The sequence below is a fragment of the Rhodococcus sp. GXMU-t2271 genome, from assembly GCF_041414735.1.
In the GTDB taxonomy this organism is placed as follows: domain Bacteria; phylum Actinomycetota; class Actinomycetes; order Mycobacteriales; family Mycobacteriaceae; genus Rhodococcus; species Rhodococcus indonesiensis.
In genome coordinates this window covers 1-57,671 of sequence record NZ_JAUIZP010000048.1, presented here as the reverse complement: position 1 = coordinate 57,671, position 57,671 = coordinate 1, and the positions used below count along the sequence as shown (strand labels likewise).

Genomic DNA, 57,671 nt, shown 5'->3' with positions numbered 1-57,671 from the left:
CCGCCGTCGAATCCGGTGACTTTCCCGTACTCGACGGGAACCGCGCGGTGGAACGGTCCGCGGAGATCCTGGCACTGGCGGGGGAGATCCCGGGCGACTTCGCGCGGGTGCGCGCCGAGTTGGAGGCGCTCAACCGGGAGTTGCGGGCCCGGATCCTCGACGACGAGGGCGACCGCGGCGACACCCTCGGCGAAGTGTTCCGCGGGGTCGATCTGATCGGCAGCTCCGACGCCGGCCGCAGCTTCGCCGGCTTCTACGACATGATCATCGACCCGGAGCGGTCGTCGCAGCTCGACGACTGGATCGAGGCGGTGCTGCAACGCCCGTTCGCGCAGCAGCTCACCACCGAACAGCGACGACGCTTCCGCACCCTGCTCACCGAGATGGAGGACGCCGGCGGCGAGGTGCACGCGACGATGACCTCGCTGTCGCGTTCGCTGCGCCACTTCGTGCAGTCCCGCCACTACGAGGAGCACCGGCGTCTGCAGCGGCTGTTGCGCTCGGCCCAGCAGCAGGCCCTGCAGGTGGCGCAGCGCCGCAAACCGTACGACCTGCTGGACCTCGAGCTGGTGCGGGTCGGCATGAGCATCGATTCGGTGGCGGCGCTGCGGCTGCACAACCCGGCCGACGACCTGGTGGCCGAGCCGGTAGTGACGCAACCGGTCGGCGAGGTCGATCTCGCGGAGCTGCGCCGCATCGTCCGCGAATCGGAGATCGACATGGACGAGCTGGCGGGCAACGTCGCCGCCACGCTGCGTTTCCGCGGCAGCGCCACGATCGGCGACGTGTTGCGCGATCATCCCGCCACGCAGGGACTGGCCAGCGCGGTGGGTCTGCTGGTGCTCGCCGCGGAGCACGGTCACCGCGTCGACGGCACAGAGGAGATCGCGTGGACGTCCCCGTCGGGCGCGACCCGCGTGGCGACGGTGGGCCGGCACCTGTTCGACCCGACCGACAGCGAGTTCACCGCCCGCATCACCGAGGACGCGTCATGACCGAATCGACCACACGCACGGGCGACACCGGCGAACTCGACCTCGACACCCGCCGGGCGCTGGTGCAGCTGCTCAAGGGACCGCTCGTCACCGCCGACAAGCACCCGGAGGTGTGGCGGACGGTGATCCGCGACGAGCGGGTGCTGCGGTCCCGGCTCGCGGACGTGTTCCTCGATCTCGTCGTCGACGAGGACGATCAGCTCGCGTTCACCCGCCCCGCCGACACGGGCGACCACAAGGCCCCGACGGTGCTGCGCACCGAGCGGCTCACGTTCATGGACACCGTGATGCTGCTGGCGTTGCGGCACCGGCTGCTGCGCGCCCAGCCGGGCGAGCGGGTGATCGTGGACTTCGACGAGGTGGCCGGGCAGCTGGAGATGTACCGCGCGGCGACGAGCACCGACCCGGCCGGCTTCCGCAAACGGGTCAACGCGTCGTGGGAGAAGCTGAAGAAGTACACGCTGTTGGCGTCCACGTCCACGGAGGGCCGGATGGAGGTTTCGCCGGTGTTGCGGCAGTTGTTCGATGCCGATCAGGTCGCCGCCGTCGAGGCCGAGTTCCGGCGCATCGTCGAGGAGGACGCGCCGTGAGCGCCGCACCCGTCCACCCCGGCCAGTTCCGGCTCGCGCGGGTGCAGGTGGTCAACTGGGGCACCTTGCACGGGCATCACGACATTCCCGTGGCCCGCAAGGGTTTTCTCATCACCGGGGCGTCCGGATCGGGCAAGTCGACGCTCATCGATGCGATCTCGACGGTGCTCATGCCGGGGGGCAGCGTGCGGTTCAACGCGGCCGCGCAGGAGTCGGCGGCCGGGTCGGGCCGCAACTTCGTCAGCTACATGCGCGGCGCGTGGCGGCGCGAGGCCGACGCCGACACCGACGCGCTCACCGCCTCGTATCTGCGCACCGGCGCCACGTGGAGCGCGGTCGCACTGACGTACGACGCCGCCGACGGCACGGCCCCGGTGACCCTGGTCAAGCTCATGCACCTGCGCCGGGGCGCCAACGCCAACAACGAGATCTCGCACCTGCACCTGATCCTCGACACCGACGAGGAGCTGACCGCCCTCGAACCGTTCGTCGCGCGGGGCATCGACACACGGGGCATCCGCAAACGCTGGCCCGATGCGGTCGTGAACCCGAGCTACGCGCCGTTCGCCCGCGCGTTCCGGTCCAAGCTCGGCATCTCGTCGGAGGCCGCGCAGCGGCTGCTGCACCGCACGCTGTCCGCGAAGAGCCTGAACAGCCTCGACCAGCTGCTGCGCGACTACATGCTCGACGAGCCGCCCACGTTCGCGATGGCCGAGCGGGCCACCACCCAGTTCCGCGAGCTGCGCGAGGCGCACCGCGTCGTCGTCGACGCCCGACGTCAGGTCGAGACGCTCGAGCCGCTCGTCGCGCTGGCCGACGTCCGTCGCACCGGGCTCCAGGCCCAGCGCGACCTGCAGGACGAGACCGATCACCTCGACGCGGTGCACGCCCGGATGACGGTGGACCTGCTCAGCGACCGGCTGGACGAGACGCGGGCACAGACCGGTTTGCTCCAGGCCGCCGCGGACAAGACCGCCGACGAGGCCGACCGCGCCGGCGAACGCACCCTCGATCTGCGAGTGCTCGCCGAGAGTGCCGGCGACGGCCGGCTCGCTACCCTCCGCGTGCACAAGGAGACCGCCGAGACCGCACTCGAACGAATCACCCAGCAGCGCAGACGGTTCGACCTCGCCCTCGCCCAATGGGAGGCAGAAGCACCGGCCACCGCGGACGATTTCGCGCACCTGCAGGCCCAGCTCGAGCGGGAACTGCGCGAGCTCGACGCGACCGCCGACACGCGCAGGGCCGAACTGTACGAGGTGGCCGGTGCGCTCGCCGAAAACCGGAAGACGATCCGCGCGCTGATCGCCGACCGGGAGGTCCTGGCCCGGCGCCGCTCCAATCTCGATCCCGACCTGCTGCGCGCCCGGGAACTGGTGTGCTCGGCGGCCGGGCTCGGGGAGGACGCCCTGCACTTCGCGGGCGAGCTGATCGCGGTGCGTGCCGAGCACGCCGAGTGGACGGGTCCGATCGAACGGGTCCTGGGCGGATTCGGGCGCACCCTGCTGGTGCCCGACGAGCTGTATCCGCGGGTGGCCGCCGCCGTCGACACTCACCATCTCGGTGCACGCCTCGTATACCGGCGGGTCCGTACCGGCGTCGGCGCGCCGGACGCACCCACGACGGGCGACGGCTCGCTCGTCCGCAAGCTCGAGGTGCGCCCCGGCCCGCTCGCCGCGTGGCTGCACCACCACCTGGCGGACCGCTTCGACTACGCGTGCGTCGACACCGCCGACGACCTGCGCCGCGTCCCGCGGGGCGTCACCCGGGCCGGGCAGGTCAAGCACGGCGGCGACCGGCACGAGAAGGACGACCGGCGTCGCATCGACGACCGCAGCCGCTGGGTCCTCGGCTTCGACAACGAGGCCAAGCTCGCCGACCTGCGTCGGCGCATCGGCGACGCCGAGACCGATGTCGACGCGCTGCAGCGGAGGCAGGAGGCTCTCGAACGCGCCGAGTCCGCGATCCAACAGCGCCGGCAGGCCGCCGCAGTGATCCGCGAGTCCGCGTGGGCCGACGTCGACGTCGCGGCGGCGGGGAACGCGGTGGACGCGATCGAGGAGCGGCTGCGCGAGTGGATGCAGGGAAACTCCGAGTACGCCACGCTCACCGCGGATCTGGCTCGCGCCGAAAGCGAGGAACGCGCCGCCCGACAGGCGCACACCGCGGCGCTCGCCAAGCTCGAACAGCACCGGGACGAGCTGACCCGGGTGCAGGCGCGGCTCGACGAGGCACAAGCCCACGCCGGCACGGCGGTGCCCGAGCCGATCGCCGCGCGCATCCGGGCCCGGTTCGCCGCGGCGGTCCGCCGCGTCACCGTCGACAACATCGACCGGGCCCTGAGCACGGTGGGTCGCGCGACCAACGAGGAGACGCGGGCCGCGCAGCGCGACACTGCGGACGCCGAGCGCCGCATCACCGCCATCCTCACCGGCTACCTCGCCGAGTGGGAGGCGCGACGCGCCGAGATGCGGTCCGAGGCCGAGTACGTCGACGACGCCCTCGCGGTGCTGGGCCGGCTGCGCAGCGACGGCCTGCCTGCCTACGAGGACGAGTTCTTCCGGCTGCTGCGCGAGCAGTCGCACCGCAACATCGGGGAGCTGGCGCGCGCGATCCGTAAGGCTCCGGGCGAGATCCGCTCACGTATCGAGCCGGTGAACGAATCGCTGCGCCGCTCGCCGTTCGACACCGACCGGATCCTGCGCATCGATGTGAAGGACCGGCGCTCCCCCGCCGCGTCGGAGTTCCTGGCGGAGCTGCTGCAGATCACGAGCGGCGCGTGGAAGGAGGAGGACCGGGCCGCGGCGGAGCGGCGGTTCGACCAGATGGCGGCGGTGCTCGAACGGCTCGACTCCGGCGAGCCCGCCGACCTGCGGTGGAAGCGCCTCGTGCTCGACACCCGCCTGCACGTCGGATTCATCGGCGTCGAGGTCGACCCGGAGGGCCACGACGCCAACTATCACGACTCGAGCTCCGGCCTGTCGGGCGGGCAGGCGCAGAAGCTGGTGTTCTTCTGCCTCGCGGCCGCGCTGCGCTATCAGCTGGCCGCCGCCGGCGAGGAGTTGCCGCGCTACGGCACAGTGATCCTCGACGAGGCGTTCGACCGCGCCGACCCCGCGTACACCAGGCGGGCACTGGACGTGTTCACCCAGTTCGGGTTCCACATGGTGCTCGCCACCCCGCTCAAGCTGCTGCAGACCCTCGACGACTACATCGACGGCGTGGCCGCGGTGAGCATCCGCGACAAGCGCTACTCGCAGATCGCCCTGCTGCCGATCCGCGAGGACGGCACGTGAGCGCACTGTGCGTGCCGCCGTCCGCGGTCGCCGGCAAGGCCCAGGCCGCGTACCGCAGCCGCCGCGCCCGATGGATCACCGATCCCACTGCGGCCGAATCGGATTCGCTGACGATTGCGCTGCATCCACCGTCCGAACGGCGGGTCGCGCAGAATCCAGACGCCGTCGTGGCGTGGGTGCGGGCCTGGCACGGTTACCGGGGCGGCGGCCGGGTCGAGTGGGAGACGCGACGCTGGCCGAGCTTCGGCACGCAGGAAGTGCCGGTGCGCCTGGTGCTTTCGGGCGCGACCGAGATCGCCGCCGCGGCCGCACGCGCAGCCGAGTGGCGCACCCTCACCGCACGGCAGGCGTGCCTGCTCGACGGACTCGGCCCTGGCACGGCGACGCTCTCGAGCGCGATCGCCGCGACGCACACTCGCTGGCTGGAGCTGGACGAGCCGGACTTCGGACGGCTCGTCGCGGCCGTGCGGTGGCTGGCCGAGCATCCGTCGTCGGGGCTTTTCATCCGCCAGCTGCCGGTGCCCGGCGTCGACACCAAATGGGTGTCGCGGCACCGCGCCCTCGTCGAGACGCTACTCGAGGGGGTGCGCGGCGACCGCGACCTGGGGGTGCGGTCGCTGCCGCGGATGTGCGAGGTGGCCGTGTGCGACCGGACGCTGCTGGCGGCGGCGCCCCGGATCTTCGCGACGTCGCTCGACGAGCTGGCGGCACTGCCGGTGACACCGGCCCGCACCCTGATCCTGGAGAACAAGGAGGGCCTGCACGCGCTGCCGCAGCTGCCGGCGACGGTGGCCGTGCACGGCGGCGGCTACGCGGTACACGAACTCGCGGACGTGCCGTGGCTCGCTGCCTCCGACGTCGTGTACTGGGGCGACCTGGACACGCACGGCTTCGCGATCCTCGACCGGCTCCGCGGCCGTCTCCCGCACGTGCGCAGCCTGCTCATGGACCGCGGCACCGTCGAGCGGTGGCGCAGACTCGCCGTGCCCGAGGCGTCCCCCGCCCCGCACGTGCCCGCGCACCTGACCGGACCGGAACGCGACGCCCTCGACGCCGTGCGCGCCGGAGGGCTGCGACTCGAGCAGGAGCGAATCCCGTGGCCGTACGTTGTCGAACAGCTTGCACGAATGTCCGAGGCACAACCCTGACCAACGGCGGCCAGACGGCGACCGAATGTCACAGTCATGCGATCCAATCGACCCGCTGTGACATTCGGTCCGCGGGTCGTCACGCAACGATCACGTCCGCAGCATCGAATCGACACAAAGCCGACAAAGCGCCGCCTCCCCGGCTACAGGTTCTCCCCTGCAGTCTTCAGTTGCACCTTCAGTCGCATCGGCCACTAGAATCAATCTTCTCATTCCCGAGTTCTCGCCCGGGAAATCCCTTCACAGGAAAGGAGCATCCGACGCACACGCCGGCCCCCCACACCGTTCATCTCGTCTCCCTGCCCCACAGCGTCGGAGATGCTCCCCCGCTCGCGTCCGAGCGGCCCCGGCTGCACGGCCACCCGCACATCGTGTGGTTCCGGGACCGCTACGCGATTCCCATCTCGACCACCACGCCGCATCAGGCGATGCTCGAGGATCTGCAGTTCGTGCGCCGGGTCCTCGACGATGCCGGCATCGACTTTCTGCTGGTCCGCGGCGACGGCGCGCGCCCGGTGCTGGCGGTGAACTGGGCCGACCGCAAACAGCTACGCGCCGCCCTGGTTGCGGCGTGCGCGGAGGAGCCGTTCTACTCCAAGACCGTCGGCGCGAAACGGCACCGTCCGGTGCTCGTCGCGGACGGCCGCCTTTCCCACAGTTCCAAGGCACGGATCTTCCGGCTGTTCCGGCCGCGCGTCGAGCTCTCCAGCGGGCTGCGGTACGGGGCGTCCAACGGGGTGCAGATCGAGCTGTGGTCGCACGCCGACGACGAGATCGTCCTGCCCAGGGAGAACGCCCTGACCCGCCGCAGCGTGCTGCGTGAGGAGGTCACACGCGGCACCGTGGAGCGGTACGGGCAGACGTGGCCGACGATCGAGGGGATGTTCGCGACGCACCCGTCGGACGTCCCGTTCGAAATCGATCTGGTGTTCTCGTGGGTCGACGGCTCCTGCAAGAAGTGGCAGGCCGAGCGCGCCAAGCGCATGGCGAACTACGTGGTCGGCGAGGGCGACGACTCTGCCGCCCGCTACCGGCAGATCAACGAGCTCAAGTACGCGCTGCGCTCCGTACATATGTATGCACCGTGGATCCGGCGGATCTTCGTCGCGACCGACTCTGACCGACCGGACTGGCTGGCCGACGACGGGCAGGTCACGTTCGTGCGCAGCGAGGAGTTCTTCGCCGACCCGTCGGTGCTGCCCACGCACAATTCGCAGGCCGTCGAGTGCCAGCTGCACCACATCCCGGGTCTGTCCGAGCACTTCCTGTACTCGAACGACGACATGTTCTTCGGCCGCCCGGTGGACCCGCAGATGTTCTTCTCCGCCGGTGGGGTCACGAAGTTCATCGAGGCGGACACCCGTATCGGGTTGGGCCGGAACCACAAGAGGCGCAGTGGTTTCGAGAACGCGGCCCGGGTCAATCGCCGGCTGCTCGAGGAGCGGTTCGGGGTGACGATCACCCGGCACCTCGAACACACGCCGGTGCCGCTGCGCAAGAGCGTCATGGCGGAGATGGAGCGGGAGTTCGCGGACGAGTTCGCGGCGACGGCGGCGAGCACGTTCCGGGCCGCCGAGAACATTTCGGTGACCAACTCCTTCTACCACCACTACGCGTTGATGACCGGTCGGGCGGTGCAGCAGACGACGGCCCGCATGCGGTACGTCGACACGACGATGAAGGCGGGGCTGCGCGAGCTGGACACGCTGCTGGCGGGGCGGAAGATGGACTTCTTCTGTCTCAACGACGGCAGCGTGCCCGAGGTGGACCTCGAGCTGCGCACAGCCAAGGTCACCCAATTCCTGGAGCGGTACTACCCGATCCCGGCACCGTGGGAGACGGACTACCCGGGACGGTCCTGACCCGCACCGCGTAGCACCCGGCCGGGCCGCTTCTCGCGGGGCGGCCGGGTGGAACGCGCATCCGGTCACCGCCCGTTCGACAGGGTGGGAAAGGTCCAGCGTCCGTCGAGGACTTCCGGGCGCGGCCGGTACAGGCGGACGAGGTAGTTCCACCCCTCGGTGACGGGCAGGCAGTTGGCGCCGGACGCATCGCCGAACCGGATGGTGATCGAGCCGTCCGCGTCGGGCACACCCGTGATGTTGTTGACGCTGTAGGCATTCTGTTCGTTCGGTTCGAAGAAGCCCTGCGCGTTGTAGACGGAGACGGACCAGAATCCGTCGACGGGCACATCGCGGACGGTCAGCTCGTACTCGCCGACCGGCAGTCCCGGATCGACGCCGATGTAGGCGGCCTCCGTGGTCGGTAGGCCACCCCAGCCGGCGGCCGTGCCGATCAGGTGCCGGACCGGGTCGACCTCACCCCGGGCACCGAACATCCGGTCGAAGCCGGTCAGTCCTCGTGCCAGCGCCAGGAGCGCGTCCCGCGTCGCGTCGAGGCTCGCCCGGTCGTAGTCGGGCGCCGTGAACGGCGTCGACGAGCCGGCGTCGAGTCGGAATCGGTCCTGGAGCGCGGCTACGGCCTGCACGTCGTCCGGATCGGAGGGATCGACGAGGATCCGCACCGCGATCCCGACGTAGGGGGTCGGGAACTCGTCGGCGGTGAGCCGGTGTTCTCCCGGCTCGTGGAGGATCCGGTCGACGTGGTGGTCCTGGTCGACGACCATCGCCGACACGTACCGGCGCCCGCTCTCGGGGATGGTGAGCGTCGCGCCCTGGGAGACGTCGACGACCGCGAAGCTGTAGAGGGTGTCGCGGTTCATCCGGATCACCGTCTGGTGCTCGACGGTGGCGGGCTCCCGGTTGTGGCTCAGCGTGTTGACGCCCCCGGCGTCCCGCTGGAGATCGAGGAGCATCCGGTCGGTCTCTGCTCGAACGAAGTTGTCGACATTCACCGGGATCGATGTCATGCGCGGAGCCTAGACGACGCACACCCCGCGCGCTGTCCGATTCGTCCGTCTCCTAGACGCGGACGGTGACGTCGGGGTTCTCCGGAATGCGGATCCCGGCCTCGGCGAGGCGCTGCGCGGCGTCCTCCGCGGTGGACGGCCGCCCGGCGGTGGCGTAGCTGCCGGTCGGCACCACCGAGTGCACGATGGTGTCCGGGTAGACGTGCACGAGGTTGAAGCCCTGGGCGCCGTCGTGACCGCGCTGGCACCCGGCCGGAACGTTGAGGTCCTGGGTGTAGCAGGTCGACGAGGCCACCGAGACGGGGATGCCCGCGAAGGTCGCGGTCGTGGTGTAGTGCAGGTGCCCGGCGAGGATGGTGCGCACGTCGGTGTCGCGCAGCACCTCGGCGAGGCCGGCCTGGTCGCGCAGTTCGACGAGCACGGCCTGGTCGAACACACTGGGCACCGGCGGGTGGTGCATGGCGAGGATGGTGCCGAAGGGCGCCGACGTCTCGAGTTCTCGTGCCAGCCACCTCAGCTGTTCCGGCGAGACCTCGCCGTGGTGGAAGCCGGGCACCGAGGTGTCGAGGGTGATGATGCGCAGGCCGTTGATGCGGTAGACGCGGTCGACGGGCCCGGTGGACGGCGCCTGGTCGAGCAACAGCTCCCGGAAGGCGGCGCGGTCGTCGTGGTTCCCCATGGCCCACACGATCTGCGCGCCGAGCGCCTCCGCGACGGGCTCGACGAGGCCGCGCAGCTTCGAATACGCGTCGGGCTGGCCGCGGTCGGCGAGGTCACCCGTGAACACGAGCGCATCGGGTTGCACCCCGGAGGCGCGGATGTCGGCGAGGATCTGCTGTACCCGGGCGTCGGCGTCGACCGTGCCGTAGAGCAGTTCGTCGCCGCCGACGAGGTGGGTGTCGGTGATGTGCAGCAGGGTGTGCGACGGCCTCGGGTATTCGGCTATTCGCTCGGCCCCACGAGGGCTGCCCATGATGTCTCGCTTCCGTTCGCCGACGTGCTCAGGGGCACACGTCGAGTATGACGATAGTCGAACGGGTCGAGGTTGACCTCGGACACCCCGGAGTCGACGCCTCGGCGAACGGGACGCGAACGTCGGGTGCCGTCAAGCCAGGTGCATCCCCAGCGGCGTCGATTCGGGCTGGTCGAGGCGCCAGAACGTGTCGCCGTCGCAGGTCTCGGTGTCGCCGCTGAGGTAGCTGGCGATGGCGATCGCGGCGGTCGTCGGGTCGGGAAACCGTCGGCCTTCCATCGGACCGGCGGTGATCTCGAGGGCGCGGGTGACCGGGTCGAACCGTCCCTTGACGCGGTAGCCGTCCCGGTCGGCGACCACCGGCAGCCGCAGGTCCTCGGCGACCTCGGGTTCGGCCGACTCGCGCGCCTTGCCGGCGTTCGCCTTGCGTGCGCGGTTGCGGGCACGCCGCTCCTGCTCGGCCTCTGCCGCGTCGTCGTCGGTGTAGCGGGTGGTGTCCTTGGCGGGTGTCAGACCGAGCAGGTCCCAGCGGTCCTTGCCGTGGGCGACGCTGCTCAGGGGGACGGCATGGCTCCCGGTGCGCGTCCGGCCGGGGCCGTCGGCCATCCACAGGTCGACCTCGGCGGCGATGCCCGCCGCGACCTCGTCGGAGGGCAGCACGAAGTACTCGGCCGGGTCGCTGCCCAGGTCGACGAACACCCAGAACTGCGAGCCGGTGTCGTCGGTGTCGGGCAGGGCGTCCTGCCGTCGCGCCTGCCAGTCCCCGTCGATCTTGGTGCGGACACGCACGATGCAGCTGTCCCCTTCGACGCCCCACACCTGGACGGGGTTGCGCGGCAGGTGCTCGAGCCGCTCGGCGCGGCCCCCGCGCTGGATGACCTCGGAGATGAAGGCTTGGATGCCTCGACCGGCAGTGTCGTGCACTCGACTGCGTCCATTTCTGTGCTTGCGCCCCGCGCGCGTCGGTGAGCTGTGTTGCGACGGGTCCACGCGGCACGACTCGGGTTTCTGCACCCACAGTACGGGTAGGGGTTCGGCGGCCTCGGGACGCGTCGGCCTCCGGTGGGTCGAGCCGGGTGCCGCGGCGACCCTCGCGCCGCACCGGCGAAGAGTAATTTTGCCGACATGAGCACCTCGTGGCAGGACCCGAAGGCCGTGAACCTGATGCTCGACGACTGCGACACCTGGGCGGTGGTCGGGCTCTCCGGCAACCCGGACCGCACCGCGTACCGGATCGCGCGGCTGCTCCAGGAGCGCGGTAAACGGATCGTCCCCATTCATCCGAAGGCGCCGACGGTTCTCGGCGAGCAGGGCTACGCGACACTCGCGGACGTGCCGTTCCAGGTCGAGGTGGTCGATGTGTTCCGCCGGTCGGAGTCGGCGGGCGAGTTCGCCGACCAGGCCGTCGCAGTCGGCGCGAAGGCCGTGTGGTTCCAGCTCGGGGTGATCGACGAGGACGCGTTCGCGCGCACCACCGAGGCCGGGGTGGCGATGGTGATGGACACGTGCCCGGCGATCGAGTGGAACAAGCGGGGCTGACTGCTGCCCGAAGGTGCGGTGCATCCTTTGGGCTGCCCTGGCCGCCCAAAAGACGCACCGGTGCGGCGGTGGTCAGGGCGACCTGCCGGCGAGCGCCGTCGCGACGGCACCGCCGAGCGCGACGTTGCCGCGGTACACCTCGACGTTGACGTCGAGGCTGCGGCCGCCGGTGGCGCGGTGGAAGTGGTCGAGCAGGAACGGCGTGGTGTCCTTGCCGACGACTCCGGCCGCTGCGGCACGCTCCTCGGCCTCGTGCAGCACCCGCGCGTGCAGGCCGGGGTCGAGCTGGGCGCCCTCCGAGACCGGATTCGCAAGGAGGATGCCGGCTTTCAACCCGAGCGCGTCCCGGGCCCGGACCAGGTCGGCGACTTCGGCCGGCGAGTCCACGGAATGCTCGAGGGGGCAGCTGCTGTCGCGGATGTAGAAGCCGGGGAAGGTTCGGGTGCGGTAGCCGACGACGGGGATGCTGAGGGTTTCGAGCCGTTCGAGCGTGGCCGGGATGTCGAGGATGGACTTGACGCCGGCGCTGACGACGAGGATCGGGACGGTGGACAGGGCAACCAGGTCGGCGGATTCGTCGAAGGTGCTCTGTGCGCCGCGGTGCACGCCACCCAGCCCGCCCGTCGCGAAGATCTCGACCCCGGCGCGGTGCGCGAGCAGGGCCGTCGCGGCGACTGTGGTGCCGCCGGACAGTCGTCGCGCGACGGCGATCGGCAGGTCGCGCACGCTCAGCTTCGTCACGGTCTGTGCCGTCGCGAGTTCGGTGATCTCGTCGGTGGACAGTCCGACCGTGGGTACACCGCGGAACACACCGATGGTGGCGGGGACGACGTCCGCCTTCCGCAACCGCGCCTCCGCCTCGAGCGCCACCTCGAGGTTGCGCGGGCGCGGCAGACCGTGGGTGAAGATCGTCGATTCCAGGGCCACCACCGGGCGGCGGGCCGCGACGGCGTCGCGCACCTCGTCGGATATCCGGATCACCGGGTCCATGCGGCTCCTCTCGTCGCCTGCAGCGTACCGGCGCGGGTCCGGTCGTCTCAGAGCAGTTCGCCGAGTCCGCACACCGGCAGGTGAATCCAGCCCTCCCTCACCGCGGCGGCGTGCTGCGTCGCATCGGGCCGGGCGGTTCTGCCGAGGGCTGCCGCTCGGGCGACGAGGCCGGCGACGACCGCATCGAACGCGTCGTCGGAGTCGACGCACAGGTCCCGGAAGCCGCCGAGCGTCAGTCCCGGCAGGGCCTCTTCCAGCGCGACCACCGAGGCGGCCCGCACCTCGCGGTTCTTCGCACTCTTGTACCCCTTGAACGGAAGCCCCCAGATCTGCAGCGCCGCAGCGGGATACGCCTCGACGACCGCGCCGTCGACGCGGTCGACATCCACTCCCCCGGCGTCGAGTTCCGCGAGCAGGCCGGCGCACCGGAGCGCCACGTGGGCGATGAGATCCGCGGACACGCTCAGCGGGACGATCCCGGTCCGGGCATGCACCACGCGGTCGGTCGACCGTCGCACCAGCGGCAGCCGTCCGGGCCGGCTGCTCAGGGCGCGTTCGCGCGAGTACTCGAGGCGGTGGTGCGCGCCGACGAACTCGACGAACGCGTCCGGCCAGCCGAAGGGCGCGTCGATCCCGCTGCGGTCCGCCGTGGCGATCGCGGCCACGATCTCCGGGTCGGTCGCACCGAGCCGCAACTCCTGCACCGTCGCGGTGCCGTGCTCCCACGCGAGGGTGGCGACCGCCGTCTTCGCCGGCTCGGCCGCGAGGTCGACCCCTACCGTCTTCACGAACGTCACGGTATCCGCTGCCCGTCCCCGGAGCTTGCACCCGTACTGCGCACCTTGCATCCCCTCCGTCCCGCCACAACGGGTGCAAGCACGCCACAAGGAGTGCAAGCTCCGGCACATCGTCCGGCGGGCAGACAGCCGTGGACTACGTCCCGCATCCGTGCCACGGTGGAGGCGGATATCTCTTCCAGGAGGTGCAACACCATGGAGCACACCCAGCAGAACAGCGCCGCCCAGGAATGCCCGGACTGCCATGCGCTCGCCGCGGACCTCGCGGCGCACAAGCAATGGCACTCCCGGGTCGTTCACGACCTGGCCCTCGCCGTCGAGAAGGAAGTCGATCGACGGACCCGGACACCCTGACCGGGACCGCTCCCCTGCCCGGTTGCGTCAGCGGAAGGCGTCGCCCTTCGTCGTGAGCGCCCTGACCCGTTCGACGATCCTGTCCTGCAACTTCTTCGGCGTGCGCCAGCGCATGGCGAGGCGGTCGTAGTCCATCGCGTGCTCGGCGACGATGTCCTTGAGCTGCTCGACGTCGAGGGGCGCGAGCTTCTCGCGCAGGCCGGTCTCGCCGCCGTCGCGGAACGCGGCGAACGGATCGAAGGGCCCCGGGGCGCGTTTGCCGCGCCGCGCGGCGGGGGTCTTCCGCGGTGCCGGGGCCGCGGGCGTCGGCGTCTCTCCCGTCGCGGCGAGCGCCGAGGCGAGAGCATGCGCGAACCGCGGGGTGCGGGCGGCCTCGTCGGCGATCACCTGCACCAGCCGCACCAGGGCGGTCGCGGCGGCGGGGCTCGAGTCCTGCAGTCGCAGCAGCGCGGCGCTCGCCTCCCCGATCTGCAGGCGCAGGCGGGCCGCGTCGCGGTCGACGGGGCCGGTCACAGCAGCACCTGTGCGTTCATCAGGACGTCCTCGGTCAGCATGCGCAGGGCGTCGAACTGCCCGGAGTTGCCGTACTTGCGTTTGAGGGTGCCGTACGGGACGAACTCCGCGGACTGCGCGATCTGGTTGGCTTCGGGGATCCACGCCGGCACGACGTTCGCGATCCGCTCGTCGCGCTGCAGCTGTTCGATGATGCTGCGGTGCAGGTTCGACGCACTGCGGTACTTGGTGATGACGAGCCCGATCTCGCGGATGGGGTGCCCCGTCCGGTCGGCGAACGCCCGGACCCGGGTCTGCAGCTGGGGAATGCCGTAGGTCGACAGGATGTCCGGGATGGTGGGGACGAGGTAGCCGTTCGCGAGCCGCAGGCCGTTCTGGGTGAGCATGCCGAGGTTGGGCGGGCAGTCGACGAGGATGTAGTCGTACCGGTCGGCGATCGGGGTGATCGCGTGCAGCAGCACCTCGAGGGGCCGGGTGGACTTCGGGTCGGCGTACTGCTGGTGGCTCAGTCCCTCCTGGATGTCCATCAGATCCAGCGACGAGGCGAGCAGGTCGACGTTCTTCACGGCGCGCACGGGTGAGACGTTCCGCTGGAGGGCCTTCTCGATGTCGAAGACGGGGGCGTCGGGGTCGACGGCGCCGCGGAACAGCGTGGCGAGGGTGCGGTCGAGCTGGTTCAGCTCCTGCCAGCGCTCCTCCCCGATCATCATCGTCGTGAGGTTGGTCTGCGGGTCCAGGTCGATCAGCAGCACCCGCTGCCCGAACTCGGCGGACATGAACTCCGCCAGGGCCGCCGTCGTCGTGGTCTTGCCGACGCCGCCCTTCAGATTGATCGTCGCGATCACCCGCGCCACACCACACCCCCTCGCTACTCGTTCGCTCAGCAAAGTACACCGGGACCCGGACGAATCCGGCGCCGGGCACCCGCGCACCCCCTAGATTCGAGGCAGTCGGCGACGGGAGGCCGCGTGCGCGAGGGACAGTGGAGGCGCTGGTGGCCACTCGCGGCCGCGGCAGCGCTCGTCGTGCTGCTCGCGGCGACGAACGCGGTCCCGACGTGGCCGGGGCTGATCCACCTGGTGGCGCTGCCCCCGCTGGACCAGTTCGCCGACCTGCGGCTCCTACTGTCGCGGGCGCCGTCGTGGCCGGTGTTCCTGGTGTTGCTCGCCGCGGTGGCCGCAGCGCGGGTCGCGCTCATGGCGTGGTTGCTGGGCGGTCTCGATGCCCGCCGCCTGCGGTTCGCGGCCCTGTTCTACACGGTCACGTTCGGCCCGGTGCTGGTGGCGGCGTTCGCCGACGCCGCCGCCTACGCCGTCCTGTACTCCCGGCTGTTCTGGCCGGCCGTCGCACTGGTCGGGGTGCTGGTGCTGACGCCCGGTCCGGTTCCGTGGCAGGGCACCGTACGGCTGCGGGTAGCGCTCGCACTGACCTGGCGGCGGGGGCTGCGCGTCGAGGTGCTGGTGCCGTACTGCGCGGTGGTCCTGGCGCTGGGCGCCGTGGCCGAACGGATCCCTGCCCTGACGGTGCCGCTCGTCCCGGTCTCGGCCGTCGCGACCGGCCTGGCGATCCGGGCGATGCACCGCCCGGCGCTGCGCCGGCCCGGGGCGGCCCTGAGCGCGTTCGCCGCGGCGCTGGTCGCCGCATCGATCGTGTTCGTCGCGACCCGCGGGTACGACGAGCCGGAACCCGGCCCGCCGCAGGCGGGTTCACTGCTGATCCTGTCGGGAATCAATTCGGCGTCGGGCCGGGGCGCGATCCACGCAACGGACATCCACCGCCTCGGCTACACCTGCGAGCAGGTGTACTACTTCTCCTACGCCGGGCCGGGCGACGGGCAGCCGCAGCGCGACGCGACGTGCCCGATCCGCACGGGCGCCCCCTACGGGCCGAGCGATACCCAGCGGCCGTTCCAGGAACAGGTCGATCTGTTCGTCGAGCAGGCGTCCGGGCTGCCCCGCCCGCTGGTGGTGGCCGCGCATTCGCACGCGGTGTGGGTGGTGTGGGAGGCCGTCGCCACCGGACGGGTCGAGGTCGACGCCCTGCTGCTCGTCGGCCCGTTTCCGAGCACCCCGACCGGCTACCCGCCGCCCGGTGTGAACCAGCCCGGCCGCGTCTTCGCCGACCTGCTGCGCCTCGCCGCACCGGCCACCGACCTCGTCCGGTTCCACTTCGACCCGGAAACTCCGGCCGCGCGGGAACTGCTCGGCACGGCGGGAGCCGCGGAATCCGTCCTCGCCCGGCCGCTTCCCGGGGCGGTGCGGGCCTCGAGCCTGCCCTCGGCCACCGATCTGCCGCTGATGCCGGACGGCCGGGAGCTCGACGTCGAGCGCAACGAGTGTCCCGCCCGCGTCGCCCACCCGTACCTGCCCAAGTCGGCGGCCTTCGAGGACGCGACCATCCGCTTCCTGAACGGCCGGCCTCCCCCACCCTGCCCGCCGTGGCGGGACTGGGGTGCCGTGCTCGTGCGACCGTTCGGGGTGCCGGCCGGGCAGGCCCTGCGATGATCCCGAATCCCCGGCGACGATCGCCGCCGGGGGGGGATATTCGGAGGAGACCACCACCACGGAGTACCCATGACACTGCTTCCCCGCCCCGGTCTGTCGGCGATCGTGACGGTTGCCGCCGCCGCACTCCTGTCCGTGTCGATGCCGCCGAACGCCCTGGCCTTCGCGCCCGACATCCACGGGAGCATCCTGCGCGCAGCGCTGCCCCCAGCCACCGCCGGCGGGGGCGTCGACGATCCGGCGCTGGCCGAGATCACCGGAAGTCTCCTCACCGGCACCGGCAACGAAGGCAGCGACCTGTTCCAGGGCGACGCCTTCCGGCACTTCGACAACGCCGCGCGGCCGGCGGACGTCTGCGACCGTGCCCGGGACGCGTGGAACTTCTTCGTGCCCGCCGTGATCGCCGGCGCGCAACCGGCCGGCCCGCCGGAGTTCCGCACCACCGCGAACGGCTTCGGCGCCCGCAGCGCCTTCGGCGGCCTGACGCACGCCCTCGCCGACTTCTACTCCCACTCGAACTGGGCCGAGCTGGCCGTCGCCGCGAACCGGGCGCCGGGGCTCGCCCCGCTCTTCCCGACGTGCGATCCCACCGCCCTTCCGGCCGGCCTGCACACCGGGTTCTTCGAGCTGACCCCGGCGAACGGTCTCGACGGCTGCCCGAGCGGACCACCCTCTCCCCCGGCCGGGTCGTCCGTGCCGCCGAGCGAGGGCCCGCCCGCCCCGCCTGCCCCGTTCGAGGAGTGTCACCTGACCCTGAACAAGGACGATCCGGGCACGCTCCGCGGTCGTGAGCCAGTCCCCGGATATCCCGGCACGACGTATCACCAGCTCGCGGTGCAGCTCGCCGTCGAACACACCACCGCGCTGTATCGGGAGGTCCGTGGTCTCGTCGCCGGTTCCGTCCCCGCCGGTGTCGACGGAGAATGCGTCGCCGACAACCTGTTCCGGGCCGCCCAATTCGCGCCCTGCGCGGCCCCGAATCCTGCTTCCGTTCTCCCCGAACGTGTTTCGGGCCAGCCGGTCGGCGTTGCGCCGAGTCCGCCGGCATAGGGGACACCGGTCCGGCCTCCGTCCCTCATCTCATCGCTGCCACCGCGGCCGGGGTGAGACCGTCCAAGCCGGGCAGCACCAGCCCTGCGAGGGCGAGCGCATCCGGGTCGGGCGGGTACCGGGGATGGGGAATCGCGATCACCCGCATGCCGGCCGCCGCCGCCGACCGCAGCCCGTTGCTGGAATCCTCCACCGCCGCACACCGAGCCGGGTTCGTCCCGAGTCGCTCGGCGACGGTCAGGTAGATGTCGGGGGCCGGCTTCCCCCGCGCCACCCCTTCCGTGGACAGCGCCACCGCGAACGCATCCCCCAGTGCCGCGGCGTCGAGCACGGCCTCGATCAGGGCCTGCGGGGACGAACTGGCCAGGCCGAGGGGCCACCGCGCCGCGATCGCGCGCACCGCCTCGACCGCACCGGGGATCAGCGGCAGCCGGTCGGCGTAGCCGGCGCCCATGCGCTCGATGACCAGTGCCGCCACGTCGTCGGGCGGAAGGTCGACACCGAGACCCTCGCTGAGATACCTCGCCCACTCCGGGGTGCTCATGCCCATCAACCGGCTCTGCGTGTCGTCGGCCCAGCGACCCCCGTACTCGGCCACGACCTGCCGGCGCACCTGTTCCCACAGCGGTTCGGAGTCGATCAGCACCCCGTCCAGGTCGAACACCACCGCTTCCACACCATCGTTGTCGGACACAGGCCCAGTCTCGGCCACCCCCGCCCGTCGGCAGGACACCGACACGCAGACGATCGGCGGCGCGCCGCGGGTCGGGTGGCCCGCGATCCCCGAACCCGCCGAGTGCCGGACACCCGAGGTGTTGCGCGCGCAGAATCGGATCCGACATGCAACCGCGGCGGGAGGAGGCCCGTGGACATCGGAGTGGTATTCCAGTGCAATCCGCCGGCGGCGCGGGTCGTGGAGCTGGCCCGGCAGGCGGAGACGCACGGCTTCTCCCACGTCTGGACGTTCGACTCGCACCTGCTGTGGCAGGAGCCGTACGTCGTCCACAGCATGATCCTCGCGGCGACGCGCACGGTGACGGTGGGGCCGATGGTGACGAATCCGGCGACCCGCGACTGGACGGTCACGGCCTCGACCTTCGCCACGCTCAACGGCATGTTCGGCAACCGCACCGTCTGCGGAATCGGCCGCGGCGATTCGGCGGTGCGCACCCTCGGCGGCGCGCCGGCGAGGCTGGCGACGCTCCGCGACGCGATCGAGGTCATCCGCGAGCTCGGCAACGGCCGCGAGGCCCGCGTTCGGGATACGACGGTGCGCTTCCCGTGGGCGGAGTCGTCGTCACTCGAGGTGTGGGTGGCCGGGTACGGTCCGAAGGCGCTCGATCTGATCGGCCGGGTGGCCGACGGATTCATCCTGCAACTCGCAGATCCGGAGATCGCGAAGTGGACGATCACGCGGGTCCGCGCGGCCGCCGAGGCGGCCGGTCGCGACCCGGCGGCGGTGACGATCTGCGCGGCGGCACCCGCCTATGTGACGGACGGATCCGCCACGGCCCTGACGCATGCCCGCGAGCAGTGCCGCTGGTTCGGTGGGATGGTCGGGAATCACGCCGCGGACCTCGTGGCGCGGTACGGCACCGACAGCGACGTGCCGGAGGCGCTCACCCGCTACGTCGCCGGGCGTTCCGGGTACGACTACAACGAGCACGGCCGCGCCGGGAACCCGCACGCGGAGTTCGTGCCCGACGAGATCGTCGACCGCTTCTGCATCGTCGGCGCCGCGGACGAGCACCTGAACCGGCTGCGGGAACTGGACGAGATCGGGGTGGACCAGTTCGCCGTGTACCTGCAGCACGACGCGAAGACGTCGACCCTCGAGGCATACGGGGAGACCGTGATCCCGGGGCTCGCGCCGCGGCCGGCCGCGACGACCGCCGAGCGAGCGAATCGTTCGCCCGGATAGCCGGCACGTCCGCCCGATGCGACCGTCGCTCGGCTTCTGCGGATCACGCGATCGGCACCGCACCGGCGCGTATCGTTCTGCGATGTATGCACGTCGTGAGGGGACGACCGTGAGCGAAACCGTAGGGCTGGTGGTGTCCGGAGCGGGCGCCCGGGGGGCGTACGAGGCCGGGGCGATCGCGTCGCTGCTGCCGCACCTGCCGAGGTCCGAGCGCCCGCCGATTCTGGTGGGAACCAGCGCCGGCGCGCTGAACGTCGTCGGACTGGCCGCCTTCGCCGGGGACGGGTACAAGTCCGCCACCCACAAGATCGTGAGCCTGTGGTCGACGGTGGGACTGGACGACGTCTTCGGACCCGTCGGCACGCTCGTCGGCACCGGCCTGCGTTACCTCGCTCAGGCCGCCGGCCTGGACGTCACGCTGCCGAGCCTTCTCGACACCGAACGCATGCACGACATGCTGGCATCTCTCATCTGCTGGGAGGACCTGCACGCCAACATCCGCAGCGGGGCCGTCGGGGCGGTCGCGGTGACGGCCACCTCCGTCGCCACCCGCGGCACCGTGATCTTCGTCGAGAAGCACCCATCGGTGCCGCTGCCCGACTACGACGAACATCGCAACATCAGCTACGTCGAGACGGAGCTGTCCGTCGAGCACGTGTTGGCATCGGCGGCGGTGCCGGTGCTGTTCCGGCCCGTCCGGGTCACCGAACCGGCGGCGTGGGCGGGCTGGTACGTCGACGGTGGTCTGCAGCTCAACACGCCGTTGAAGCCGGCTCTCGCCCTCGGCGCGGACACCCTCGGAGTCGTCGCGACCCAGCCGCGGCACTGGATAGAACGGCCCGCCGCCGAACTCGCGCCCGGCGACGACGAGCCGCCCGACGTGTTCGGTGCCGCCGCACTGGTCCTGCGCGCCGTCCTCTCGGACCGCATGATCGAGGACCTGCACCAGCTCGAGGTCCGCAACGACCGGCTGATGCGCATCCGCGCAGCCGGCGTGGACAGCGCGGAGGTGACCTCGGACCGGGAGATCGAGGTCCGGTTCGCGGGTCCGTCGCTAGAGCAGGCCTACGACCTCGGCAGGCTCGCCTACGACATCTACCGGGAGAAGGGCGCGGGGGTGGGCGGTCTGCGCCATCCCTGGCTGTCGGTGCTGGGCCGACTCGTGGGAGGAACCCGCGAGGACCACGGCGACCTGCTGAGCTTCCTGCTCTTCGACCCGGACTTCACCTCCGCCGCAGCCGAACTCGGGCTCGCGGCAACGCACGAATAGCCGCGGGGGTCACCAGGCCAGGGATGCGATGGTGCGCAGCATCTTCCGGCCCATGACGAATGTGATCGGTTCCATCAGCGTCGGGCCGAACGCGAGCCGGCTCCCGAGCGACGGACCGTGACGTCCCCGGCCGTGTTCGACCAGGCGGGTGCCGCCGTCCGGACCCGGACACAGGTGGAACGACCACAGGAAGGCGTCGCCGGTCTGTTCCGTCGCGCCGTGCAGGACGAGTGCGCGGTCCGGTTCGAGCAGCGCGACGGTGAGCGGCGGGGCCTTCGGGTGCTGACGGATCGGGTCGCCGACGGCGAGATGCTGCAGGTCCGGGACGATCTCGGTGGCGTTGGTGATGCGGCAGCCGATGAGGTTCTCGAGGCCCTCGTAGCTGTAGAAGCCGCCGCGGCCCTGGCCGATCTGCACGATCCACGGCCACACCCGCTCCGGCGGCGCGTCGACCGTGACGGCGCGGGTGAAGCCCCAGTCCGGTGCGGGGACCAGGTCGTCGCCCGGGTACTGCGCGGCCACCTCCCCGGCGGTGGCGCCCCAGGTGGTGCGCCACCGCCGCAAGGGCCGGGTGGTGAGCAGGTGGAACGCGATGAGCAGAGCACCACCCACCGAATCGGACAGCGAGCGCAGCCGCCCCATCAGTCTCCCGGCTTCGCCGTCAGCAGCACCTTGAGCGCACCGGTCTCGGCGGCCCGGCCGAACACGTCGTAGGCCTCCTCGAACTCGTCGAGGGTGAACCGGTGGGTGATCATCGGCGAGGTGTCGAGCTTGCCGCTGCGGACCAGACCGATCAGCGTCGGGGTCGAATGCGTGTCGACGAGCCCGGTGGTGATGGTGAGGTCCTTGATCCAGATGCTCTCGAGGTGCAGCGTGGCCGGCGCTCCGTGGACGCCGATGTTGGCGACGTGGCCGCCCGGCCGCACCAGCTCGACGGCCTGCTCGAACGTCGCCGGGACGCCGACGGCCTCCATGGTGACGTCGGCGCCGAGACCGTCCGTGAGGTCGCGGACGACGGCGGCGACGTCGTCGCGGCCGGGGTTGAGAGCCAGGTCGGCGCCGAGTTCGCGGGCCGCCTCGAGCCGGCTGTCGGCGAGGTCGACCGCGACGACGTGGCTCGGGCTCAGCAGCCGGGTGGCGAGGATCGCGGCGAGGCCGATCGGGCCGGCACCGACGATGACGACGACGTCGGCGGGACGCACGCATCCGTTGAGCACGCCGACCTCGTAGGAGGTGGGCAGGATGTCGGCGAGCATGAGCATCTGCTCGTCGCTCACCCCCTCGGGCACACGGTGGGTCGAGTTGTCGGCGAACGGCACTCGCACGAGTTCGGCCTGGGTGCCGTCGACGAGATGGCCGAGGATCCAGCCACCGCCGCCGAGGCACTGGCCGTAGCGGCCCTCGCGGCAGAAGCGGCAGCGGCCGCACGAGGTGATGCACGAGACGAGGACCCGGTCGCCGGGTGCGAGGTTCTGCACGCTCGGCCCGACCTCGACGACGGTGCCGACGGCCTCGTGGCCGAGGATGCGCCCGTCGGTGACCTCGGGGACGTCGCCGCCGAGGATGTGCAGGTCGGTACCGCAGATGGTGACCGCGTCGACGCGGACGATCGCGTCGGTGGGGTCCGTGATTCGGGGGTCGGGGACGTCCTCCCAGGAGCGCTTGCCCGGACCGTGGAACACCAGTGCCTTCATTGGTTCGGCCCTTTCGCCGATCGGTGGGTGCCGGTTTCAGCGTCCCATCGTTCGGGCGGGTTGGGAACGGGCCGTTGGACCTCTGTCCGGTGACGGGATGTCACATCGTCGCCGCGTGGCTCAGTGGCCGGGGACGACCAGCCGGTCGGCGCCGGGGTTCGGTTCGACCCGGGCGTCGGGGGTGCCGTACCCGTCGACCTCGACAACGGGTGCGCGGTCGACGGCGGCGCGGACGACGGCACCGTCGGACATGAAGACGATCAGGCCCTGACCCGTGGTCTGCGGGAGGTTCTCCCACACGGTGCCGGTCAGGCCGAGGTCCCGGTTGATCGAGCTCATCAGCAGGGGCATCGAGAAGCGGTACATGCGGTCCCACGACCCCGGCGGCAGCCCGGCGCCGTCGGCGACGGCGGCCAGGGTGCGGGGTTCGCCGCTCAGCAGGACCGCGTCGAACTCCGCTTCGAGGATCGGGTCGTCCTGCACCCGGACCGTGTCGGCGGCCCCACCGCACCCGGCGACGACGAACATCGTCGCCACCAGGGCGATCCCCGCCGCGTACGCCGGCACCGTCGACCTCCACGCCCTGCGCAGCACCGGTCACCCCCAATCGATTTCGCCCGAGAACGCGTGAAAGCTACAGCACCGGGCGCGCAAGGAGCAGGGCCGTCGGGCCACGTCGGAACGGTCGACGAGAAGGGCTGTGACCGCTGACAATCCGGCGGGTCTACTCCCGCGCGGTGAGCTCGGCGATGTCGCCGTGCAGCTCCGACCGCAGCGAACCCATCAGCTCCGCGGCGATCCCGAACTGATCGCCGACGAAGTGGGTGTTGTCGGCCGAGAGCTCCCGCGCACCCGAGCGGCCGATGAGGGAGTCGATCCGCTCGTCGAGGCTGGCGGTGCGGGCCTCGACCTCGGCGGTGCGCAGCTGCATCTCGGCGACGGTGAGCAGCTCGCCGATACGCGCCAGGGCCGCCACCCGGTCGAGGAGCTGGTCCCACACCGGTTCGAGTGCGGCGATGCGCGCGTCGACGGCCGCGCGAGCCGACGGCGCCGCGCGGCGGGCGTCGGCGAGTTCGGCGAGCAGACCGCGCAGCGTGACGGCGTCGACGGCGATCTGGGTCAGCTCGTCCGCGAGATCGAGCTGGGACCGCTGCACCGCGAGATGCTCGGACCGCCACGCGGTGGAGCCTTCGATGCGGTCGTAGAGGGTGCCGGCCAGGAAGAGCAGGGTGTCGTACCGGTCGACGAAGTGGTCGTCGTCGCCGGGCACCTGCCGGCCGAGGGCGTCGGCGGCGCGGCGTCCCGCGGAGGCCGCGGCGGTGCCGTCGGACCAGCGCGTCACGCGGTCCACGGCCACGCCGAGCACGGCACCGCGCACCTGGTCGGCCATCTTCTCGGGGACGGGCGCGGGTGTGTGCTGCAGCGCCGCGAACAGGGCGTCGCGCTGGTGCGGGTCGAGGTGCACGCCGTCGCGGCGTTCCCGCCGCACGGCCCGCACGCCCTGCGCGTAGTGACGGCCGGAGACGGTGAGCGTGTAGTGGGCGTTGCGCAGCCGCTTGGCCAGCTCCCCCGCCCGGTACTCGAACACCAGCCGGGCGGCTCCGGGGCGCAGGTCGGCGGCCCGCGCCGTGAGGCGGGCGTGCTCGTCCGTGAGGTGCCGCAGCGCCCCGAACCCGCCGAGGGTGGGCAGGCCGCGGCCGATCCGGCGGCGCCGGGCCAGGATGTCGCGGGTCCCGTCGTCGAGACGGCCGGCCGCCAGGCAGAGGGCGGCCGCGTCCGACAGCGGGGCGTGCCGGCCGTCGAGACGGTGCTGCTCGCACCAGCGGCGCACCTGCGCGGCCATCCGCTCGCGGCGCTGCTCGGCCGGTTCGAACCCGACCGGGAACTGTGGGGCGTCGGACATCGGGACCTCCTCGTGGCCTCCGGACCTCTCCACTGTTCCAGAAATCCGGGAGGCGCGACGGAGGCGCCGGTCAGGCGAGGAATTCGGTGACAGCGTCGACTGCGGCGCGCTGGGCCCGCCCCTGCCCGGCCGGGGTGCCACCGAAGGCGATGCCGCCGGTCCACTGGGCGTCGCCGGGGAACATGCCGAGACGGATGAGGTGGCCGGCGTCGTCGACGGACAGGTGCCGGTCGCGGCCGTCGCCGCGACGGGCGAGCAGCGCCTCGGCCATGTCGGTGGAGGGCCACAGCTGGTCGTCGGTGCCGGTGATGCACAGGATCGGGGCGTCGACCTTCTCGGCCCGCAGGTGGGCGGGATCGGGTGCGTCGCGCAGTCCCGCGCTGTAGGCGACGGACAGGCGCAGCAGCGACGGCCGGTGCCGGGCGACGTCGCGGCCGGCGCGCCAGGCGTTGCGGATCATCTGCGGCATCAACGCGGAGCTGGGCAGCGGCGCCCAGGGCTGGGCCTCACCGCCGAGGGTCCACGACGGGGTGTCCGGGATCTCGCCGTCCGGCCCGAGTCCCTGCCACGCGACGGAGCTGGGACTGATCAGCACCAGCGCCCGCAGCGGCGTGCCGTCGGCGGCAACGGCGGCGAGGAGCCCCTCGGCTCCCCGGGAGATGCCCATGGCGGCGACGCTGCCGATCTCGGGCACGCCGGCGAGGTGGCGCAGCGCCCCGGTGAAACGCTCGAGCGGCACCTCGGCGACCTCGGAGTTCTCGTCGAGCCACGAGTAGGCGAGGGCGACGTGGCCGTGCGAGGCGAGGACGGCGACGGTGGCGCGCTGGGAGTCGACGCCGCCCTCGGAGCCGCCGACGCACAGCACCGCCGGCCATCCGCGGGGCGGCGTCGGGCCGTCCGGCCGGGCGAGCAGACCCGGGCGGCCGTCGACGTCGACGTCCTCGACGGTCACTCCCGGTGCGGCGTCGGCGCGGATCACGGTGCGGCGCGCGGTGTGGGAACCTTCGGTGACGGTGAGCGTGACCGACCACCGGCCGGGTGGGGGGACGAACAGGTCGGGTACGCGGTCGGGTTCGTCGAACCGCATGTCCCACAACGGTTCGTCGACCACGTCGACACTGCCCTCGTAGGTGCGGCTGGATCGCCACCGGGCGCCGAACATGTCGGCGCCCTCCGCGGTGACGGTGATCGTCGCGTCGGGCCGCGATCCGGCGACGGTGAGGCGGAACGGTTCGTCGTGCCGGGACTGCCGCGGTGCGACGAGGTGGACGCGGGCCGAGTCGAGGTCCGGCGGTGGTGCGGCCGGGGATTCGGGTTGGGGGTGCGGGTTGGCGGTGGCGGCGAGCGCGGAGTTCGTGTCGAACCACTTGGGAAACAGGGCCGAGACCAGCCCGGCCGCGCCCAGGACGACGAACGGGACGACCCAGTACCCGACGACGGACAGCGCGTCGGTCTCGTCGCGGACGGTGGCGTCTCCGTCGACGATCGGTGGGATCAGCGAGGATACGGTCATCACGGCGAAGGCGGCGGCCCACATCCACGTCATCGCGGTGGTGATGTACCGGAATCCGCCAGAGGCTGCGGTTGCGGGATCGACTGTCTCGACGGCGTATTCGCGCACGAAGGGCCGTCCGGCGAGGATGCCGACGAGGACGACGAGCAGCAGTCCGAGGTTGCCGATCGGTTGCAGCCAGCGTTCGAGGACGGCGTCGTCGAGAGTGAGGGTGGCGACGAGCAGCAGCGCGAAGACGACGACGGTACCGACGTCGAGGGAGCGCCACGGCTTTCCGCGCAGGCGCTGCACGAGCGGACCGGCGGCGGCGAGGGCCAGGGCGGCAGCCACGGCGGTGACGAACCCGGTGTTGCCGACGAGGATCCAGTACAGGATCCACGGCGCGAATCCGACGACGAGGGACATTCGCGGATTGTCTCCCGCCGCCGGGACGCGTGGGGTCGCTTCCGCGATACGCCTCAGGACTTCACGGGTACGTAGATCACCGTGCGCACTTCCTCCGCGGGCGTGCCCGGCGGGCTCCAGTACTCCTCCCACGCGGTGCTCAGGTCGAGGTCGTGCCCCTCCCGGGCGGCCCAGGCGGCGAGGGCCTCGTAGGTGTGCTCGAGCGTGTCGTAGGGACCGAGATGGGTCTCGGTCGCGACGTCGCCGGCGGGCAGGTCGACCGGGACCACGTGCCCGTCGCCCTCGATCGGGGTGGCGACCTCGAAGCCGGCGGCTCCGTCGAAGCCGTCCTTGGTGAAGTTGCGGTAGTACGCGAAGGCCGGGCCGGACGGCGGCGTACCCGCGCCGGTGAGGTACTGCTCGACGGCGCCGTACGCCGCGCCGATGTGTTCACCGATGTGGGCCACGTCGGTGTGGAATTCCACGGCGGCCAGGTGCCTGGCCGGTGCGTGCACGATCTCGGGCATGCGTCCTCCCCTGTCGAAGCCTGTGGCCACGATAGGCGACCCACGGCACCGGTTCGTGAACTTTCAGTGGGCCGAATGTGACATCCGGTCGATGTGATCGAACCGGTGTGACATTCGGCCGAACCCGCGAGCGGCGACCGTGACAATCGTCACAGCGGGACGCGGCCCGTGCGCACCTCCCCCGCGGCGGCACGACGGCACCACCGGCCGCCGGCGGATGCCCGTTTCATCCCCTTCGCGGCGTGGATGCCGGTCCGATACTGGGCAATTCGCATAGGCGGGAGGGCTCGCAGGCCCGGCGGCCCGCCGCCCGAAAGATCAACGGCCCTAATGTTACTGCTCGGTGTTACCGGGCGGTATCGGCGAGCGCGACGGGGCAGGAGCGGCGTCACATCCGAATGCGGGCCCGTAAATCGATGCCCGCCAACAGCTTCCGACGAACAACGCCGCGGGAACCGCCGAACTCGGCCTGCGAGGCCACAAAACGTGACAAACCCTCATGTTTCCTTCATGCTGTTAGCGGAAGGATCGTCCCCACCGGGGGGCACTCGGCCGTCGACGACGACGGTCCGCGGGACGAGGCCGACCGCCTGTCCGCCGACTCCCAGGCACCCGCCGGGACAGTCGGCGCACACGTCCGCACGCATACGCCGACACGAGGAGCCGACCGATACATGTTCTTGCTCGCGTTATCAACCCGTGACGCGGGCCTCGGCATCGGTTAACTTTCTTCACTCACTGGCGAGAAGCTTCGACGAGCGTCGCACGAGCGCGCACAAACCTGGAGAACGGTGGCAACGAGTATGTTCAAACGGATCGCGGTGGTCAACCGAGGTGAGGCGGCGGTACGCCTCATCAGAGCAGTCCGGGAGCTCAACTCCGAGCACGACTACGACATCAAGACGATCGCCCTGCACACGGAGGCCGAGCGGCGGGCGATGTTCGTCCGCCAGGCCGACGAGGACGTCACCCTGCGGCCGTCCACCACGGCCGCCACCCCCTACCTCGACCACGCCGAACTCGAGCGCGCCCTCGTCGAGGCCAAGGCCGACGCCGTGTGGGTCGGCTGGGGCTTCGTCGCCGAGGATCCCGCCTTCGCCGAGGTCTGCGCCCGCCTGAACATCACCTTCATCGGCCCGTCGGCCGAGGCCATGCGCCTGCTCGGCGACAAGGTCGAGGCCAAGCTGCTCGCCGAGAAGGTCGGCGTGCCGGTCGCCCCGTGGTCGGGTGGACCGGTCGAGACCCGCGCCGACGCCCGCCGGCACGCGCAGGCCATCGGCTACCCGCTGATCATCAAGGCCCGCTCCGGCGGCGGCGGCCGCGGCATCCGCAAGGTGTACTCCGAGGACGAGCTCGAGCTCGCCCTCGAGCGCACCCAGGGTGAGGCCGAGCGCTCGTTCGGCGACCCCGTGGTGTTCATCGAGCGTCTCGTCACCGACGCCCGCCACGTCGAGGTCCAGGTCATCGCCGACGCGCACGGCAACGTGTGGGCGCCGGGTGTGCGCGACTGCTCCATCCAGCGCAAGAACCAGAAGGTCATCGAGGAGTCGGCCTCGCCGCTGCTGACCAAGGAGCAGGCCGACCACCTGCGCTCGGTCTCCGCCGATCTCGTGCGCGCCGCCGGGTACTGCGGCGCCGGCACCGTCGAGTACCTCTACCAGCCCGACCTGAAGATCTTCACCTTCCTCGAGGTCAACACCCGCCTGCAGGTCGAGCACCCCATCACCGAGGCCACCACCGGCATCGACCTGGTCAAGCTGCAGATCCTCGTGGCGTCCGGCGAGAAGCTGCCCGGCGACTGCCCGCCCGAGTTCGGCCACGCCGTCGAGGCCCGGCTCAACGCCGAGGACGCCGACAACGGCTTCGCCCCCGCCCCCGGCTCCGTGCAGCTGCTCAAGTTCCCGCTCGGCTCCGGCCTGCGCGTCGACACCGGCATCGCCCAGGGCGACGTCATCCCGCCGGACTACGACTCGATGGTCGCCAAGATCATCGCGTGGGGCCGCGACCGCGACGAGGCCCTGGCCCGTCTGCGCACCGCCCTGCGCGAGACCACCGTCGTCCTCGAGGGCGGCACCACCACCAAGTCGTTCCTGCTCGACCTGCTCGACCGCGACGAGGTGATCTCCGCCTCCGCCGACACCGGCTGGCTCGACCGCACCGGCGCCGGCACCGCCACCGGTCCGTCGCGGGTCGCCGACATCGCGCTGATCGCCACGGCCGTCGACGTCTACGACGCCGAGGAGACCCACGAGCGCGCCGCGTTCCTCACCTCCGCCCGCGGCGGCCGCCCCCGCGCCGGGCACTCCGTCGGCCGCAAGGTCGAGCTGAGCTACCAGGGCCAGGCGTACGAGCTGCTCGTCGGGCAGGTCGGCCCGCACCGCTACCGCGTCGACGCCGGCAACGGCGAACTCGAGGTGGACGTCGACCGGCTCGGGCAGTTCGAGTCCCGGCTCGTCCTGGCCGGCCGCCGCCACCACGTCGTCTCGATCGCCGGCGCCACCGGCTACCTCGTCGAGGTCGACGGCATCAGCCACCAGATCAGCCAGGACGAAGCCGGCGTCGTGCGCACTCCCGCGCCCGCCGTCGTCGTCGCCGTGCCGGTCGCGCCCGGCGACGAGGTCGAGGCCGGCCAGACGCTGGTGGTGCTCGAGTCCATGAAGATGGAGACCGCGGTGCGTGCGCCGTTCGCCGGCCGTGTCCGCGAGGTCCTCGCTGTGGTCAACTCGCAGGTCGACGCGGGCACGCCGCTGCTGCGGGTGGATCAGATCGCCGAGGAGACCGTCACCGAGACCGTCGAGCGCGTGCAGTTCCCCGCGCCCGCCGCCGTCGTCACCGGCGACGCCGCCGCCGACGCGCTGGCCCGGCTCGACGCCCTCGAAGCGCTCGTCACCGGCTACGACGTCTCGGGCAAGCGCACCGCCACGCTGCTCGCCGAGTACGACCGGCTGCGCAGCGAGACCGCCGGGAACTGCGACCTGGTGCGAGCCGAGCTGGCCCTGCTCACCACGTTCGCCGACGTGTGCGAGCTCTCGCGCAACCGGCCGACGCAGGACGAGGAGACCGGCGACGAGCGGGTGCACAGCCCCCGCGAGCACTTCCACGGCTACCTGCAGTCCCTCGACGTCGAGGTCGGCGGCCTGCCCGAGAGCTTCCGGGCCCGGCTGGCGCAGGCGCTGCGGCACTACGACGTCACCGAGCTGGACCGCACCCCCGAGCTCGAGGAGGCCGTCTACCGGCTGTTCCTCGCGCAGCAGCGCATCGAGACGCAGGTTCCGGTGGTCTCGGCGCTGCTCGAGCGCTGGCTCGCGGAGACCGAGGGACCGGCCGGCATCTCGCAGGAACTCAACGAGGTCCTCGACCGGCTCATCGTCGCCACCCAGGTGCGCTTCCCCGTCATCGGCGACGCCGCCCGCAACCTGCGTTACCGCCTCTTCGAGGAGCCGGTGATCCGCAAGGTCCGCGAGCAGGTGTACGACGGGGTGCGCGGCAGCCTCGCCCACCTCGCCGACAACCCCGGCGCCGCCGACTACGCGCAGCGGGTCGAGGCCCTCGTGGCCACGCCCGAGCCGCTGATCGACCTGCTCGCGCAGCAGATCGCCCGGCCGGAGACCGTGCCGGGGCCGCTGCTCGAGGTCATCACCCGTCGCGCCTACAAGATCCGCACGCTCGAGCAGGTGCAGTCCGACGTGCGCGGGGGCCGGCAGTTCGTCACCGGCAACTTCGATCTGCGCGGCACCCGCCTGTATCTGATCTCCACCGAGGGCCGGCACGCCGAGCTCGGGGCGGCGCTGGACGTCGTCGAGGAGTCGGCGCGCACCCTGCCCGGCACCGAGAACCTGGTGATCGACCTGTATCTCGCGTGGGACGACGCGCCCGCCGACGCCGACGCGCAGGCCGCGGCGCTGCACACAGTGCTGTCCGAGCGTGCGATCACCGCCTCCGCCCGCCGGGTCACGGTGACGGTGTGCCACACCGACCGCGCCGAGGAGCACGTCTTCACGTTCCGCCCGTTCGAGACCGGGTACGCGGAGGAAACCAACATCCGCGACATGCACCCGCTCACCGGTCAGCGTCTGGACCTGTGGCGACTGAAGAACTTCGTCGGCACCCGCCTGCCGGCGAACCCGGACTCGTACCTGTATCACATTGCGGCGAACGAGAACCCGTCCGACGAGCGGCTCATCGCGCTCGCCGAGGTGCGGGACCTGACCCCGCAGCGCGACGAGACCGGCACGATCGTGGGGCTGCCCGCGTTCGAGCGGGCCCTGTCGAGCTGCCTCGACGCCATCCGCCGGTCGCAGGCCGGGCGCGGCAAGCGCCGCCTCGACGCGAACCGCGTGGTGCTGTTCGTGTGGCCCGAGGTGGACCTGAGCATCGACGACCTCAAGCGGGTCAGCCGTGGGGCGGCCCCGCTCACCGTCGGCGCCGGCCTCGAGGAGATCACCGTCATCGGCTGGTGGCGGGAGACCGCCGACGCCGAGCCCCGCGAGGTGGCCCTGCGGTTCTCGTACCGCTCCGGCGCCGGCGTGGTGGTGCGCGTGACCGATCCGCCGAAGGAGCCGCTGCAGCCGCTCGACGAGTACACCCAGAAGGTGCAGCGCTCGCGGGCCCGCGGCACCGTGTACCCGTACGAGCTGATCCCGCTGCTCACCGGCAGGAACGGCAGCTTCGTCGAGTACGACCTCGACGAGTCCGGTGCCGTGGTGCCGGTGCAGCGCCCGTACGGCCGGAACAAGGCCGGACTCGTCGTCGGACTGGTCACCACCCCGACGCCGCGGTACCCGGAGGGCATGACCCGGGTGGCGTTGTTCGGTGATCCGACGAAGGCGCTCGGCACCGTCGCGGAGGCCGAGTGCGCACGGGTCGTCGCCGCGATCGACCTCGCCGAGCAGCTCGGCGCGCCCGTCGAGTGGTTCGCGCTGTCCTCCGGCGCCACGATCTCGATGGAGTCCGGCACCGAGAACATGGACTGGGTGTCGCGGGCCCTGCGCCGCATCATCACCTTCACCCAGGGCGGCGGCGAGATCAACGTCGTGGTCACGGGCATCAACGTCGGCGCCCAGCCGTACTGGAACGCCGAGGCGACGATGCTCATGCACACCAAGGGCATCCTGGTGATGACCCCGGACAGCGCGATGGTGCTGACCGGCAAGCAGTCCCTCGACTACTCCGGTGGTGTCTCGGCCGAGGACAACTTCGGCATCGGCGGTTACGACCGCGTCATGGGCCCCAACGGTCAGGCGCAGTACTGGGCCCCGAACCTGTCGGCGGCGGTCGAGGTGCTCTTCGGGCACTACGAGCACGCCTACCTCGCCCCGGGCGAGCGGTTCCCCCGCAAGGCCGAGACCGTCGACCCGGTCGACCGCGACGTGCGGGTGTACCCGCACGTGCATCCGTCGAGCGACTTCACGACGGTGGGCGACATCTTCTCCGCGGAGACCAACCCGGACCGCAAGAAGCCGTTCGACATCCGCACGGTGATGCGTGCGGTGGTCGACCAGGACCACCCGGTGCTCGAGCGGTGGGCGGACATGGCCGACGCCGACACGTCGGTGGTGTTCGATGCGCACCTCGGTGGCAACGCGGTGACGGTGATCGGCATCGAGTCCCGCGCGATCTCCCGCAAGGGCTGGTTCCCCACCGACGGACCGGACCAGTGGACCTCGGGCACGCTGTTCCCGAAGTCGTCGAAGAAGACCGCGCGGGCGATCAACGCGGCGAGCGGCAACCGGCCCGTGGTGGTGCTGGCGAACCTGTCCGGGTTCGACGGCTCTCCCGAGTCGCTGCGCAACCTGCAGCTCGAGAACGGCGCCGAGATCGGCCGGGCGATCGTCAATTTCGACGGCCCGATCGTCTTCGTCGTGGTCTCCCGCTACCACGGTGGTGCCTTCGTGGTGTTCTCCGGTGCGTTGAACGAGAACATGGAGGTGCTCGCGGTGGAGGGCTCGTTCGCCTCCGTCCTCGGCGGCGCCCCCGCAGCGGCGGTGGTGTTCACCCGCGACGTCAATGCGCGCACCGCAGCGGATCCCCGGATCACCGAACTCGAGGCGCAGCTCGCTGCGGCCGAGGACGGCGAGAAGGCCCGCTTGCGGGTCGAGCTGGCGACGCAGCGCACCGCGGTGCGGTCGGAGAAGCTCGGTGAGGTGGCTGCGGAGTTCGAGGCCATCCACAACATCCAGCGCGCCCAGCAGGTCGGCTCCGTGCATTCGATCATCCCTGCGGCGGGCCTGCGGCCGGAGATCGTCGCCGCCGTCGAGCGCGGCATGGCGAAGGTGCTCGCGCAGTAGCAGCACGACCCTGAAAGGGCCCCGCACCGATTCTTCGGTGCGGGGCCCTTTCTCATGCCCTGAGGAGCCCGTCAGCGCCTCGTGCCGGCCGTCCCGGTACCTTCTCCGCCCGGGGCGGCTGTGCGACGCCCTGGGGGTATCCGGTCCAGTCGATCCGCTCGCCCATGCCCCCCGGATCAGGGTGGTCCAGCCCGGAAAAACACGGGGCAGTGAGCAAGCTCACAGGTTTGGGAACACGGGTGCGCGGGTACCGGTTTTCACCGCACACGAGCCCGGGCCGGGCCGCTACATGCACCTTGTTGGCACTCGGTGCTACCGAGCGGATGCCGCCACCACCGACGCGGTCTCCACGCACGTCGTGTCGAATATCGTTGTCATGCAGTATATTTGGAATCGATCTGATCGAATCGTCGACAAACCGGCTGCATGTACGCACCTGTCCTGACCTCCGGGTAGTATCGCGCGCCATTTCGAACCACCCTCTGGCCGTGACATTTTGTGACAAAGGTCCCGGAACGGACATGCAGTCGGCCGGTACGCGGGCAAACGTCACTGTCGACGTGTAATAGTTTGGAAGACAACACTATTCAATGTAATTAGCGTAAGTCATTGCACGGCACAACATCTTTGTCGTAGGACATGACACAAGCCGCGTAATGCTGCATCATTGATGTCGACAGGGGAGAACGAGCGGAGCATCTACGTGAATTCGGTTGGCAGGGGCGAATATCGCGGAGCGTGCAGGGACGCTCACATCAGCAACTCGCGGTAGCAGCCACGCCGACCGGAATCCGGGCACCGCCGCTCGGGACACCGGTATCACCGGCTCGACACATCTGTACTCGACGGCATCCGTCGAGCTCGCCGCATTCGAGGGAGAACCGACATGACCAGCACCATCGAACCGTCGTCCCGTACCACCGCCGCCGGCACCAAGCTGCGCGGCCGCGTCGCATTCGTGACCGGTGGAACGCGCGGCATCGGCGCGGCCATCAGCCGCAGCCTCGCCGCCCAGGGCGCCACGGTGGCTGCCGGATACGGCCGCAACACCGCCCAGGCCGACCAGTTCCTCGCGGGCATGCAGGCCCACGGCCAGGACGGCGTCGAGTACAGCGTGCACAAGGGCGACGTCGCGAACGCCGACGACTGCCGTCGCACCATCGACGAGGTCATCGAGCGCCACGGCCGTCTGGACATCCTGATCAACAACGCCGGCATCACCATCGACCGCACGGTGCTGAAGATGGAGGACGACGACTGGAACAACGTCATCGCCACCAACCTCTCCGGCACCTTCTTCCTGGCCCAGGCGGCGCTGCGGCACATGCTCGAGCGCGGCACGGGACGCATCGTCAACATCTCCTCGGTCATCGGCGAGACCGGCAACATCGGCCAGGCCAACTACGCGGCGTCCAAGGCCGGCATGTTCGGCCTGACCAAGACCCTCGCCAAGGAGGCCGCGTTCGCGCTGGCCCGCTCCGGCAAGCTCACCCCGGACAGCATCGGCGTCACCGTCAACGCCGTCACCCCCGGCTTCGTCGCGACCGAGATGGTCGAGACCATCCCGGACAAGGTCCTCGACCGCATCAAGAGCACCATCCCGGTCAACCGCCTCGCCGACCCCGAGGAGATCGCCCGCGTCGTGCACTTCCTCGCCGCCGACGCCTCGTCCTACATCACGGGTCAGGTGTGGGGCGTCAACGGCGGACTGGACATGTGATCCTGCCTTCCCGGCTCCACGAACTCACCCTCGACTGAACGGCCCGGCACATGCAGCCCTTCGAAACGAACCGCCACGGGCGGATCGTCTTCCCGTCCAACTTCTTTCCCGACATCGACTTCTCGACCGTCACCGATGTCGAGCAGCTCGACTCCGTGATCCGCCGCGACTTCGACACCAAGGCGCCGACGGCCTCGGAAATCCTCGCCCGCCACACGCGGGGCGACTACCGCAACAAGGTCGAACTCCTGCGCGATGTCGCACTGAATGCGTACTGGGCCAACCGTTTCGCGCTCACCATGTTCGACAAGCGGCCGACCCGCTGGGCCGACGTGCCGCGCACCCGCGACGACCTGTACATGCCGGTCCTCACGCCGTGGCCCGATCAGGAGAGCAAGGTCGCCGAGGTGGAAGCCGCCTTCCGGCAGCTGCCCGCCGGCTGGGACGACGCCGCCGAGGACTGCATCTTCGAGACCGTCTTCGACGTCTTCGCCGCCCGCAAGCACGTCGCCGGCGCCCTGCCGACGGTCAAGCCGACCGTCGCCCAGCTCACCGCCGACCCGAAGAACATGACGCTGCGGCTCGGCAGCTACGACCCGAACTTCCGGGTCTACAGCTACGACGAGATCCTCGACTGCCACGAGGACGTCCCCGCGCTCGAGGCGCTGCGGCGCTGGTCCATGGTGCTGCACAACCAGCAGCCCTGGGACCGCAAGCAGGTCGAACTCGTCGAGGTCGGCCAGCTCCGCGACGACGACTACGTCGTGGTGTTCCACCCCCGGGACCGGCACGTGCAGCGGTTCATCTCGCGGGTCACCTCGGGCCGGACCGCCCCGGCGCCCCAGCGCGCCGCCGTCGAACCCGTCCCGCCGGCCACGCCGTACCCGACGATCGACGTGCGCCGCGACTTCGCGGTGCAGCCGCGCATCGAGGCGCTCGCCGTCGCGCACGGTGACGTGGTGTGCACCAACGAGGACCTGATCCGCAACTCGGCGTACAACTGGTCGGCCATGACCGCCGACGAGGTGACCGCCAAGACCGGGATCGAGCAGCGCCGCTACACGTCGGGCTCGTTCTCCGAGCTCGCCCTGCAGGCGGCCCGCGCGGCCGTCGAGAAGGCCCAGGTCGGCCCGGCCGACATCGGGGCGGTGCTGGTGTGCACCTGCACCAGCGACCGGCTCATCCCCTCGCTCGCGACGTACCTGTCGGGCGAACTGGGCATCGCCCAGACGCACGCGTCGTTCGACCTGGTCGCGGCGTGCGCGGGACTGCCGTACGGGCTGGCCGAGGCGACCCGGATCCTGCAGCAGATCCGCCGTCCCGTCCTCGTGGTCTGCGTGGAGAAGTTCTCCGACAAGATCGGCAGTGTCCGTCCGTCCCGGATGATCTTCGGTGACGGTGCGGCCGCGCTCGTCGTCGGCGTCGCCCCCGAGGGTGCCGAACCCGACATCGAGTACCTGCAGACCTACGCGAGCGGACCCACCAGCGAGGTCAATTCGATCATCTGGCCCAACCCGGACTTCGACAACGCGATCACGGTGTACGGGCCGGAGGTCAAGAGCCTCGCGGGCCGCTACCTGGCGCAGATGCTCGACGAGGTCCGCGCCCTGCCCGGCCTCGACAAGGGCGAGTCGCTGCTCGACGACATCGACCTGGTCGTCCCGCATCAGGCGAACAAGACGATGATCATCGACCTGGCGGCCAAGGCCGGACTCGCGGCGGACCGGCTGTACTTCAACATCGAGAAGGTCGGCAACGCGTCGTCGGCGAGCATCCCGCTCGCGATCCACGACGCGGTGCGCGACGGCGTCATCACCGAGCCCGTGCGGATCTTCGCACCCGGCTTCGGCGCCGGAGCCGTCGCCGGCTACTCGGTGATGCGGATCGACCCGTCGGTCGTGGCGATCGCACAGTAGCCGACCCGGCTACCCGCTCGGCCCCCAGTCGTCCGCTGCTGCAATTGCAGTGGCGGACGACTGGGGGCCGAGCGGCTGTGCTCTGTCACGGCAACGTGCCGGCCCAGCCGACGAGCGCGTCCGCGACCTCGTGCGGAACCTCGGGGATCAGGGCATGTCCCGCGCCGGGAATCAGCACGACGGCGACCCGGTCGGCGCCGAACTCCTCCGTGAGCTCGGCCCGCGTCGATGCCGGGCGGAACACGTCGTCGCCGGCCTGCAGGTCCAGCAGCGGCGACGGGGCGAACGGCCACCAGGATTCCTTGTCGGTGATGGCCATCGCGCGGCGCTGCGCGACGATCGCCTCGGGCCACCAGCCGTCGAGCCACACCGACGGGTCGTGCCCGTCGGCGAAGAACACCGCCCGCAGGTGCTCGAGCCGCTCGGAGTCCGGCAGGGTCAGGTCGGAGCACTTGGCGACGCGCTCGGTGAGCGACTCCGGGAACCGGCGGGCACCCGCGGCGAGGATCGCGACCCCGCGCACCAGGTCCGGCCGATCCGTCGCGAGGACCCGCGCGACGTAGTGGCCGAAGGCGTGCCCCGCGAGGACGGCCGGGCCCGCCCCGAGCCGCTCGATCACCTCGGCGACGTCGCGGGCGAGGTCGTGCAGGTCGAGGTCGTCGAGCGGACCGCGGCTCGTGCCCACGCCGCGGGGCTGGGGGCGGATCGCGCGGAAGCCCGCGGCGGCGAGATCGGCTGCGATCGGATCGAACTCGTAGGAGTCGCGGCCGAGCGACGGCAAGAGCACCACAGCCGGGCCGGTTCCGTCGACGAGCACCTCGATCTCCACGTCGCCGAATGCGACGGTGTGTGTTTCGCTCATGCCGACATCCTTCCAGCGCCGACGTGCCGCACCCGTTTCCGGTGCGTGCAGGGCGGTAGCCGGTCGTCAGCTCCACGTCCCGCATTCGCGGCCGAGCAGATCATGCCCCGCGCCGAGGTCGAGCGGACCCCGATCGCCGTGATCTTCTCGATCAGGTAGCGGCCAGCCTTACAGGTCTTTGCCGGCTCTCCCGGAATGTCGGATGCGGATCCCCGATCGATCCCCGCCGTGTCTCTTCCTCCGCACCACATACCGCGCGATCAGGGCTGCAACAAGACCTGCCAGAGTCACCAGGTGGACCTCGTCGACGGACAGCCCCTTCTTGCGGGTCAGTCTCCTCGGCGGGGCACAGGGAAGGTAGAGGCCGAGGCCCCCGGGTCACTGCCTTCAGGTCGCAACATGATCACCGTGGACGGAATCCGGACGGCGGGCCTACGGTGAACCCATGGGGGCGGCAGTCGAGGTGCGGGGACTACGCAAGCAGTACGGGCGCACGGTCGCCGTGGCCGACGTGTCCTTCCGAGTCGAGCAGGGGGAGATCTTCGGACTGCTCGGCCCCAACGGCTCGGGCAAGACCACCACCGTGGAATGTGTGCAGGGGTTGCGGCGTCCGACCGCCGGCAGTGTCGAGGTCTTCGGGTACGACGCCGTCACCGAACCGATGCGCGTGCGGCGCATCGTCGGCAGCCAGCTCCAGGATTCGGCGTTACCGGACCGCTTGCGCGTAGGCGAGGCGCTGCAGTTGTTCTCCACGATCAACCCGGGCGGGCCGCCGTGGCAGCACCTGCTCGAGGAGTGGGGCCTGGCGGAGCGGCGTAAGGCCGCATTCGGTGAGCTGTCCGGCGGCCAGAAACAGCGTCTGTTCGTCGCCCTGGCACTGATCGCCGATCCGAAGCTGGTGATCCTCGACGAGATGACCACCGGTCTGGACCCGGCCGCGCGACGGATAGCGTGGGATCTCGTCGCCGCCGTCCGGGACCGCGGCTCGACCGTGATCCTGGTGACTCACTTCATGGACGAGGCCGAACGGCTCTGTGACCGTCTGGCCGTGCTCGTCGACGGCCGCGTGATCGCCGGCGGCACGCCGGCCGACCTCGTCGCCGCGTACCAGCCCGTCAAGCAAGTGCGCTTCACCGCTCCCCCGGACACCGATCTCGACTTCGTCGGCACCGTGTCCGGCGTCGCGGCCGTGGACCGTGGACCCGACGGCACGGTCCGGGTCAGCGGCACGGGGCCGCTGCTCGCCCGCGTCGCCCATGCGCTCGTCGCGCAGGGCATCGAACCCGACGACCTGCGGCCCGAGCTGCCCACACTCGAGGATGCCTACCTCGCGTTGACGGCCGACCACGGTGCGGGTTCCGGGAGCGGCGGATGAAGACGTTCGCCGCGATGGCCTGGGTGGAGATCAAGCTCTTCGCCCGGGAACCGCTGACGGTGCTGTACGTCCTCGTGCTGCCGGTGGTGATCCTGTACGTGCTCAACGGTGCCTTCAGCAGCCAGCGGGCCGATCCGACGGTCTGGGAGGGGCTGCGCGCCATCGACTTCTACACGCCCTCCTACGTGGCGCTGGTGGCGGCGACGGCGGGGGTGCTGTCGTTGTCGGTACACCTTGCGGGTTACCGGGAGCAGGGCGTACTACGACGCTTCCGGGCCTCGGCGATCGCGCCCGCGACACTGGTCGCCGCGCACATGGCGGTGACCGCCGCCATCGCCACGGCCGGGGTGATCCTCCTGACGGCCGCATCCATACTCGGCTACGACGCCCCGTTCCCGCGAAACCCACTCGGATTCGCCGCCGCCTACACACTCGTCACCGCGGCTTTCGCCGCACTCGGCGCGCTCCTCGGAATCCTCATGCCCACCGCACGCGCCACCCAGGGCCTCGGGGTGCTGCTGTTCTTCACCTTCATGATGCTCGGCGGCGCCGGCCCGCCGCGCGAGATCCTGCCCACCACGATGGGCCGGCTCGGCGACGGCATCCCCCTCACCTACGCCGCGCGACTGCTGCGCGGACCCTGGCTGGATCGAGGCTGGGATCTCGGTGCGGCTGCCGTCATGGCCGGGTTGCTGGTCGTCAGCGTCACTGCGATCGCGTGGCGGTTGCACGCGGAGGACACGCGCTGAGCTTCGGGGGCCTGCGACCGTCTCCGGTCGCAGGCCCCCGTTGCCGTATGCGGTGGTCAGAGCCAGCGCGGTGGTTGCTCGTCTGCGCCGGCGGTGAGGCCGACGGCGCCACGTCCGGCGGCCCAGCGCACGACGGCGGCGAGCGGGCCGCTCACCTTCGCGGTCGTGCCGGGCTCGTCGCGGACCGCGACCGGGGCGCGGCCCTGCACCTCGAGCACGAGACCGGCGCCGAGGTCCTTCTTGCGCCACATGCCCACGATGTCGTCGAGCAGCGACTCGAGGACGACGGGCGGGAAGTCGCCGAAGCGCGCACCGTTGCCCAGGTCCACCGCGTGGATCCACACCTCGCGGGTGCGCATCCACGCGGTCTCCTCGGCCGGCACCATCCGGCCCTGCGCGGTGCGGACCTGCGCCTGCCATGCCGACTCCGGCAGGTGCCGCCACTTCTCGTCGAGCCGGGCCACGGTGTGGGCGAACAGGTTCCGCAGCGCCGCGGCGTTCAGGGTGGCGCCTTCGGCGATCTCCTGTGCGCGCTGCTCGGTGGAGGCGTACATGGGCGTCTCGACGCCCGTGGCCGCCCAGTCCATGAGCCGGCACAGGGCCGCGGCGTTGTAGCCGACGTGCGCGACGAGGTGCTTGCGGGTCCATCCCTCGAGCGCGGTCGGGGCGTCCAGCTCGTCGTCGGTGAGTTCGGCGAGCCGCTGGGAGAAGTACGCGGTGCCGCGCCGGGCGATCAGCAGCCGCTCGGACAGGTCGAGATCGTTGAACCCCACAGGCGTGCTCCTACTTGACGACGGTCTTGTTGCGCACCGTACCGAGGCCCTCGATGCTGACCTCGACGGTCTCCCCGTTGCCGATGTAGCGGGCGGGCTTGCGGGCGTGCCCGACGCCGCCGGTGGTGCCGGTGATGATGACGTCGCCGGGCTGCAGGGTGACGATGTGGGAGATGTAGTCCACCAGCTTGGCCGGGGTGAACACCAGGTCGTCGGTGGTGGCCGACTGCATGACCTCCCCTTCGAGCCGGGTCTCGATGCGGCTGCCGAGGGTGTAGTCGGTGCTCAGGAACGGACCGAAGCCGCTGGTCTTCTCGAAGGTCTTGCCCTGGTCCCACTGCAGCGTGCGGTACTGGTAGTCACGCATCGTGTAGTCGTTGATCACCGAGTAGCCGGCGATGTACTGCTCGGCGTCGGCCTCGGACACCTGGTAGGCCTGCTTGCCGACGACGACGGCGAGCTCGGCCTCCCAGTCGAGCTGACCGGCGGCGTACTCGGGGACGATCACGTCGTCGTAGGGGCCGGTGAGGGCCTCCTTGAACTTCGAGAACAGCGTCGGGTACTCGGGCAGGTCGCGGCCCATCTCCTTGATGTGGGTCGCGTAGTTCAGGCCGACGCAGACGATCTTGCCGGGGTGGGGCACGACCGGCGCGTAGTCGGCGTTTGCCAGGTCGACGGTGCGGCCGGCGGCCTGCTCGGCGACGGTCTTCCAGTTCGGGTCGGCCAGCAGCGCGGACAGGTCGGCGTAGCCGTCGATCACGGTGGCGGTGGTGTCGGAATCGACGCGCACGGCGGCGGTGGTGCCGTCGAGGCGGAGGGTGGCGAGTCGCATGTCGGGTCAGGCTCCTTCGGAGATGTAGGTGCGGTTGAAGTGCAGGCGTTCGACGATGGGGGCGTCGGAGAAGGCGAACAGGTCGACGCCGCCGTCGGTCTCGAGCGACCACTCCACCCAGGACGGCACGACGATCATGTCGCCCTTGGTGACGTCGTGGTCGGTGCCGCCGAGGTGGAACCGGCCTTCGCCCTCGAAGACCTGGAACACGGTCGAGCCGACGTCGCGCCGGGTGCGGGTGTGGGCGCCGGCCCGCAGCCGGTGGAACTCGGCGCGGATGGTGGGCATGACGTCGCCGCCGGTGGTCGGGTTGGTGTACCGGATCGCGGCATGGCCCGGTTCGGGGGTGGCGGCGTAGCCCTCGTCCTCGAGGGCGAGCTGCTCGTTCAGCGCGGCGTCGGTGTACTTCCAGCGGTAGCACGCGATCGGCGAGCTGGCCTTGGCGTCGAGACCGACCAGCGGGCGCAGGCCCGGGTGCACCCACAGCCGCTCGGAACGGGAGACGTCGGGGGTGGACTCGTCGGTCACCCCGTCGGATCCGAACTCGAAGAACCCGGTGTCGGTGTAGTTGACGAACGGGATGTCGAGACCGTCGATCCACGCCATCGGGTGGTCGGTCTCGTTGTGGTGACCGTGGAAGTTCCAGCCGGGGGTGAGCAGGAAGTCGCCGCGGCACATGGCCACCGGATCGCCGTTGACGACGGTCCACACGCCTTCGCCCTCGACGACGAACCGGAAGGCGTTCTGCGAGTGCCGGTGCTCGGGCGCGGTCTCCTTGGGCCCGAGGTACTGGATCGCCGCCCACAGCGTGGGGGTGACGTAGGGGACGCCGCCGAGACCGGGGTTGGCCAGGGCGATGGCACGCCGCTCGCCGCCGCGGCCCACGGGGACGAGGTCACCGGCCCGCTGGGCGAGCGGGTACAGGGTCGACCACTTCCAGACGAACGGCACGGCCTTCGACGTCGGCACCATCGGCATCAGGTCGCCGAGCTGGGTCCACAGCGGGTTGAGGTGCTCGGCCTCGAAGTCCGTGTAGAGCTGCTGGAGCTCGGGATCGGTGTTCTCGGTTGCGGTCATGACCTCTCCTCGTGAAGCGGGACACATGCGGCGTTGATCTCAACGTAGGTCCCCCGGTCCCGCGCAGCCCATGCAATTCTTCTATACGGAATATTTGCCGGGCCTGCTGTCGGGGCACCGTGCGTCACTCGATGTGCGCGACCTCGACCTCGATCCCCCGGATCGCCGCCCGCATCCGGGAGACGAGGGGACCGTTGAGGTGCTGGCGGTACCGCGTGACCGGCACGGCCGCCGTGAGCGCCGCGATCGCCCGTCCCTGCCCGTTGCGGACGGCGACACCGAAGGCGGCGACCCCCTCCTCCGTCTGCTCGACGTTGACGGCGAACCCCACCTTGCGGGCCGCCTCGAGTTCGGTGAGGAACACCTCGAATTCGCCGGGGGCGAGCCGGCGGTCCACCCCGTAACCCACGGTCGGGCGCGGATCGACGTGCGGCTCCTCCGGCGGCCGCAGGTAGAGCTGCTCGAGCGTCTGTCTCGGCAACTCCGCCAGCAGGATTCGCCCTCCAGCGGTGAGTTCGGCGGGGAGCACCTGCCCCTGCCGGTCACCGACCCGCAGCATCGACTCGGACTCCGCGGAGTAGAGAAACCGGGCCTGCGACCCCACCCGGACGACGAGGTTGATCGTCTCGCCGGTCAGGATCGCCAGGGCCTCCATGTGCGGCCTGCTGATGTCGGTGAGCTCCCGCGTCCAGCCCTGTTGCGCGGGCCCCACCCCCATCGCGGGACCGGGATGGTAGCGGCGCTTCTCGTCCTGCACGGCGAACCCGCGGTAGACCAGCATCGAGAGCAGGCGGTGGGCCGTCGACGGCGCCGTCCCGAGTTCCTCCGCGGCATCCTTGAGCCGCAGCGCGCCGACGTCGCGGAGCATCTGCAGCAACCGCAGCGCGTTGTCCACCGACTCGAGCGCATACGACGGCCGAGTGATCGTCTTGGACGCCTTCTTCGACGCCGCCGGTTTTTTCTGCACAACAGAACTTTATTGCACCGGCGTAGTGGGGCGCATCACGGTAGAGGCATGCACAGTTCCCCCGACGCCGTCGCCTCCGGCGACCGCACGATCGTCCTGCATCGCGGGACAGCGCTCGCCGTGATCGTCTGCTGGCTGTTCGTCGTCTTCGACGGGTACGACCTCATCGTCTACGGCAACGTCATCTCGAGCCTCCAGGACGAGTGGGGCATCAGCGCCGCGACCGCCGGCACCCTCGGCAGCCTCGCCTTCCTCGGCATGATGATCGGGGCGGTGCTCGCCGGGCGCCTGTCCGACGCGATCGGCCGCAAGCAGGCCGTCATCGGCTGCGTCGTGGTGTTGTCGGTGTTCACCACGCTCTGTGCCGTCGCGACCGGCCCGATCATGTTCGGGGCGATGCGGCTGATCGCCGGACTGGGCCTCGGCGGCCTGGTCCCCACGTCGAACGCGCTGGCCGCCGAACTCGTCCCGCCGCGGTGGCGTGCCGCCGTCGCGACGATGATGATGTCGGGCGTGCCGATCGGCGGGTCCGTCGCGGCCCTGCTCGGCATCCCCGTCATTCCCAACTGGGGCTGGCGCCCGATGTTCCTGTTCGCCCTCGTGCCCCTGTTCGTGCTGGTGCCGCTGGCGCTGAAGTACCTGCCCAACACGCATTCCAAGACCGACGCCCCCGTCGGAGGCGGTTTCCGCGAACTGCTCGGTGCCCGGTTCCGGACCATCAGCATCATGTTCGCCCTCGTCACCGTGGTGACGCTGCTCGCCTGGTACGGACTGGGCACCTGGCTGCCGAAGCTGATGCTGAACGAGGGCACCGACCTCGGCAGCGCCCTGACCTTCGCGCTCGCGCTGAACCTCGGCGCGGTGGCCGGTTCGTTCATCACCGCCTGGGGCGGCGTGCGGTTCGGCACCGTGCCCACGAGCATCGTCGCCGCGTTCGTCGCCGGTGTCGCGCTGCTCGCCCTGCTGCTCTCCCCACCCACCGCGATCGTGTACGCGATCTTCGTGCTCGCCGGCGTCGGCACCCACGGAACCCAGTGCCTGATCATCGCGGCAGTGGCCTCCTACTACCCCGACCACCTGCGCGGCACCGCGCTCGGCTGGGCTCTGGGCGTCGGCCGGATCGGCGCCGTCGCGGCCCCGCAGATCGGCGGCTTGCTGCTCGCCGCCGGGCTGGGCGCGAACTCCAACTTCATCCTCTTCGGTGTGAGCGCACTGATCGCTTCGCTGCTGCTGACCGTCGTGTGGAAGCGATTCCCCGTCAGCGACGACGCGCCGCGCGGGCCGGTCCTCGCCCACTGATCCACCCCTCATCTCGATACCGACCACAAGGAGTGTCATGTCCGATCTGAAGGACGCACGGGTTCTCATCGCCGGCGGCGGAATCGGCGGCGTCGCCAACGCCCTCGCCCTCGCCCTCCGGGGTGCCGAGGTCACGCTGTTCGAACGCGCGTCGGAGTTCGGCGAGGTGGGCGCCGGACTGCAGATCGGCCCGCACGGCTCGCGCATCCTCCAGGCCCTCGGGGTCTACGACGAGGTCATCTCCAAGGGGGTCCTGCCGAAGAACCTCGTCTTCCGCGACGCCGTCACCGCCGAGATCCTCACCAAGGTCGACCTCGGCCACGACTACCAGCAGCACTACGGCGGCGTGTACTTCGTCGTGCACCGCTCCGATCTGCACTCGGTCCTCGTCGAGGCCGCCCGCCGGGCCGGCGCCGACCTGCGCACCGACGCCGCCGTGCACGACGTCGTCACCGAGGGCGACAAGGTCCGCGTCGTTCTCGAGAGCGGCGAGGAGCACGTCGGCGACATCGCCCTCGGCATGGACGGCCTGCACTCGCGGCTGCGCCCGAAGCTGTCCGACGACAAGCCGGTCGGCTCCGGGTACGTCGCCTTCCGCGGCACGTTCCCGATGAACGAGGTCCCGCTCGAAGAGGAGATCGAGGACGTCGTCGGCTACATCGGCCCGCGCTGCCACTTCATCCAGTACCCGCTGCGCCAGGGCGAGATGCTCAACCAGGTGGCCGTCTTCCAGTCGCCCGCCTTCCTGCGCGGCGAGGAGAAGTGGGGCAGCCCGGAAGAACTCGCGCACGCCTACGACCACTGCCACGAGAGCGTGCAGACCGCGCTGAAGTACCTGTGGACCGACCGGTGGTGGCCGATGTTCGACCGCAACCCGATCGACAACTGGGTCGACGGCCGCATGATCCTGCTCGGCGATGCCGCCCATCCCCCGCTGCAGTACCTCGCCTCCGGTGCCGTGATGGCCCTCGAGGACGCCAAGTGCCTGGCCGACTACGCCGCCGAGGACTACCGGGGCGACAACGCCAACTGGCCGAAGATCCTGCGCGACGTCAACGCCGAGCGCGCCCCGCGCTGCAACCGCATCCTCACCACCGGCCGCATGTGGGGCGACCTGTGGCACCTCGACGGCGCCGGCCGCGAGGCCCGCAACGAGCTGTTCCGCACCCGCGACACCTCGAGCTACAAGTACACCGACTGGCTGTGGGGCTACAGCTCAGACCGCAACCGCTGACCCCACCGTCGCCGGCCCGGTCGGCCGAACGAGCGGGCCGAATGTCACACCGGTTCGATTGAATCGAACCGGTGTGACATCCGGCCACGGGCTCGTAGGCTGGCGCGCATGGGGTCACTGCGGGCTGCCGTCGTGGGCGGGGGGATCATCGGGGCCGCCACCGCGCGCGAGCTGGCGATACACGGCGCCGACGTCACGCTGTTCGAGAAGGAGCCCCGGCTCGCCGCGCACCAGACCGGCCACAACAGCGGCGTCGTGCACGCCGGGCTGTACTACCCACCCGGCAGCCTCAAGGCGCGCCTGTGCCGGCGCGGGGTGCACCTGCTCGCCGAATTCACCGCCGCCCGCGGCCTGCCGTACGACGAGTGCGGCAAGATCGTCGTCGCACTCGACGAGAGTGAACTCGGCCGGCTCGACGCCATCCACGAACGCGCCGTCGCCAACGGCGTGCCCGGGATCCGCCGCATCGGGCCGGACGAGATCACCGGCATCGAGCCGCACGCGCGCGGCATCGCCGCCCTGCACTCCCCGCACACCGCGATCGTCGACTACGCCGCGGTGACCACCGCGCTCGCCACCGACGTCGACGCGGCGGGTGGCACCGTCCGGCTCGCGACGCCCGTCACGGCGATCCGCCCCCGCGGCGACGAGGTGCTGGTCGGCACCGACACCGGCACGGACAGCTTCGACCTGGTGATCACGTGCGCGGGCCTGCAGTCGGACCGGCTCGCCCACGGTGCGGGCGATCGCGCGACGCCCGCGATCGTCCCGTTCCTCGGCGACTACCATCTGTTGCGGCCCGAGGTGGCCGGACGGGTGCGCGGGTTGATCTATCCGGTGCCCGATCCGCGGTACCCGTTCCTCGGGGTCCACCTGACCAAACGGATCGACGGGCAGATCATGGTCGGTCCCAACGCCTTCCTCGCCCCCGGCCGGGAGGCGTACGACCGCAGGTCGCGGTCGCTGCGTGACCTGCGTGACGCCGTGTTCTTCCCCGGCTTCCGCAGGTTCGCCGCGCGCAACGTCCCGGCCGCGATGCGCGAGTTGCGCACGGCGGTGAGCATCCGGCGGTTCGTCGCCGAGGCCGCGAAGTACGTGCCCGGACTGACCGTCGCCGATGTGTTGCCGGGCCCGCGGGGGATTCGCGCGCAGGCGATGGAAGCCGACGGCTCGCTCGTCGACGACTTCGTCATCACCGGGCACGGGCGCGTGGTGCACCTGCGCAATGCGCCCTCCCCCGGCGCGACGTCGTCGATGGCGATCGCCGAGTACCTGGTGGAGGCGGCGCTCGAACGGGCGGGCCTGCAGACCTGACGTCCCGGTGTCACCGTCGCCAGAACAGGTGGTGGATCACTCCGCTCGGGCTGGGCACGACCTCGAGGTGGAACCGGTCGAGCAGCTCGTCGGGCGACTCCCACAGTCGCACTCCGGCTCCGAGCTGCACCGCCGGCACCACCGCCACGTGCATGGTGTCGACGAGGTCGGCGTCGAGGAATTCCCGGATGGTGGTGGCCCCGCCGCCGAGCCGGACGTCCCTGCCCTGCGCCGCCTCCCGTGCCTGCGCGAGGACCGTGGCCGGGTCGCCGTCCACGAAGTGGAACGTGGTGTCGGACAGCGTGAACGACGGTCGCGGATGGTGGGTCAGCACGAACACCGGGGTGTGGAAGGGCGGTTCGCCGCCCCACCAGCCGCGCCAGTCGTGGTCCTGCCACGGCCCCCGCTGCGGGCCGAACTTGTTCCGGCCCATGATCTCGGCACCGATGTTGTGGGCGAAGTCCCGCGTGAAGTAGTCGTCGAGGCCCCGGCTCCCGCCCGGGTCGGTACGGTTGGGCCAGCTCGCGGTCGCGCCGGCCCACGCGAACATCGAACCGGGGTCCGCGTGCCCGAACGGCCGCTCGAGGCTCTGGCCTTCCCCGGCTCCGAAACCGTCCCCTGAGACGGCGAAGTTCTGAACCTTCACCAGCTGATGCACCGGGCACCTCCTGCACTGTCGACAGCATTGCACAGGTTCGGACTCCGCGAGGCGGACGAATTCATCGGCGCACGAGAGATCCGTGCGTTCACACGACGTACGTCTCGAGCCACCGCTTCATCACGGCGGTGGCGTGCGCGAGCGTCTCGGGCTGCACCGACCGCAACTCGGCCGCGACGACGCCGGCCGTCCCGGGCCCGAGAGCCGCCTCGAGCGACGCCCGGTACTCGTCGATCGCGAGCCAGTCGGTCAGCTGGCCGGCGTCGGCCTCGAGATGGAACTGCACGCCGTAGCTGCTTCCGTGCCGGAACACCTGGTTCGGGTAGGCCCGCGACGAGGCGAGCAGGGTCGCGCCCGCCGGCAGGTCGAAGGTGTCGGCGTGCCACTGCAGGACCGGGAACGTGGCCGGCAGCTCGCCCCACACCGGATCGGCCGCCGAGGCGTGCGCGAGTTCGACCTCGCACACACCGACCTCCGGGAGGGGACCGGTGCGGACGTCGGCGCCGAGGGCCGCGGCGAGCAACTGGGCGCCGAGACACACGCCCCACACCGGGATGCCGGCGGCCCCGGCCGCCCGCAGGTAGGCGATCTCCTCGCCGAGCCACGGCACTGTCGCGACGTCGGCGACGCCCATCGGGCCGCCCATGACCACGACGGCGGCGTAGTCGAGGGCCGCGGGCACCGGGTCGCGCCAGAGCCGCACGGTGTGGACCTGCGCGTACTGCTCGAGCACCGGCAGGTACGCGGCCGGGCCCTCGCATTCGACGTGGCGGAGTTCCAGGACGACAGGGTTCATCGCCCCAGCATGCCCGTTGTACGTTGCCGCGCGGGTGCCCGGAGCGTGAACGTTCGGTGAGCGGACGTCGCCGGTCCGTGCTCCCCCACCGACGACCGTTGCCGTGGTGCGATGGGAAGGACGCGGTCCGGCGGGCGGGCCGACGACGGAAGGAGTCGACATGGCACGGATCGTGATCATCGGCGGGCACGGAAAGGTGGCACTGCACCTCGAGCGGCTGCTCGCCGACGCCGGCGACGAGGTGACCGCGGTGATCCGCAACCCGGATCACGCGGACGACGTGCGCGCTGCGGGTGCGACGCCGGTCGTGGCCGACGTCGAGCACCTCGGCGTCGACGACCTCGTGCCGCTGCTCGAGGGGCACGACGCGGTGGTGTGGTCGGCGGGCGCGGGCGGTGGCAACCCGCAGCGCACGTACGCCGTGGACCGCGACGCGGCGATCGACTCGATGACGGCGGCCGAGCGTGCGGGGGTGCGCCGCTACGTGATGGTGTCGTACTTCGGGGCCGGCCCGGACCACGGCGTCCCCGAGGACAACGGCTTCTACGCGTACGCCGAAGCGAAGGCAGCCGCGGACGCGCACCTGCGCGGCACGGACCTGGACTGGACGATCCTGGGCCCGAGCGCGCTGACCCTCGATCCGCCGACCGGCCGGATCGCGACCGGCCCGGACGCCGGCAAGGGACAGGTCTCGCGGGCGGACGTGGCGGCAGTCGCGGCTGCGGTGCTGCACCGGCCCGCGACGGTGCGACGCACGATCGAGTTCAACAACGGGGACACCCCGATCGAGGACGCTCTCGACGCCCTCGGCTGAGATGCCCTTGACGGGCACTGCGGGCGAGACCGATCGTGGAAGCGGTCGGCAGTATCGGCTCGACGACAGGGGCACCACAATGAAGGTTCTCGTTGCGTACGCCAGCCGGCACGGCGCCACCGCCGGGATCGCGGAGCGGATCGCCGAGGTGATCCGGGCGGAGGGCCACACGGCGGACACGGTGGAACTGCCGGCGGCGGCATCGGTGGACGACTACGACGCCTGCGTCGTCGGCAGCTCGGCGTATCTGGGGCACTGGGAGAAGGCGGCGAGCGCGTTCGTCCGCGAGCATCGCGACGGGCTCGTCGCCCGGCCGGTCTGGCTGTTCACCAGCGGACCGCTCGGCACCGAGGAGGTCGACGAGCAGGGACAGAACGTGCGGGAGAGCGCCTCCCCGCGGGAACTGCCGGAGCTGACCGATGCGATCGCGCCCCGCGAGCATCACGTGTTCTTCGGCGCGCTCGACCCGAAGACGCTCGGAGTCGGGGCGCGGGTGATGCGCAAGCTTCCTGCCGGCCGGAAACTGCTGCCCGAAGGAGATTTCCGGGACTGGCCGGAGATCGAGGACTGGGCGCGGAGCATCGTCCGGGCGCTGGCGTGATCGCAGCGCAGGAGGGCACCTGGGACTCGGGCATGCCCTACCTGTGCGCCGGGACGGGACCGCCGCTGCTGTTCATGCCCGGCTTGTCCACTCACCACCGGCAGCCCCGCGGCTTCGACCGCCGCACCCAGCTCGCGCAGATCGCGCCCTGGACTACGACGCGGCAGGTGTGGTGGGTGAACCGCCGGCCGGGCCTGCCGCCGGGGACCACCATGGCCGACCTCGCCCACGACTACGCGGTGGCGATGCCCGGCCGCTTCCCCGGCCCGGTCGATGTGCTCGGCGTCTCGACCGGCGGCAGCGTCGCGCTCCAGCTGGCTCTCGACCATCCGCAGCTGGTGCGCCGACTGGTGCTCGTGGCCTCGGCGGCCCACCTCGGCCCCGGCCGCGACGTGCAGCGACGGGCCGCGGCGGCCGTGCGGGCGGGGCACCCGCGACGGGCGATGGCGGCGCTCGCGGCGACGACGGGCGCGCGACCGTGGTCGCGCCGGCTGTTGTGGGTACTGGGATGGCTGCTCGAGCCGTCGGGCGCCCGGCACGGATACGACGATTTCCTCGTCGTCGTCGACGCCGAGGACCGGTTCGACGTGACCGCCCGGCTCGGCGAGGTGACGTGTCCGGTGCTGGTGCTCGGCGGTGACCGGGACGGGTTCTACGGCGCCGACCTGTTCCGGGAGGTGGCGGACGGTGTGCCGCGGGGACGAGCCGTCGTCCGGCCCGGGGTGGGCCACCTGGGCGTGATGTCCGGCGACCGGTGGGTGCGGGACGCGTCGAGCTTTCTCGACACGCCCGACGCGCCGGGCTTCCCCGGGACGTGGCAGCCGCCTTCCGTCGCGGCCGGATAATCGGCAGGTCCGGCGCGGCCGGATGATCATCGGGACAGGCCGGCGGAGGGAGCGCACGTGAAGGTACTGGTCGCGTACACGACGGCGTACGGGGCGACGCGCGGCGTGGCAGAACGGATCGCGCAGCGGCTCACCGAGGCCGGGCACGAGGCGGACCTGTGCGATCTCGCCGGGCCGGTCGATCCGTCGGCCCATTCCGCCGTCGTGCTCGGCAGCTCGGTACACAACGGTCAGTGGCTCGCACCCGCCGCCCGTTTCGCGGATCTGCATCGCGCGCACCTCGCGGGCAAACCCGCGTGGTTGTTCTCGGTGCAGACCGTCGGTACGACGAGCGCCATGATCTCCGCGCGCCTCGCCCGCTGGGTGCGACCGAAAATTAGGGAACCGAAGGTGGCGGCCACGCTGCGGGCGACGGCGAACGTGCGCGAGTACCGGGCGTTCGCCGGCGCGATCGAGCCGGAGCAGTGGCCGGGGATCGTGGGGCGGGTGGTGTTCCGCCTGGCCGGCGGCCGGTACGGCGATCACCGGGACTGGGCCGACATCGATGCCTTCGCCGCGCGGATCATCCGGAACATCGACGGACTGTAGGGCCGAAAATCACATTTCCGATCGACCTCGTATTTCACGCGAACAGAACATTTCGGTAATTCTCCGGCACCTCGTCCGCGACGTTGCGAGAAAATTCTATTTCTGTTGAAGAACACCCTGAACAGCGACGATACTCGACGGTCGGCAAAACAGGTTGATCGGTATCCTCGTACACCTGCGGCACGCCCGTGCCCCGTGTTACACATGGAAAGGACACCCGCACATCGAACGAAAGGGCTCGCATGTCTGCGCAAATTCTGGAATTGCTCGGCTCCCTCGACCTCGGGGAAATCCTGGCGCGGCTGCTCGACAGTCTCGGTAGTTGATCGTCGGAGAATCGAGGGTCCGCACATGCCCCGTGCGGACCCTTTCCCGTCGCAGCATCTCTCGCCGTAGCATCGAAGATCCGGGACCTGCCGACCCTCGAAGGTGACTCTCATGCGCCGTGCGCGATCGTCCCGCTCGCGAACGACCGCGGCGCTCTCGGCCGCCCTGATCGGGGCCGCCCTCCTCGTCGGCGCACCCGCGGTCGCCCAGCCCGATCCCGGTGGCTCGTACATCCAGCGGGTCGAGGAGCACGGCGCCCGGCAGCGCACCCTGTTCGTGTACTCGGCGTCGATGCAGCGCGTGATCCCGGTGGCCGTGCTGACGCCGCGGGACACCGGTGCCCCACGCCCGGTGCTGTATCTGCTCGCCGGTGCGGGCGGCGGTGACGGCGGCACCCTCACCTGGCTCGACCGTACGGACGTGGCCGACTTCTTCGCCGACAAGGACGTCAACGTCGTGCTGCCGCTCGACGGCGCGTTCAGCTACTACACCGACTGGAAGCAGGACGACCCTGTCCTCGGCCGGAACAAGTGGACGACTTTCCTGACCCGGGAACTGCCGCCGATCGTCGACGCGGCTCTCGGCACCACCGGAGCCAATGCCATTGCGGGCCTGTCGATGTCGGGCACTTCGGTCCTGAGCCTCGCAGAGTCCGCGCCGGGGTTGTACCGCGGGGTCGGTGCCTTCAGCGGCTGCGCCCAGACCAGCACCCGTCCCGGCCGGACCTACGTCGAGCTCGTCGTCGAGGTGCGCGGCGGAGGCGACACCGACAACATGTGGGGGCCCGAGGGCGATCCCGCCTGGGTGGCGAACGATCCGTACGTCAACGCCGAGAAGCTGCGCGGAACGCAGATCTACCTGTCCAACGGCACCGGGCTGCCCGGTCCGTACGACCGGCTCGATCATCCGAACGTCGGCGGCGACCCGGCGAACCTCGCCGAACAGGTCGTCGTCGGAGGCATCATCGAGGCCGCCACCAACGAGTGCACGCATCAGCTGGCCCGCCGCCTCGCCGAGCTCGGCATCCCGGCCACCGTCGACTTCCGGCCCGTGGGTACCCATTCCTGGGGCTACTGGCAGGAGGACCTGCACCGCGCGTGGCCGATGCTCGGGGCCTCGGTGGGTGCCTGAGACGCGGCGGCGCAGGGGGTGCCTGAGACACGACGGCGCCGACGCCCGGGATCGCCGGACGCCGGCGCCGTCGCCAGACGGAATCAGGCCTGTGGCGCCAGTTCCCGGGTGGACACCGGCGACGTGTCGGTCGCCGCTGCGATGGCTTCTTCGAACTCGCGGTGACCGGCCTGCGACCCGAGCTGCAGCGCGAGCCGCACCAGGAAGCCTTCCCGGTCGGACGGATCGACCTGGTCGAGCGCGTCGGACAGACCGAGCCAGACGTTCTCACGACGCTGCTCGTCCTCGGTGAGGATCTGCGCAGGCCGCGCGGGGACCGCCGGCCCCTCGGGGGCCGTGCCGGCGCGGAGCGCAGCGGCCACGCCGGACAGGTCGCCGACCGGCACCCGGCACAGCAGCAGCCCGTCGGGCCGGATCACGAACGCCTCACCCCCGATCGCACCGAGCGCTTCGGCCAGGTCGGGCGCGTCGAGCACCGTGACCTCGTCGGCACCGGAACTGTCGGCGCCGACGACGACGGCCCGCACACTCTCCGGCGCCAGTGCGGCGGCGAGGTCGGCCGCGGCCGCGGAGAGCGCGGCACTGCCGGCGGCGTCGAGACCGAAGCCCACGACCGCGAACCCGTTGCCGCGCACCGCGTTGAGCGACGACTCGGTGCTGCCGCCGACGGCGGCGACCCGCACGCGGCGGTCCTCGACGGGGTCACCGGGCAGGACCCCGGTCAGGCCCTCCGCGACGGGCCAGGTCAGCGGCGACAGCCGGGCGTGGGTGGCGCTGGACTGGCGCGGGTTGATCAGTTCCCCGAATTCGGGGCGGTTCACGGCGAGGGCGAGCACGGCGTCGCGGGTGGTGCGGTAGCCGTGGGTTCCCGGGGACATGATGAGGGTGGACTTGCCGGCGTTCGCGACGTTCTGCTCCCAGGCGTCGTGCCGCTCGATCGAGTACGCCTGCAGCAGCGCGCGATCGGCGTTGCCGTGGACGACGGCGGCGAGCTGCCAGGCCAGCGTCTCGGCGTCCTCCATGCCGGAGTTCAGGCCGCGCACGCCGAAGATCGGCACGAGGTGTGCGGCGTCGCCGGCGAAGAGGATGCGGTCGTGGGTGAACTCGCGCAGCGCAAGGGCGCGGGCGCAGTAGAACCCATGCCACTCGAGCGTCCAGGGCAGGTCGTTCTGCAGCCAGTCCAGGTGCTTGGTGATGCGGGCCCGGATGGCGTCCTCCCGGGTCTCGATCTCCGCGTCCTCGGACGGATCGAGCTGGTAGTCGATGCGCCAGATGTTCTTCGGCTGCTTGTGCATGATGATCGTCGAGCCGGGGTTGCTCGGCGGATCGAACCAGACCATGCGCTCGGCGGGCAGCTCCGACTCCCAGTGGATGTCGGCGATGACGTAGCGGCCCTCGTAGTTGGTGCCCTCGAGTCGCAGACCGGCGAGTTCCCGCATGCGGCTGCGGCCGCCGTCGGCGGCGACGACCCACGCGGCCCGCAGGTGGCGCTTGCCGAAGGCGGTGTCGACCTCGAGGGTCACCTGATCGTCGTCCCGCAGGATGCCGGCGATGCTCGCCTGCCAGTGCAGGGTGATCAGCGGGTTCTGCTCGATGGTGTCGACGACGATCTGCTCGTACTCGGACTGCGAGACGTTGATCATCGGCGGTCGCACGTCGAACTCGCGTTGCGGCATCCGGAAGTGCAGCACCTGCTGGTCGCGGTAGAAGCTGCGGCCGCCGACCCAGGGCAGGACGATCTTCTCGAGTTCGGCACCGAAGCCGAGGCGTGCGGCGGCCTCGAGGCTGTGCCGGGAGATGCAGATGGCGCGGCTGCCGAAGGAGACCTGGTCTGCCGCCTCGAGGATCGTCACGGGGATGCCGCGCTGGGCCAGGCCGAGGGCGACGGCCATGCCGACGGGTCCGGCGCCGACGACGACCACGGGCAGCGCCTCGGCGTCGGGCTGCATCGACGCGAAGTCGGAGGCGGGGTACTTGCGGGGCTGGTAGTAGGTCGACATGTCTCAGGCCACTTCCTGCTCGGACCGACGGGATTGCGCCACCGCGACCGCCGGGTCGTGGGGGTGACGGAGAAGAAGGATGCTGACCAGGCTGACGAGCGCGATCAGCACGAAGTACGCGGTGACGGCGAGCGAGGTGCCGAAGGCCGCGAAGAGGGAGGTCGCCACGATGGGGGCGAGGCCGCCGCCGAGGATCGCCCCGATCTGGTAGCCGAGCGACGCGCCGCTGTAGCGGATGTGGGCGGGGAACAGCTCGGCGAACAGGGCGGACTGGGGTCCGGCGCAGGCTCCGAGGACGAAGCCGAGGGCGATCATCGCGACGAGCATCACGGGCAGCATCGCGGTGTCCATCAGCGGGAAGAACAGGGCTGCGACGATCACGAGGGCGCTCGAGCTGATGATGTAGACGCGGCGCCGGCCGATGATGTCGGACTTGTAGGCGCTGATCGCCATGCCGGCCATCCAGAACGGGCACGAGGCGATGAGCAGGAACAGCATCGTGGACTTGCCGAAGCCCAGCTCCGCCTCGCCGTACTTGAGGACGTAGACCATGTAGGCGTAGGCGATGCCGTTGGTGGCGACGAAGGTGCCGCCGGCGAGCAGCACGGTCTTCCAGTGCTTGACGAGGACCTCGGCGAGCGGGAGCTTGACCTCACCGGCCGCATCGCGGCTCGCCTCGAAGTCGGCGCTCTCCTCGAGCCCGAGCCGGATCCACATGGCGACGACGACGAGGACGGCGCTGAGCAGGAACGGCACGCGCCAGCCCCAGGCCGCGAAGGCGGCATCGTCGAGGACGGCCGTCAGCGGCAGGAAGACGAGATTGGCGAGGAGGACGCCCGCGGGGACGCCGATCTGGGGCGCGGCGCCGTAGAGGCCACGCTTGCCGACCGGGGCGTTCTCGGTGGCGACGAGGACCGCGCCGCCCCATTCGCCGCCGACGCCGAGGCCCTGGACGAAGCGCAGGGCCACCAGCAGGACCGGGGCGGCGACGCCGATCGCGGCGTAGTTGGGCAGCAGGCCGATGGCGACGGTCGCGAAGCCCATCAGCAGCAGCGAGGTGACGAGCATCGACTTGCGGCCGACGCGATCACCGAAGTGACCCATGACGATGCCGCCGATGGGCCGGGCCACGAAGCCGACGGCGAGGGTTGCGAAGGCGGCGAGGGTGCCGGCCAGTTCGGAGGTTCCGGGGAAGAACTGCGGCCCGAGCACGAGGGCCGCGGCGGTGCCGTAGATGAAGAAGTCGTACCACTCGATCGCGGTGCCGACGAAGCTGCCGAGCGCGGCCTTGCGGGCCTTGCGCTGCAGTACCTCCGGCGAGGGCGCCGGTGCGGTGATCGTCATGGGTGCTTGCCTTTCACGATGCGGCCCGCGTCACGGCGGACCCGGCAAGCATGACCCCCATCACAAGCCGTTGAAAAGCTCAACTATTCGCGCTGTTTCCCCGGAAAATCCGTGGTACTCGGGATAACCGCACTTCAGGGCCGTGCACTCGGTGTCCCAGCGGTGGAGGCGAAGTGAATGAATGCTCGTGTCACCCGGCTGAGCATCGAATCCTGATGCCACGCGACGACCACGTCGACCGAATCCGGAACCGGGTCGACGAGCGGCCGGACGACGAGCGGGAGATTCTCGTACGTCACGTCGAGCGGGGGCCGCTGCAGCAACAGGGTCCACCCGAGGCCACGGCCGACGAAGGCTCGCGCCGTCTCGTAGTTGGAGGTGCGGTAGGCGACGCGCGGCGCGAACCCGGCGCCCCGGCACACCTCCATCGCGTGGTTGCTGCTGGGCGGCGCGTCGAGCAGCACCATCGGGTCGTCGCGCAGGTCGGCCAGCCGCACCGGACCGTTCCCGCCGGCGAGACGGTGGTCCGGGCCGAGCAGCACCATCGGCTCGCGCGTCATCAGGGTCGCCTTGCGCCATTCCACGGACAGTTCGAGGTCGTAGACGATCGCGAGGTCGAGCTCGCCGTTGTCGAGCTGGGTGCGCAGCCGGTTCTGGGTGTCCTCCCGGAACTCGACCCGCGCCCGCGGGAAGCGCTGGGTGAATCCGGCGAGCAGCCCGGGCAGTACGGTCGGCCCGAGGGCGGGATAGCACCCGATGGCGACGGGTCCGGCCACGCTGCCGCCCGCGCCCACCGCGTCGGCCTGCAGTTCGCTCGCCTGGTGCAGCAGCACGCGGGCGCGGGCGAGCACCGCCTCCCCCATCGCCGTGAGCTGCACGCCCCGCGCCCGCCGTCGCACGGCCAGTTGCGTCTGGAGGGATTTCTCGAGGTCGGTGAGCGCCGCGGACAGCGCGGACTGCGACAGGTGCAGCCGCTCGGCGGCGCCGCTGATCGTTCCCGTCTCGGCGACGGCGACGAACGCCGCCAGCTGGCGCATGGTGAAGGTGGGAACCGCGTCGGGCCGGGTCATGCAGGCCACGGTATCGAGCGGGAGCTTCTCGTCCCCAGCGGGAGGTTGTCGCCGGTGCCACTCGACGAACGGCACATCGACAGCCCGGTGGTCGCGACAACCTCCCGCTCGCGCCCGTCGCGGCGCTCAGGTGGGCGCGCAGCAGCGCCACGTCTCGTCCGGCATCGACCGAGCGCGGTGGGGCCGGGCACCTGTGCGGTGCCCGGCCCCACCGGTGACGCGGATCAGGCGGTCAGGTCGACGTCCTTGCTCTCCTTGACGA

The 57,671-nt window shown here is 71.0% G+C and carries 48 protein-coding genes (1 of these 48 running past the window's edge); 24 read left to right on the top strand and 24 right to left on the bottom strand.

All coding sequences use genetic code 11. The features are described 5' to 3' along the window. The 5 genes from QYS60_RS18515 to QYS60_RS18495 all read left to right on the top strand — a co-directional run. Positions 1-995: the 3' portion of a DUF3375 domain-containing protein gene (locus tag QYS60_RS18515; RefSeq protein ID WP_371383887.1), read on the top strand. It extends 517 nt beyond the left edge of the window; 995 of the gene's 1,512 nt are visible here — the last part of the coding sequence; the start codon falls outside the window, past its left edge; the stop codon is at positions 993-995. After that, positions 992-1,585, top strand: coding sequence for a DUF4194 domain-containing protein (locus QYS60_RS18510; protein WP_003936243.1), 594 nt, complete (start codon positions 992-994; stop codon positions 1,583-1,585). The genes QYS60_RS18515 and QYS60_RS18510 overlap by 4 nt, the downstream gene beginning before the upstream one ends. Then, positions 1,582-4,881, top strand: a complete 3,300-nt coding sequence (locus QYS60_RS18505) for an ATP-binding protein (RefSeq protein ID WP_371383886.1) — start codon at positions 1,582-1,584, stop codon at positions 4,879-4,881. The genes QYS60_RS18510 and QYS60_RS18505 overlap by 4 nt, the downstream gene beginning before the upstream one ends. Then, on the top strand, positions 4,878-6,029 hold the full coding sequence (locus QYS60_RS18500) for a DUF3322 domain-containing protein (RefSeq protein ID WP_371383885.1): 1,152 nt from the start codon (positions 4,878-4,880) through the stop codon (positions 6,027-6,029). The genes QYS60_RS18505 and QYS60_RS18500 overlap by 4 nt, the downstream gene beginning before the upstream one ends. A 371-nt stretch (positions 6,030-6,400) precedes the next feature. Continuing rightward, positions 6,401-7,891, top strand: coding sequence for a stealth family protein (locus QYS60_RS18495; RefSeq protein ID WP_371383884.1), 1,491 nt, complete (start codon positions 6,401-6,403; stop codon positions 7,889-7,891). Positions 7,892-7,956: 65 nt separating this feature from the next. Here the strand turns inward: QYS60_RS18495 and QYS60_RS18490 are convergent, their stop codons facing one another. The 3 genes from QYS60_RS18490 to QYS60_RS18480 form a co-directional block, all read right to left on the bottom strand. Next, positions 7,957-8,898: a DUF1254 domain-containing protein gene (locus tag QYS60_RS18490; protein WP_371383883.1), complete on the bottom strand. Its 942-nt coding sequence runs from the start codon at positions 8,896-8,898 to the stop codon at positions 7,957-7,959. 52 nt (positions 8,899-8,950) lie between these two features. Next, positions 8,951-9,871, bottom strand: a complete 921-nt coding sequence (locus tag QYS60_RS18485) for a phosphodiesterase (RefSeq protein WP_054372710.1) — start codon at positions 9,869-9,871, stop codon at positions 8,951-8,953. Positions 9,872-10,003: 132 nt separating this feature from the next. Further along, positions 10,004-10,795 (bottom strand): hypothetical protein, encoded by a 792-nt coding sequence (locus QYS60_RS18480; RefSeq protein WP_371383882.1) that lies wholly within the window; start codon positions 10,793-10,795, stop codon positions 10,004-10,006. A gap of 201 nt (positions 10,796-10,996) precedes the next feature. Here QYS60_RS18480 and QYS60_RS18475 point away from each other — a divergent pair, with 201 nt between their 5' ends. Next, entirely contained in the window at positions 10,997-11,410 is a 414-nt protein-coding gene (locus QYS60_RS18475; protein ID WP_371383881.1) for a CoA-binding protein, read from the top strand. A 72-nt stretch (positions 11,411-11,482) separates the two neighbouring features. On the opposite strand, the gene QYS60_RS18470 is transcribed toward QYS60_RS18475, so the two are convergent. Together QYS60_RS18470 and QYS60_RS18465 are read right to left on the bottom strand one after the other, a co-directional pair. Further along, positions 11,483-12,400 (bottom strand): pseudouridine-5'-phosphate glycosidase, encoded by a 918-nt coding sequence (locus tag QYS60_RS18470; RefSeq protein ID WP_371383880.1) that lies wholly within the window; start codon positions 12,398-12,400, stop codon positions 11,483-11,485. Positions 12,401-12,447: 47 nt separating this feature from the next. Beyond that, complete coding sequence (locus QYS60_RS18465; RefSeq protein WP_371383879.1) at positions 12,448-13,248, bottom strand: DUF429 domain-containing protein; 801 nt, start codon at positions 13,246-13,248, stop codon at positions 12,448-12,450. A 144-nt stretch (positions 13,249-13,392) separates the two neighbouring features. Between QYS60_RS18465 and QYS60_RS18460 the strand changes: the two genes are divergently transcribed. Continuing rightward, complete coding sequence (locus tag QYS60_RS18460; RefSeq protein ID WP_003936233.1) at positions 13,393-13,551, top strand: hypothetical protein; 159 nt, start codon at positions 13,393-13,395, stop codon at positions 13,549-13,551. Positions 13,552-13,578: 27 nt separating this feature from the next. On the opposite strand, the gene QYS60_RS18455 is transcribed toward QYS60_RS18460, so the two are convergent. Together QYS60_RS18455 and QYS60_RS18450 are read right to left on the bottom strand one after the other, a co-directional pair. Then, the gene (locus tag QYS60_RS18455; protein ID WP_371383878.1) at positions 13,579-14,064 is read right to left on the bottom strand and encodes a hypothetical protein; all 486 of its coding nucleotides are present in this window, start codon (positions 14,062-14,064) and stop codon (positions 13,579-13,581) included. After that, positions 14,061-14,918, bottom strand: coding sequence for a ParA family protein (locus tag QYS60_RS18450; RefSeq protein WP_003936231.1), 858 nt, complete (start codon positions 14,916-14,918; stop codon positions 14,061-14,063). Before QYS60_RS18450 ends, QYS60_RS18455 begins: the two co-directional genes overlap by 4 nt. A 114-nt stretch (positions 14,919-15,032) precedes the next feature. On the opposite strand from QYS60_RS18450, the gene QYS60_RS18445 reads away from it, so the two are divergent. Together QYS60_RS18445 and QYS60_RS18440 are read left to right on the top strand one after the other, a co-directional pair. Then, positions 15,033-16,568, top strand: coding sequence for a hypothetical protein (locus QYS60_RS18445; RefSeq protein ID WP_371383877.1), 1,536 nt, complete (start codon positions 15,033-15,035; stop codon positions 16,566-16,568). Between the two features lie 69 nt (positions 16,569-16,637). Further along, positions 16,638-17,618: a hypothetical protein gene (locus QYS60_RS18440; RefSeq protein WP_371383876.1), complete on the top strand. Its 981-nt coding sequence runs from the start codon at positions 16,638-16,640 to the stop codon at positions 17,616-17,618. A 25-nt stretch (positions 17,619-17,643) separates the two neighbouring features. Here QYS60_RS18440 and QYS60_RS18435 read toward each other — a convergent pair whose 3' ends face one another. Next, entirely contained in the window at positions 17,644-18,312 is a 669-nt protein-coding gene (locus QYS60_RS18435; RefSeq protein ID WP_371383875.1) for an HAD family hydrolase, read from the bottom strand. A 171-nt stretch (positions 18,313-18,483) separates the two neighbouring features. Here QYS60_RS18435 and QYS60_RS18430 point away from each other — a divergent pair, with 171 nt between their 5' ends. Continuing rightward, complete coding sequence (locus QYS60_RS18430; RefSeq protein ID WP_371383874.1) at positions 18,484-19,539, top strand: TIGR03842 family LLM class F420-dependent oxidoreductase; 1,056 nt, start codon at positions 18,484-18,486, stop codon at positions 19,537-19,539. Positions 19,540-19,669: 130 nt separating this feature from the next. After that, positions 19,670-20,809: a patatin-like phospholipase family protein gene (locus QYS60_RS18425; RefSeq protein ID WP_371383892.1), complete on the top strand. Its 1,140-nt coding sequence runs from the start codon at positions 19,670-19,672 to the stop codon at positions 20,807-20,809. Positions 20,810-20,818: 9 nt separating this feature from the next. Here the strand turns inward: QYS60_RS18425 and QYS60_RS18420 are convergent, their stop codons facing one another. The 6 genes from QYS60_RS18420 to QYS60_RS18395 form a co-directional block, all read right to left on the bottom strand. Then, on the bottom strand, positions 20,819-21,451 hold the full coding sequence (locus QYS60_RS18420; RefSeq protein ID WP_371383873.1) for a hypothetical protein: 633 nt from the start codon (positions 21,449-21,451) through the stop codon (positions 20,819-20,821). After that, on the bottom strand, positions 21,451-22,503 hold the full coding sequence (locus QYS60_RS18415) for a zinc-dependent alcohol dehydrogenase family protein (RefSeq protein ID WP_003936224.1): 1,053 nt from the start codon (positions 22,501-22,503) through the stop codon (positions 21,451-21,453). The genes QYS60_RS18420 and QYS60_RS18415 overlap by 1 nt, the downstream gene beginning before the upstream one ends. 120 nt (positions 22,504-22,623) lie before the next feature. Then, the gene (locus QYS60_RS18410) at positions 22,624-23,070 is read right to left on the bottom strand and encodes a hypothetical protein (RefSeq protein WP_371383872.1); all 447 of its coding nucleotides are present in this window, start codon (positions 23,068-23,070) and stop codon (positions 22,624-22,626) included. Between the two features lie 157 nt (positions 23,071-23,227). After that, a complete protein-coding gene (locus QYS60_RS18405) occupies positions 23,228-24,406 on the bottom strand; it encodes a hypothetical protein (protein ID WP_371383871.1) in 1,179 nt (392 codons plus the stop codon). 70 nt (positions 24,407-24,476) lie between these two features. Then, positions 24,477-26,324 carry an acyl-CoA thioester hydrolase/BAAT C-terminal domain-containing protein gene (locus QYS60_RS18400; RefSeq protein ID WP_371383870.1) on the bottom strand — a complete coding sequence of 616 codons (1,848 nt, stop codon included), beginning with the start codon at positions 26,322-26,324 and terminating at the stop codon, positions 24,477-24,479. Between the two features lie 53 nt (positions 26,325-26,377). After that, entirely contained in the window at positions 26,378-26,830 is a 453-nt protein-coding gene (locus QYS60_RS18395) for a GyrI-like domain-containing protein (RefSeq protein WP_003936219.1), read from the bottom strand. 803 nt (positions 26,831-27,633) lie between these two features. Between QYS60_RS18395 and QYS60_RS18390 the strand changes: the two genes are divergently transcribed. The 3 genes from QYS60_RS18390 (at position 27,634) to QYS60_RS18380 (ending at position 36,753) form a co-directional block, all read left to right on the top strand. After that, the gene (locus tag QYS60_RS18390; protein ID WP_371383891.1) at positions 27,634-33,117 is read left to right on the top strand and encodes a carboxyl transferase domain-containing protein; all 5,484 of its coding nucleotides are present in this window, start codon (positions 27,634-27,636) and stop codon (positions 33,115-33,117) included. An 886-nt stretch (positions 33,118-34,003) separates the two neighbouring features. Then, the gene (locus tag QYS60_RS18385; RefSeq protein WP_054375000.1) at positions 34,004-34,837 is read left to right on the top strand and encodes a 3-oxoacyl-ACP reductase family protein; all 834 of its coding nucleotides are present in this window, start codon (positions 34,004-34,006) and stop codon (positions 34,835-34,837) included. Positions 34,838-34,887: 50 nt separating this feature from the next. Next, positions 34,888-36,753: a 3-oxoacyl-ACP synthase III family protein gene (locus tag QYS60_RS18380; protein WP_119699576.1), complete on the top strand. Its 1,866-nt coding sequence runs from the start codon at positions 34,888-34,890 to the stop codon at positions 36,751-36,753. Between the two features lie 85 nt (positions 36,754-36,838). On the opposite strand, the gene QYS60_RS18375 is transcribed toward QYS60_RS18380, so the two are convergent. Then, positions 36,839-37,615, bottom strand: a complete 777-nt coding sequence (locus tag QYS60_RS18375) for an alpha/beta fold hydrolase (RefSeq protein WP_371383869.1) — start codon at positions 37,613-37,615, stop codon at positions 36,839-36,841. Between the two features lie 445 nt (positions 37,616-38,060). Between QYS60_RS18375 and QYS60_RS18370 the strand changes: the two genes are divergently transcribed. Together QYS60_RS18370 and QYS60_RS18365 are read left to right on the top strand one after the other, a co-directional pair. After that, positions 38,061-38,990: an ABC transporter ATP-binding protein gene (locus tag QYS60_RS18370; protein ID WP_371383868.1), complete on the top strand. Its 930-nt coding sequence runs from the start codon at positions 38,061-38,063 to the stop codon at positions 38,988-38,990. After that, a complete protein-coding gene (locus QYS60_RS18365) occupies positions 38,987-39,739 on the top strand; it encodes an ABC transporter permease (RefSeq protein ID WP_371383867.1) in 753 nt (250 codons plus the stop codon). Before QYS60_RS18370 ends, QYS60_RS18365 begins: the two co-directional genes overlap by 4 nt. Positions 39,740-39,795: 56 nt before the next feature. Here QYS60_RS18365 and QYS60_RS18360 read toward each other — a convergent pair whose 3' ends face one another. The 4 genes from QYS60_RS18360 to QYS60_RS18345 all read right to left on the bottom strand — a co-directional run bounded on the left by QYS60_RS18360 (position 39,796) and on the right by QYS60_RS18345 (position 43,388). After that, entirely contained in the window at positions 39,796-40,512 is a 717-nt protein-coding gene (locus tag QYS60_RS18360) for a maleylpyruvate isomerase family mycothiol-dependent enzyme (protein WP_371383866.1), read from the bottom strand. Positions 40,513-40,522: 10 nt separating this feature from the next. Then, positions 40,523-41,344: a fumarylacetoacetate hydrolase family protein gene (locus tag QYS60_RS18355; RefSeq protein WP_289380486.1), complete on the bottom strand. Its 822-nt coding sequence runs from the start codon at positions 41,342-41,344 to the stop codon at positions 40,523-40,525. 6 nt (positions 41,345-41,350) lie between these two features. Beyond that, entirely contained in the window at positions 41,351-42,421 is a 1,071-nt protein-coding gene (locus QYS60_RS18350) for a cupin domain-containing protein (RefSeq protein ID WP_010592345.1), read from the bottom strand. Between the two features lie 124 nt (positions 42,422-42,545). Continuing rightward, complete coding sequence (locus QYS60_RS18345) at positions 42,546-43,388, bottom strand: IclR family transcriptional regulator (RefSeq protein WP_003936206.1); 843 nt, start codon at positions 43,386-43,388, stop codon at positions 42,546-42,548. A 48-nt stretch (positions 43,389-43,436) separates the two neighbouring features. On the opposite strand from QYS60_RS18345, the gene QYS60_RS18340 reads away from it, so the two are divergent. From QYS60_RS18340 to lhgO, 3 genes are all read left to right on the top strand, one after another. Further along, positions 43,437-44,687 (top strand): aromatic acid/H+ symport family MFS transporter, encoded by a 1,251-nt coding sequence (locus tag QYS60_RS18340; protein ID WP_289380482.1) that lies wholly within the window; start codon positions 43,437-43,439, stop codon positions 44,685-44,687. A 37-nt stretch (positions 44,688-44,724) separates the two neighbouring features. After that, the gene (locus tag QYS60_RS18335) at positions 44,725-45,921 is read left to right on the top strand and encodes an FAD-dependent monooxygenase (protein WP_371383865.1); all 1,197 of its coding nucleotides are present in this window, start codon (positions 44,725-44,727) and stop codon (positions 45,919-45,921) included. A gap of 108 nt (positions 45,922-46,029) precedes the next feature. After that, complete coding sequence (gene lhgO, locus QYS60_RS18330; protein ID WP_289380480.1) at positions 46,030-47,235, top strand: L-2-hydroxyglutarate oxidase; 1,206 nt, start codon at positions 46,030-46,032, stop codon at positions 47,233-47,235. 10 nt (positions 47,236-47,245) lie between these two features. Here the strand turns inward: lhgO and QYS60_RS18325 are convergent, their stop codons facing one another. Next, a complete protein-coding gene (locus tag QYS60_RS18325) occupies positions 47,246-47,893 on the bottom strand; it encodes a dihydrofolate reductase family protein (RefSeq protein ID WP_289380479.1) in 648 nt (215 codons plus the stop codon). Between the two features lie 88 nt (positions 47,894-47,981). Then, entirely contained in the window at positions 47,982-48,689 is a 708-nt protein-coding gene (locus QYS60_RS18320; protein WP_371383864.1) for a type 1 glutamine amidotransferase, read from the bottom strand. A 160-nt stretch (positions 48,690-48,849) separates the two neighbouring features. Between QYS60_RS18320 and QYS60_RS18315 the strand changes: the two genes are divergently transcribed. From QYS60_RS18315 to QYS60_RS18295, 5 genes are all read left to right on the top strand, one after another. Next, entirely contained in the window at positions 48,850-49,503 is a 654-nt protein-coding gene (locus QYS60_RS18315) for an SDR family oxidoreductase (RefSeq protein ID WP_371383863.1), read from the top strand. 79 nt (positions 49,504-49,582) lie between these two features. Beyond that, complete coding sequence (locus QYS60_RS18310) at positions 49,583-50,104, top strand: flavodoxin domain-containing protein (RefSeq protein WP_371383862.1); 522 nt, start codon at positions 49,583-49,585, stop codon at positions 50,102-50,104. After that, on the top strand, positions 50,101-50,949 hold the full coding sequence (locus QYS60_RS18305; protein WP_371383861.1) for an alpha/beta fold hydrolase: 849 nt from the start codon (positions 50,101-50,103) through the stop codon (positions 50,947-50,949). Before QYS60_RS18310 ends, QYS60_RS18305 begins: the two co-directional genes overlap by 4 nt. 57 nt (positions 50,950-51,006) lie before the next feature. After that, positions 51,007-51,537, top strand: a complete 531-nt coding sequence (locus QYS60_RS18300) for a flavodoxin domain-containing protein (protein ID WP_371383860.1) — start codon at positions 51,007-51,009, stop codon at positions 51,535-51,537. Positions 51,538-51,975: 438 nt separating this feature from the next. Continuing rightward, positions 51,976-52,995, top strand: a complete 1,020-nt coding sequence (locus QYS60_RS18295) for an alpha/beta hydrolase (protein ID WP_371383859.1) — start codon at positions 51,976-51,978, stop codon at positions 52,993-52,995. An 83-nt stretch (positions 52,996-53,078) separates the two neighbouring features. Here QYS60_RS18295 and QYS60_RS18290 read toward each other — a convergent pair whose 3' ends face one another. The 3 genes from QYS60_RS18290 to QYS60_RS18280 form a co-directional block, all read right to left on the bottom strand. Continuing rightward, positions 53,079-54,995 (bottom strand): FAD-dependent monooxygenase, encoded by a 1,917-nt coding sequence (locus tag QYS60_RS18290; protein WP_371383858.1) that lies wholly within the window; start codon positions 54,993-54,995, stop codon positions 53,079-53,081. A gap of 3 nt (positions 54,996-54,998) precedes the next feature. Continuing rightward, positions 54,999-56,339, bottom strand: coding sequence for an MFS transporter (locus tag QYS60_RS18285; RefSeq protein ID WP_289380463.1), 1,341 nt, complete (start codon positions 56,337-56,339; stop codon positions 54,999-55,001). A gap of 134 nt (positions 56,340-56,473) precedes the next feature. Next, a complete protein-coding gene (locus tag QYS60_RS18280; protein ID WP_289380462.1) occupies positions 56,474-57,409 on the bottom strand; it encodes a LysR family transcriptional regulator in 936 nt (311 codons plus the stop codon). Between the last annotated feature and the right edge of the window lie 262 nt (positions 57,410-57,671).

What these genes read in the sequence shown, in the direction of transcription:
- QYS60_RS18310 (WP_371383862.1), top strand. Translation starts at nt 49,583, where the DNA reads ATGAAGGTTCTCGTTGCGTACGCCAGCCGGCACGGCGCCACCGCCGGG.
- QYS60_RS18440 (WP_371383876.1), top strand. Translation starts at nt 16,638, where the DNA reads ATGACACTGCTTCCCCGCCCCGGTCTGTCGGCGATCGTGACGGTTGCC.
- QYS60_RS18280 (WP_289380462.1), bottom strand. Translation starts at nt 57,409, where the DNA reads ATGACCCGGCCCGACGCGGTTCCCACCTTCACCATGCGCCAGCTGGCG.
- QYS60_RS18355 (WP_289380486.1), bottom strand. Translation starts at nt 41,344, where the DNA reads ATGCGACTCGCCACCCTCCGCCTCGACGGCACCACCGCCGCCGTGCGC.
- QYS60_RS18485 (WP_054372710.1), bottom strand. Translation starts at nt 9,871, where the DNA reads ATGGGCAGCCCTCGTGGGGCCGAGCGAATAGCCGAATACCCGAGGCCG.
- QYS60_RS18295 (WP_371383859.1), top strand. Translation starts at nt 51,976, where the DNA reads ATGCGCCGTGCGCGATCGTCCCGCTCGCGAACGACCGCGGCGCTCTCG.
- QYS60_RS18470 (WP_371383880.1), bottom strand. Translation starts at nt 12,400, where the DNA reads ATGGACCCGGTGATCCGGATATCCGACGAGGTGCGCGACGCCGTCGCG.
- QYS60_RS18475 (WP_371383881.1), top strand. Translation starts at nt 10,997, where the DNA reads ATGAGCACCTCGTGGCAGGACCCGAAGGCCGTGAACCTGATGCTCGAC.
- lhgO (WP_289380480.1), top strand. Translation starts at nt 46,030, where the DNA reads ATGGGGTCACTGCGGGCTGCCGTCGTGGGCGGGGGGATCATCGGGGCC.
- QYS60_RS18390 (WP_371383891.1), top strand. Translation starts at nt 27,634, where the DNA reads ATGTTCAAACGGATCGCGGTGGTCAACCGAGGTGAGGCGGCGGTACGC.
- QYS60_RS18335 (WP_371383865.1), top strand. Translation starts at nt 44,725, where the DNA reads ATGTCCGATCTGAAGGACGCACGGGTTCTCATCGCCGGCGGCGGAATC.
- QYS60_RS18420 (WP_371383873.1), bottom strand. Translation starts at nt 21,451, where the DNA reads ATGGGGCGGCTGCGCTCGCTGTCCGATTCGGTGGGTGGTGCTCTGCTC.
- QYS60_RS18370 (WP_371383868.1), top strand. Translation starts at nt 38,061, where the DNA reads ATGGGGGCGGCAGTCGAGGTGCGGGGACTACGCAAGCAGTACGGGCGC.
- QYS60_RS18340 (WP_289380482.1), top strand. Translation starts at nt 43,437, where the DNA reads ATGCACAGTTCCCCCGACGCCGTCGCCTCCGGCGACCGCACGATCGTC.
- QYS60_RS18400 (WP_371383870.1), bottom strand. Translation starts at nt 26,324, where the DNA reads ATGTCCCTCGTCGTCGGATTCGCGCCGTGGATCCTGTACTGGATCCTC.
- QYS60_RS18375 (WP_371383869.1), bottom strand. Translation starts at nt 37,615, where the DNA reads ATGAGCGAAACACACACCGTCGCATTCGGCGACGTGGAGATCGAGGTG.
- QYS60_RS18395 (WP_003936219.1), bottom strand. Translation starts at nt 26,830, where the DNA reads ATGCCCGAGATCGTGCACGCACCGGCCAGGCACCTGGCCGCCGTGGAA.
- QYS60_RS18350 (WP_010592345.1), bottom strand. Translation starts at nt 42,421, where the DNA reads ATGACCGCAACCGAGAACACCGATCCCGAGCTCCAGCAGCTCTACACG.
- QYS60_RS18320 (WP_371383864.1), bottom strand. Translation starts at nt 48,689, where the DNA reads ATGAACCCTGTCGTCCTGGAACTCCGCCACGTCGAATGCGAGGGCCCG.
- QYS60_RS18365 (WP_371383867.1), top strand. Translation starts at nt 38,987, where the DNA reads ATGAAGACGTTCGCCGCGATGGCCTGGGTGGAGATCAAGCTCTTCGCC.
- QYS60_RS18465 (WP_371383879.1), bottom strand. Translation starts at nt 13,248, where the DNA reads ATGCAAGGTGCGCAGTACGGGTGCAAGCTCCGGGGACGGGCAGCGGAT.
- QYS60_RS18380 (WP_119699576.1), top strand. Translation starts at nt 34,888, where the DNA reads ATGCAGCCCTTCGAAACGAACCGCCACGGGCGGATCGTCTTCCCGTCC.
- QYS60_RS18385 (WP_054375000.1), top strand. Translation starts at nt 34,004, where the DNA reads ATGACCAGCACCATCGAACCGTCGTCCCGTACCACCGCCGCCGGCACC.
- QYS60_RS18405 (WP_371383871.1), bottom strand. Translation starts at nt 24,406, where the DNA reads ATGTCCGACGCCCCACAGTTCCCGGTCGGGTTCGAACCGGCCGAGCAG.
- QYS60_RS18285 (WP_289380463.1), bottom strand. Translation starts at nt 56,339, where the DNA reads ATGACGATCACCGCACCGGCGCCCTCGCCGGAGGTACTGCAGCGCAAG.
- QYS60_RS18415 (WP_003936224.1), bottom strand. Translation starts at nt 22,503, where the DNA reads ATGAAGGCACTGGTGTTCCACGGTCCGGGCAAGCGCTCCTGGGAGGAC.
- QYS60_RS18460 (WP_003936233.1), top strand. Translation starts at nt 13,393, where the DNA reads ATGGAGCACACCCAGCAGAACAGCGCCGCCCAGGAATGCCCGGACTGC.
- QYS60_RS18290 (WP_371383858.1), bottom strand. Translation starts at nt 54,995, where the DNA reads ATGTCGACCTACTACCAGCCCCGCAAGTACCCCGCCTCCGACTTCGCG.
- QYS60_RS18510 (WP_003936243.1), top strand. Translation starts at nt 992, where the DNA reads ATGACCGAATCGACCACACGCACGGGCGACACCGGCGAACTCGACCTC.
- QYS60_RS18490 (WP_371383883.1), bottom strand. Translation starts at nt 8,898, where the DNA reads ATGACATCGATCCCGGTGAATGTCGACAACTTCGTTCGAGCAGAGACC.
- QYS60_RS18315 (WP_371383863.1), top strand. Translation starts at nt 48,850, where the DNA reads ATGGCACGGATCGTGATCATCGGCGGGCACGGAAAGGTGGCACTGCAC.